Source organism: Nonomuraea basaltis, assembly GCF_005893125.1.
Classification (GTDB): Bacteria; Actinomycetota; Actinomycetes; order Streptosporangiales; family Streptosporangiaceae; genus Nonomuraea; species Nonomuraea basaltis.
This window is the reverse complement of sequence record NZ_VCJS01000081.1, coordinates 1-51635: the sequence shown is the minus strand read 5'-3', so window position 1 is coordinate 51635 and position 51635 is coordinate 1. Positions and strand designations below refer to the sequence as shown.

40 protein-coding genes are annotated in these 51635 nt (G+C 70.5%); 13 read left to right on the top strand and 27 right to left on the bottom strand.

Translation table 11 applies throughout. The annotated features are described in order from the left end of the window. Both EJK15_RS32940 and EJK15_RS32935 read right to left on the bottom strand, forming a co-directional pair. On the bottom strand, window positions 1-1856 hold a 1856-nt coding region (locus tag EJK15_RS32940; RefSeq protein WP_138714385.1), incomplete at its 3' end, for an ATP-binding protein. Next, window positions 1853-4183, bottom strand: a complete 2331-nt coding sequence (locus EJK15_RS32935; protein WP_138714384.1) for a helix-turn-helix transcriptional regulator — start codon at window positions 4181-4183, stop codon at window positions 1853-1855. The genes EJK15_RS32935 and EJK15_RS32940, both read right to left, overlap by 4 nt. Window positions 4184-4453: 270 nt before the next feature. Here EJK15_RS32935 and EJK15_RS32930 point away from each other — a divergent pair, with 270 nt between their 5' ends. The 3 genes from EJK15_RS32930 to EJK15_RS32920 are packed head-to-tail and all read left to right on the top strand — an operon-like array spanning window position 4454 to window position 7045. Further along, window positions 4454-5236 (top strand): alpha/beta fold hydrolase, encoded by a 783-nt coding sequence (locus tag EJK15_RS32930; RefSeq protein WP_171074663.1) that lies wholly within the window; start codon window positions 4454-4456, stop codon window positions 5234-5236. Beyond that, the gene (locus EJK15_RS32925) at window positions 5229-6623 is read left to right on the top strand and encodes a hypothetical protein (protein WP_138714382.1); all 1395 of its coding nucleotides are present in this window, start codon (window positions 5229-5231) and stop codon (window positions 6621-6623) included. The genes EJK15_RS32930 and EJK15_RS32925 overlap by 8 nt, the downstream gene beginning before the upstream one ends. Next, the gene (locus EJK15_RS32920; RefSeq protein WP_138714381.1) at window positions 6620-7045 is read left to right on the top strand and encodes an archease; all 426 of its coding nucleotides are present in this window, start codon (window positions 6620-6622) and stop codon (window positions 7043-7045) included. Before EJK15_RS32925 ends, EJK15_RS32920 begins: the two co-directional genes overlap by 4 nt. Here the strand turns inward: EJK15_RS32920 and EJK15_RS32915 are convergent. The 4 genes from EJK15_RS32915 to EJK15_RS32900 form a co-directional block, all read right to left on the bottom strand. Next, window positions 7042-8466 carry an RtcB family protein gene (locus tag EJK15_RS32915; RefSeq protein WP_138714380.1) on the bottom strand — a complete coding sequence of 475 codons (1425 nt, stop codon included), beginning with the start codon at window positions 8464-8466 and terminating at the stop codon, window positions 7042-7044. The two genes, EJK15_RS32920 and EJK15_RS32915, sit on opposite strands and share 4 nt — an antisense overlap. A 22-nt stretch (window positions 8467-8488) precedes the next feature. Further along, on the bottom strand, window positions 8489-9673 hold the full coding sequence (locus tag EJK15_RS32910; RefSeq protein WP_138714379.1) for an SRPBCC family protein: 1185 nt from the start codon (window positions 9671-9673) through the stop codon (window positions 8489-8491). Window positions 9674-9766: 93 nt separating this feature from the next. Further along, window positions 9767-10435: a polysaccharide lyase family 7 protein gene (locus EJK15_RS32905; RefSeq protein WP_206061236.1), complete on the bottom strand. Its 669-nt coding sequence runs from the start codon at window positions 10433-10435 to the stop codon at window positions 9767-9769. An 81-nt stretch (window positions 10436-10516) separates the two neighbouring features. Beyond that, window positions 10517-13465 carry a discoidin domain-containing protein gene (locus EJK15_RS32900; RefSeq protein WP_206061235.1) on the bottom strand — a complete coding sequence of 983 codons (2949 nt, stop codon included), beginning with the start codon at window positions 13463-13465 and terminating at the stop codon, window positions 10517-10519. Between the two features lie 121 nt (window positions 13466-13586). On the opposite strand from EJK15_RS32900, the gene EJK15_RS32895 reads away from it, so the two are divergent. After that, on the top strand, window positions 13587-14171 hold the full coding sequence (locus EJK15_RS32895) for a hypothetical protein (protein ID WP_138714378.1): 585 nt from the start codon (window positions 13587-13589) through the stop codon (window positions 14169-14171). A gap of 5 nt (window positions 14172-14176) precedes the next feature. Beyond that, on the top strand, window positions 14177-14929 hold the full coding sequence (locus EJK15_RS32890; RefSeq protein ID WP_138714377.1) for a fibronectin type III domain-containing protein: 753 nt from the start codon (window positions 14177-14179) through the stop codon (window positions 14927-14929). 108 nt (window positions 14930-15037) lie between these two features. Here EJK15_RS32890 and EJK15_RS32885 read toward each other — a convergent pair whose 3' ends face one another. The 6 genes from EJK15_RS32885 to EJK15_RS32860 form a co-directional block, all read right to left on the bottom strand. Then, window positions 15038-15925, bottom strand: a complete 888-nt coding sequence (locus EJK15_RS32885; protein WP_138714376.1) for an aldo/keto reductase — start codon at window positions 15923-15925, stop codon at window positions 15038-15040. Continuing rightward, window positions 15922-16218: a cupin domain-containing protein gene (locus EJK15_RS32880; RefSeq protein ID WP_138714375.1), complete on the bottom strand. Its 297-nt coding sequence runs from the start codon at window positions 16216-16218 to the stop codon at window positions 15922-15924. Before EJK15_RS32880 ends, EJK15_RS32885 begins: the two co-directional genes overlap by 4 nt. Before the next feature lie 106 nt (window positions 16219-16324). Continuing rightward, entirely contained in the window at window positions 16325-17227 is a 903-nt protein-coding gene (locus EJK15_RS32875) for a carbohydrate ABC transporter permease (protein ID WP_138714374.1), read from the bottom strand. Window positions 17228-17235: 8 nt separating this feature from the next. Beyond that, window positions 17236-18153, bottom strand: coding sequence for a carbohydrate ABC transporter permease (locus EJK15_RS32870; RefSeq protein ID WP_138714373.1), 918 nt, complete (start codon window positions 18151-18153; stop codon window positions 17236-17238). Then, on the bottom strand, window positions 18150-19577 hold the full coding sequence (locus EJK15_RS32865; RefSeq protein WP_138714372.1) for an ABC transporter substrate-binding protein: 1428 nt from the start codon (window positions 19575-19577) through the stop codon (window positions 18150-18152). Before EJK15_RS32865 ends, EJK15_RS32870 begins: the two co-directional genes overlap by 4 nt. 14 nt (window positions 19578-19591) lie before the next feature. Continuing rightward, window positions 19592-20887, bottom strand: coding sequence for an alpha-L-fucosidase (locus EJK15_RS32860; RefSeq protein ID WP_138714371.1), 1296 nt, complete (start codon window positions 20885-20887; stop codon window positions 19592-19594). 179 nt (window positions 20888-21066) lie between these two features. Here EJK15_RS32860 and EJK15_RS32855 point away from each other — a divergent pair, with 179 nt between their 5' ends. From EJK15_RS32855 to EJK15_RS32845, 3 genes are read left to right on the top strand one after another with little or no spacing between them, the layout of a single operon-like run. Continuing rightward, window positions 21067-22812 (top strand): glycoside hydrolase family 97 protein, encoded by a 1746-nt coding sequence (locus tag EJK15_RS32855; RefSeq protein WP_171074661.1) that lies wholly within the window; start codon window positions 21067-21069, stop codon window positions 22810-22812. Between the two features lie 26 nt (window positions 22813-22838). Continuing rightward, complete coding sequence (locus EJK15_RS32850) at window positions 22839-24035, top strand: carbohydrate-binding protein (RefSeq protein ID WP_138714369.1); 1197 nt, start codon at window positions 22839-22841, stop codon at window positions 24033-24035. 52 nt (window positions 24036-24087) lie between these two features. Continuing rightward, on the top strand, window positions 24088-25668 hold the full coding sequence (locus tag EJK15_RS32845; RefSeq protein WP_138714368.1) for a peptidoglycan-binding protein: 1581 nt from the start codon (window positions 24088-24090) through the stop codon (window positions 25666-25668). Here EJK15_RS32845 and EJK15_RS32840 read toward each other — a convergent pair. From EJK15_RS32840 to EJK15_RS32805, 8 genes are all read right to left on the bottom strand, one after another. Further along, entirely contained in the window at window positions 25641-27413 is a 1773-nt protein-coding gene (locus tag EJK15_RS32840) for a glycoside hydrolase family 36 protein (RefSeq protein ID WP_138714367.1), read from the bottom strand. The genes EJK15_RS32845 and EJK15_RS32840 overlap by 28 nt on opposite strands. 35 nt (window positions 27414-27448) lie before the next feature. Beyond that, complete coding sequence (locus tag EJK15_RS32835; RefSeq protein ID WP_138714366.1) at window positions 27449-28642, bottom strand: ROK family transcriptional regulator; 1194 nt, start codon at window positions 28640-28642, stop codon at window positions 27449-27451. A gap of 66 nt (window positions 28643-28708) precedes the next feature. Then, entirely contained in the window at window positions 28709-30406 is a 1698-nt protein-coding gene (locus EJK15_RS32830; protein ID WP_138714365.1) for a carbohydrate-binding protein, read from the bottom strand. 4 nt (window positions 30407-30410) lie between these two features. Further along, on the bottom strand, window positions 30411-32327 hold the full coding sequence (locus tag EJK15_RS32825; RefSeq protein WP_138714364.1) for a glycoside hydrolase family 127 protein: 1917 nt from the start codon (window positions 32325-32327) through the stop codon (window positions 30411-30413). 25 nt (window positions 32328-32352) lie between these two features. Next, window positions 32353-33171: a carbohydrate ABC transporter permease gene (locus tag EJK15_RS32820; RefSeq protein ID WP_138714363.1), complete on the bottom strand. Its 819-nt coding sequence runs from the start codon at window positions 33169-33171 to the stop codon at window positions 32353-32355. 28 nt (window positions 33172-33199) lie between these two features. Then, window positions 33200-34165, bottom strand: coding sequence for a carbohydrate ABC transporter permease (locus EJK15_RS32815; protein WP_138714362.1), 966 nt, complete (start codon window positions 34163-34165; stop codon window positions 33200-33202). Window positions 34166-34197: 32 nt separating this feature from the next. After that, the gene (locus tag EJK15_RS32810) at window positions 34198-35469 is read right to left on the bottom strand and encodes a sugar ABC transporter substrate-binding protein (RefSeq protein WP_206061234.1); all 1272 of its coding nucleotides are present in this window, start codon (window positions 35467-35469) and stop codon (window positions 34198-34200) included. A 72-nt stretch (window positions 35470-35541) separates the two neighbouring features. Next, complete coding sequence (locus EJK15_RS32805) at window positions 35542-36573, bottom strand: LacI family DNA-binding transcriptional regulator (RefSeq protein ID WP_138714361.1); 1032 nt, start codon at window positions 36571-36573, stop codon at window positions 35542-35544. A 438-nt stretch (window positions 36574-37011) separates the two neighbouring features. On the opposite strand from EJK15_RS32805, the gene EJK15_RS32800 reads away from it, so the two are divergent. Beyond that, window positions 37012-40665, top strand: coding sequence for a LamG-like jellyroll fold domain-containing protein (locus tag EJK15_RS32800; RefSeq protein WP_206061233.1), 3654 nt, complete (start codon window positions 37012-37014; stop codon window positions 40663-40665). A 114-nt stretch (window positions 40666-40779) separates the two neighbouring features. Here EJK15_RS32800 and EJK15_RS32795 read toward each other — a convergent pair whose 3' ends face one another. Further along, complete coding sequence (locus EJK15_RS32795; protein ID WP_138714360.1) at window positions 40780-43050, bottom strand: ATP-binding cassette domain-containing protein; 2271 nt, start codon at window positions 43048-43050, stop codon at window positions 40780-40782. A gap of 62 nt (window positions 43051-43112) precedes the next feature. Between EJK15_RS32795 and EJK15_RS32790 the strand changes: the two genes are divergently transcribed. Further along, window positions 43113-44063 (top strand): helix-turn-helix transcriptional regulator, encoded by a 951-nt coding sequence (locus EJK15_RS32790; protein WP_138714359.1) that lies wholly within the window; start codon window positions 43113-43115, stop codon window positions 44061-44063. 88 nt (window positions 44064-44151) lie between these two features. Here EJK15_RS32790 and EJK15_RS32785 read toward each other — a convergent pair whose 3' ends face one another. The 5 genes from EJK15_RS32785 to EJK15_RS32765 all read right to left on the bottom strand — a co-directional run bounded on the left by EJK15_RS32785 (window position 44152) and on the right by EJK15_RS32765 (window position 49285). Continuing rightward, window positions 44152-45030, bottom strand: a complete 879-nt coding sequence (locus EJK15_RS32785) for a bile acid:sodium symporter family protein (RefSeq protein WP_138714358.1) — start codon at window positions 45028-45030, stop codon at window positions 44152-44154. A gap of 155 nt (window positions 45031-45185) precedes the next feature. Next, window positions 45186-45656, bottom strand: a complete 471-nt coding sequence (gene rraA, locus EJK15_RS32780; RefSeq protein ID WP_138714357.1) for a ribonuclease E activity regulator RraA — start codon at window positions 45654-45656, stop codon at window positions 45186-45188. Window positions 45657-45747: 91 nt separating this feature from the next. Then, window positions 45748-46584 (bottom strand): hypothetical protein, encoded by an 837-nt coding sequence (locus tag EJK15_RS32775; protein ID WP_138714356.1) that lies wholly within the window; start codon window positions 46582-46584, stop codon window positions 45748-45750. 76 nt (window positions 46585-46660) lie between these two features. Continuing rightward, window positions 46661-47887 (bottom strand): RNA-guided endonuclease InsQ/TnpB family protein, encoded by a 1227-nt coding sequence (locus tag EJK15_RS32770; protein WP_138714355.1) that lies wholly within the window; start codon window positions 47885-47887, stop codon window positions 46661-46663. Between the two features lie 192 nt (window positions 47888-48079). Next, window positions 48080-49285 carry an MFS transporter gene (locus tag EJK15_RS32765; RefSeq protein ID WP_138714354.1) on the bottom strand — a complete coding sequence of 402 codons (1206 nt, stop codon included), beginning with the start codon at window positions 49283-49285 and terminating at the stop codon, window positions 48080-48082. A gap of 445 nt (window positions 49286-49730) precedes the next feature. On the opposite strand from EJK15_RS32765, the gene EJK15_RS32760 reads away from it, so the two are divergent. From EJK15_RS32760 to EJK15_RS32750, 3 genes are read left to right on the top strand one after another with little or no spacing between them, the layout of a single operon-like run. Beyond that, window positions 49731-50564 (top strand): enoyl-CoA hydratase/isomerase family protein, encoded by an 834-nt coding sequence (locus EJK15_RS32760; RefSeq protein ID WP_138714353.1) that lies wholly within the window; start codon window positions 49731-49733, stop codon window positions 50562-50564. A 56-nt stretch (window positions 50565-50620) separates the two neighbouring features. After that, entirely contained in the window at window positions 50621-50977 is a 357-nt protein-coding gene (locus EJK15_RS32755; RefSeq protein WP_206061232.1) for a hypothetical protein, read from the top strand. Further along, window positions 50916-51296 (top strand): SDR family NAD(P)-dependent oxidoreductase, encoded by a 381-nt coding sequence (locus EJK15_RS32750; protein ID WP_240777370.1) that lies wholly within the window; start codon window positions 50916-50918, stop codon window positions 51294-51296. The genes EJK15_RS32755 and EJK15_RS32750 overlap by 62 nt, the downstream gene beginning before the upstream one ends. 70 nt (window positions 51297-51366) lie before the next feature. On the opposite strand, the gene EJK15_RS32745 is transcribed toward EJK15_RS32750, so the two are convergent. Then, on the bottom strand, window positions 51367-51635 hold a 269-nt coding region (locus EJK15_RS32745; RefSeq protein WP_138714352.1), incomplete at its 5' end, for a helix-turn-helix domain-containing protein.

The window sequence follows — 51635 nt, the reverse complement described above, 5'->3', positions numbered from 1 at the left end:
CCTTCGTGGTCCCCCCGCGCCCCCGCCACCCACGCCAGCACCTCCATGCACTGGGTGAGGCACCACCGGTCGTCGATTTTCCTGGTGAAATCGGCGGCCGCCGTCACCAGCGCCTCCGTGCGCGGCCAGTCGCCCATGTTCCACCGGGCGACACCGAGCGCCAGCTGCGCGTACGCGCGGGATACCACGGCGTGCTGCCGCTCGCACAGGGCCAGCACCTCCTCGGCGAACTCGGCGGCCTGGCCGGGGTTCTCGACCGAGCCGTACGTGGCGGCGAAGTAGAGGTTGAACATGACGCCGTCCAGGTCGTCCATGGCGCGGTGGAGGGCGAGGGACTCCCGCAGCAGCGCGAGACCGCGCCGGGGGTCGCCGGTGGAGAACGCGGCGACGCCCGAGGTCCGGATCGCGTACGGCAGGATGCGCTCGTACCCGGGCCGGCGGACGATGGCCTGGCACTCCTCCAGCCGCGGCAGCGCCGCCGAGACGTCTCCTTGGCGCAGGGCGAGCATGCTGTCCACCCAGAGCGCCGTCGCCCGAGCGGGGCCGGACTCCGGCACCCGTTCCAGGCCGCGTTCCAGCCAGTACCGGCCCTCGGCGAGCGAGCCGACGAGGAGCCAGAAGCACCACATCGCCGAAGCGGTGGCCAGCCCCGCGGACGCCAGCGGCGGGTCGGTCAGGCACGATTCGAGCGCGGCCCGCACGTTGGGGAGCTCGGTCCGCATGAGCCGGTACCGTTCGAGCTGGTCCGAGACCATCCGGTCGATCCGGTGCCTGTCCACCAGGTCCCGGTAGTGGCGGACGTAGCGGGGGCGCAGCAGCCGCCGGTCGGAGGGCGTCAGCTGCTCCCAGCCGTACGCGCGCAGGCACTCCAGCATGCGATACCTGACCCCGGCCTCCCCCCGCTCGCCGACCAGGATCGACTTGTCCACCAGCCCGTCCAGCAGATCGAGCACGTCGAGATCGTCGATGCCCTCACCGCAGCACACCGCCTCGGCGGTCTCGATGTCGACCCCGCCGGGGAACATGGACAGCCGCGTCCACAGCCGCCGCTCCTCCGCCGAGCACAGGCGGAAGCTCCAGTCCATGGTCGCGCGCAGCGTCCGATGGCGCGGCAGCGTGCCGGGGGTGTCTGCCGCCGGCACGTCGAACCGCTCGTCCAGCTCGCGCGCCAGGCCCTCGAGTGACGAGGCGCGCAGCCGCGCCACGGCCAGCTCGATCGCCAGCGGGATGCCCTCCAGACGCCGGGCCAGCCGCGCCACCAGCGCCATGTTGCCCGCGTTCAGCGAGAAGCCGGGCACGAGGTGCGCCGCGCGCTCCACGAACAGGCGGACGGCGTCGTGGCGGGCGATCTCCTTGAGGGGGCGGTCCGGGTCCGGCACGGACAGCGCCGGGACCGCCAGCACCTGCTCGCCGTACACACCGAGCGTGTGCCTGCTGGTCGCCAGGATCCGCAGCCGGGGCGAGGTCCGCAGCAGCCGGTCCGCGAGCCGGGCGCAGCCCTCGCGCAGGTGCTCGCAGTTGTCCAGGACCAGCAGCATCCGCCGGCCCGACAGGTAGTCCACCAGCACCTTCATGGGGTCGGGGCCCGCCTCGCGCAGCCCCAGCGCCGCGGCGACCGCCGGCACCAGCAGGTCGGCGGTCTCCAGCGTGGCCAGCTCGATGACCTCCACGCCGTCCGGGTACGCCCCCTGGAGGTTCTCCGCGACCCTGAGCGCCAGCCGGGTCTTGCCGACGCCGCCCGGGCCGGTCAAGGTGAGCAGCCGGCTGGTGGACAGCATCCTCCGGGCCATGGACAGCTCGAGTTTGCGCCCGACGAAGCTGGACTTGTCGGTCAACAGGCCGACGCTGGAGGTCATGAGGAGCTCCCGGGAGGCGATGGGGCCTGCTCGCCGACCCAGGCGGCGATCTGGGCCCGCGAATTGAACCCGAGCTTGCACAGGATGTGCTCGACGTGTGCCTCGGCGGTGCGCTGGGCGATCACCAGCGAGGCCGCGATGGCCTTGTTGCTCATGCCCTTGGAGACGAGCCGGGCGATCTCCATCTCCCTCGGGGTGAGCGGCGAGGGCTCGCGCGTCTTCCTGCCCGCCGGCGCGCTCTCGCCCATCGCGTACGCGACCGCCTCGGCGCAGTTCAGCTCGGTGCCCTTGTGGAAGGCGGCGTCGAACGCGCTGCCGCCGAGGCTTTCCCGCGCCATCGTCTCGGCGGTGTCGTGGAAGCCGGCCAGGTAGCCGAACATGGGACCGCCGAACGACTGCCAGTTCTGCTGCGAGGCCCCGAGCAGCACCGCGGCGCGCTCGGCCTGGTCGTCGGCGGCCATCCAGGCCAGCGCCTCCACACACAGCGCGATGCCCAGCCGGTCGTCGAAGGGCTGCTTGAGCCGGATGGCCTCGCGCTCCATCTCGACGCCCCGCGCCGTGTCGCCCTGCTTCCACATCTCGATCCCGAACACCCACAGCGTGTACGACCTGAACCAGTGCTCGTGGCGGGCCTCGCAGATCGCCAGGCACTCCTTGAACAGCGCGACGGCCTGGTCGGAGCGGCCGAGCAGGGTGTGCGCGGTGGCGAGGTACATCATCGAGTTCACGACGCCCATCTCGTCGCCGGCCGCGCGGTTGCCGTCGACCGCCTGGGAGAGCAGGTCCACCGCGCCGGCCGGGTCCCGCTTGATCAGCGCCGTGAGGCCGGAGACGTACGCGGCTCCCGCCAGGACCGACGCGTCGTCGAGCCCGCGGCCCAGGTCGACGCACCCGTCCAGCATCGCCTCCGCCACCTCGAAGTCGCTCTGCAGGACCGCCAGGCGGGCGTTGACGCACAGGGCCCTGGCGCGGGCGAGGGTCGGCTCCACGCCGGTGGTGAGCAGGCGGTCGAGCCAGCCGCGTCCCTCGCGCAGGGCGCCTGCCGCGATCCAGTAGAACCGCAGCGCCGTGGCGATGGCCAGGCCGGCCTCCGCCTCGCCCGGCGTCGAGAGGCAGTAGTCCAGGGCGGTGCGGAGGTTGCCGTGCTCGGCGCGCAGGCGCGTGAACCAGGTCACTTGATCGGGGCCGTACCAGCCGTGCTGGGCGCGGGTCGTGAGGTCCCGGTACCAGTCGCGATGCCGGGCCTTCAGCTCCGCCTCCTCGCCCGACTCCCGCAGCCGTTCGCGGCCGTACTGGCGGATGGTCTCCAGCAGCCGGTACCGCATCATCGACGGGTGCTCCTCGCGCGCCAGCACGGACTTCTCGACCAGGCCGTTCACCAGGTCGAAGATCTCCTCGGGGGCGATGCCGTTCCCGGAGCAGACCTGCTCGGCCGCCTCCAGGTCCAGGCCGCCTGAGAACACGGAGAGCCGGCTCCAGAGCAGCTTCTCCTGCTCGGTGCACAGGGCGTAGCTCCAGTCGATCAGCGCGCGCAGCGTCTGCTGGCGCGGCATGGCGGTACGCACACCCGACGTGAGCAGCCGGAACCGGTCGTCCAGCCGGGCGAGCAACTGCTCCACGGACAACGCCCGCAGCCGGACCGCCGCCAGCTCGATCGCCAGCGGGATGCCGTCCAGCCGCCGGCAGATCCGCGCCACGCTCTCTCGGTTGGCCTCGGTGATCTCGAAGCCCGGGAGGATGGCCTGCGCCCGCTCGGCGAACAGCCGCACCGCGTCGGAATGCCGCAGCGACTCCGCGGACGGCCGCACACCGTCCGTGTCCGGCACCGACAGCGGCGGCAGGGCCATCATCCGCTCGCCCCCGACGCCGAGCGCCTGCCGGCTGGTGGCCAGGATCCGCAGGCCGGGCGCGGAGCGGATCAGCGTGTCCGCCATGACGGCGCAGTCCTCCAGCAGGTGCTCGCAGTTGTCCAGGATCACGAGGATCTGCTTGTCCCGCAGGTGGTCGACGAGCACGTCGATCGGCGGCCGCAGGGAACGGTCGTGGATCTCCAGGGTTTCGGTCACCGTCTGGACGAGCAGCTCCGGGCTCTCCAGCGCGGCGAGCTCGACCAGCCACACGCCGTCGTGGAAGGTCCGCCGCAAATCGAAGCCGACGCGCAGGGACAGCCTCGACTTGCCGACGCCCCCCACGCCGACCAGTGTCACCAGCCTGGCCTCGGAAAGCAGCCGTTTGACCTCGGCTATCTCATGCCGCCGGCCCACGAAGGTGTTCAGCTCCGCGGGCAGGCCGCCGACGCTCGAAACGTTCGGCGCGGCCATGGTCATGATTTCTCCAACGACTCAGGCGCCCGGGTCACCATGACGCTCATGTCGAGTCACCACAAAACCAGGTTATGTCCGGTCCGTTTTGATCCTCACCATCTAGCGCCCTCGATCGCACCCATCGGACCCCGGCGGATGATGGCCGGGCAAAAACACGTGCACATCCCGGCAAAAAACACCGATCACTCCTCTGCGGAACGACACGCGCACGGCGCTTGGGTTTCGCGGCGTTCGTACGGGCACCTGTGGTTGTGCACCCATAGGAGTGAACGGATGATGAAGCGCACAGGGATTGAACGCGACGCAGAGCTCGAACGGCGGACGGTCAAGGTCGGCGACTGGTCGGTGACCGCGTGGCGGCGCCTGCCGGAGGTGGACGACGGCGCGCCGCCCGTGGTCTGCGTGCACGGCGCGGGCATCTCGAGCAGGGAGCTGCGGCCGCTGGTCGCGGCGCTGGGGGAGCACGTGCCGGCGTGGACCGTGGACCTGCCGGGATTCGGGCGGAGCACGAAACCGCCCCATCCGATGGGCTTGCCCGCGCTCGCCGACGCACTGGCCGGCTGGCTGGCGGCCGAGGAACTGCCGCCCGCCTGCCTGGCGGGCTGCTCGTTCGGCTGCCAGCTCGCCGTCGACGTGGCGGTGCGATACCCCGAACGGGTGGGGTCGCTCGTCCTGATCGGGCCGACGGTCGATCCGATGGCGAGGTCCTGGCCGCGGCTCCTCGCCGGGTGGCTGCGCAACTCCGTGCGGGAGGACCCCCGTATGGCGCCGCTCAACGTCGCCGACTACCGGGATGCGGGGCTGCGGCAGGTCCTGGCCAGTTTCCGCGCGGCGATGCGGGACCGGGTGGAGGACAAACTGCCGCACGTCAGCGTGCCGACACTGGTCGTGAGGGGAGAGTTCGACAGGATGGTCTCGCAGGAGTGGGCCGAGGAGGTCACCCGCCTGACGCCGTCGGCCAGGCTGGTCATCGTGCCGGGGATGCCGCACATGATCCCGTTCCGCGGACCGGAGGCGCTGATGCCGATCATCAGGGAGTTCGCCGCCGATGCGTAAACCGATGCACAAGTACGCCGCCTCCTTCGACTCGGCCACCGGCATGCTCCGCGCGCTCTCCCGCTACCTGCGCGGACGCGACGTCCCCATGCTCGGGCAGCTGCCCGGCGCCGTCGAGCCGCTCGTGTCCGGAGCCCTGGGGGCGGCGAACCGGCTGCCCCGCGGCCTGGCCGAGCGGGCGTACGCGATGGCCGGGTGGACCGAGGCGAGCGCGCCCGCGAAGCTGGCCGAGCTGCGCTCCGACCCGCTCGCGGAGTGGATCGTCGGCCACTACCCCCGTCGCCGCTACCCGGTGGTGTTCGCCGGCTCGGCCTCGGGGGCGCTCGTCCACCTGGCCGCGGCCCTCGGCGCGCCGTGGCTGCCGCAGACCCTCCTCCTCCCGGTACGCCAGCGCGGCGGCCACCCCGACGCGCCCCGTGACAGCCTGCGCCTCGTCCGCCCGGCCGGCGAGGCCATGCTCGCCGCCAACCCCGACTTGGTCCTGCACCACATGCACGACGCGAACCAGGACCGCCTGATGATCGGGGGAATGTCCTACTTCCGGATCAAGTGGCGGCGTCTGCCGCGCGCCTACCGGGACTTCCTCCAGGACTGCCTGGCGCCCGGCGGCACGCTCGTCATCTCCGACTGCGGCCTGCGCTGGCCCACGACCCGCATCGGCGAGCGGTACGTCTTCCAGCACGGCGCGCTCGGGGGCCTCACCCCCGGGGAATACCGCACGGGAACCCCCGAGATCGCCCGCTACCTGGCCCGCCACGGCTCTCCGTACCGCCACTGGGACGCCCCCGAGCCGGACGGCGACGGCCCGGAGGCGGAATGGGGGTTCGAGCCGGAGCTGCTGGACGACCTGCGGGAGGCCGCCCCCCGGACGGCCCAGCTCAGCTTCGCCGACCCGGAGGCCCTCAGCCCGGCGGTCGCCGACCTCTACCGCTCCTGGTACGACAAGCGCGGCCTCCCCGGAGACCGGCTGCTGGCCGAATCGTTCGTGCTGCTGGAGCCGTGGTGGACGCTGCGCACGGGGTCGGTGCCGTTCTGGATGGTGTTCAACGGTGAGCGCTCGCGCCAGGCGCTGCTGTCCTACCTCGACCGGTCGGAGCCGTTCGACGAGATCCGCCTGACGCTCTTCTCGCACGGCGTGGAGTCGCCGGGGATCGCCCCGATCGACGCGTGGCGGGAGGCGCTGGGCAGGGCGGGGAAGATCGGGGTCTTCGCCGGGGTCGACCCGCGCGCGTTCCCCCGGGACTTCGCCGTCTTCGCCCGCACGCACCGGGACCTGACGCGGATGCGGACCACGTACCCGATGCCCCTGGCCATGCCCCTGCCCGAGACGGAGGACGCGCTGGTGGCGCGCGAGGACGTGACCTGGACAGTGGAGGGAACGGTATGAGCAGAGGCCATCGGGCGGTGCCGCACACCGCCGACATCGCAGTGGAGGCGTGGGCGGACAGCCGGGAGGGCTGCCTGGCCGAGGCGGTGCGAGGCCTGGTGGAGAGCTTCGCCGACATCGGGCGGGCGCGGCCGGACGACAGCGTGACGTTCGTGGTGACCGAGGAGAGCGACGAAGAGGTGCTCGCCGCGGTGCTGCAGGAGGTGATCTACCAGATCGAGGTGTCCGGCCGGCTGGCCGTGGACGTGTCGACCGACGAGCCGACCGAATTCCCGGTGGAGCGGGTGGAGGTGCGCCTGGCCACCGTCCCGGTGGAGACGGTCGAGCAGATCGGCGCGATGCCCAAGGCGGTGGCCCAGCACAACCTGCGGTTCGGCCGGGCGGGCGGGGTGTGGTGGGCGCACGTCGTGGTGGACGTCTAGCCTTTCACCACGCCCACGGGCGCGAGCTTGGCCACCTTGCGGGCCAGGCCCGCCAGCACGCAGGCCTCGACCACCGCGTCCAGATCCTTGTACGCCTCGGGCGTCTCCTCGGCCAGGCCGCGGGCGGAAGCGCCGCGCACGGCGATCCCCGCGTGCGCCAGCTCCGCCCGCAACTCGGCGGCCTTGGTGGTCTTGAGCGCCTGGTGGCGGCTCAACCGGCGACCGGCCCCATGGCAGGCCGAGGCGAAGGCGGGAGCGTCCGGCACGCCGGCCAGCACATACGAGCCCACCCCCATCGACCCGGGCACCAGCACCGGCTGCCCCAGCGGGCGCAGGTCGGGCGGCAGATCCTCGTGGCCCGGCGGCAGCGCCAGGGTCGCGCCCTTGCGGTGCACGCACAGGCGGCGGGCCCGGCCGCCCACCTGATGGGTTTCCAGCTTGGCGAGGTTGTGCGACACGTCGTACAGCAGGCTCAGCTCGCCGTGGCCGATGGCGCGGTCGAAGGCGCGGCGGGCGGCCTGGCCGAGCAGCTGCCGGTTGGCGCGGCCGTAGTTGGCGGCGGCGGCCATCGCCGCCAGGTACGCCCGGCCCTCGGGAGAGGTGACCGGCGCGCAGGCCAGCTGCTTGTCCGGCACGCTGATGCCGTACCTGGTCATCGCCGCCTGCATGGTCCGCACGGCGTCGGTGCAGATCTGGTGACCCAGCCCGCGCGACCCGGTGTGGATCATCACGCACACGCGCCCCGGCCACAGACCGTACGCCTGCGCGATCGCCTCGTCGTAGATCTCGGCGACCGCCTCGACCTCCAGGAAGTGGTTGCCCGAGCCGAGGCTGCCGACCTGCCGCGCACCGCGCTCGCGCGCCCGGGCGCCGATCGCGGCCGGGTCGGCGTCGGCGACGGCGCCGCGGTCCTCGCAACGGTCCAGGTCGCCGGGCTCGCCGTGACCCTGCTCGACGGCGTACCGGGCGCCGCCCGCCAGGATCCCCTCGAGCTCGTCCCGGTTGCGCAGCGTCCACACCGCCCCCTTGCTCATGCCGCGCGGGATCGCCGCGTCCAGGGCGTCCATCAGCGGGCTCAGGCGCGGCCGGAGCCGGTCGACGTGCAGGTCGGCGAGGAGCAGCCGGACGCCGCAGGAGATGTCGAACCCGACGCCGCCGGGCGAGACCACGCCGCCGTCGTCGACGTCGGTCGCCGCGACCCCGCCGATCGGGAACCCGTACCCCCAGTGCATGTCGGGCATCGCGTAGGCGGCCTCGACGATGCCGGGCAGCGTGGCCACCGCCGCCACCTGACCGAGCGCCTGATCCTCCGACAGGTCCGGCAGCAGGTCCCGGGTGGCGAACACCACGCCGGGCACGCGCATCGCGCCCTCCGGCTCGATCCGCCACCGGTACGGCTCCTCCTCGACCAAGTGGACCATCGGGGCCACCTCGCCCTTCCGCTCACGCGCCTCGCACGCCGACCCGCTGCATCTCCACGTACGACTTCAGCCGCATCAGGTCCTCCCGCAGCCGGTGCGCCGGGTCCGCGCCGAGCAGCCGGGCCACGGCGTGGCCGGCCGCGCCCGCCACCGGGTTGTAGGTGAGGTGCACCTGGACCCGGGTCCTGCCGTCGGCCTGCTCCGCCAGGCGCAGCGCGCCGGTGTGGGCGATGAGCTCGCCCTCGGCGGACTTCCACGCGATCTCCTGGGCCTCCTCGCGCCTGGTCTCGGTGGCGTCGAACCGGATCGCCGTCCCGGCCGGCCCGCTGATCACCCAGTGGGACGTCCGGCCGTCGGCGGAGCGGCGCACCTCCCGCACGTCCGGCATGAACCGGGGGAAGATCGAATAGTCGCTCACCAGCGCCCAGACGTCCGAGGCGGGCGCGTCGATCGAGACGGCGTCGGTGATGTCGACCGCGCGCCGGCCGGCGTTGACCCCGGTCAGGCGGCGCATCGGGAGATTCGTCGCCACCCGGGCGGCCAGCACCGCACCCGCGCCGCGCAGCGCCCACGCCAACGGCCGGGGCAGCCCGCGCGACAGCGCCCACATGCCGGCGGCGGCCGTGCCGGCCAGGAACCTGGCGGTCGGCGACCACTGCTGCTGCAGCAGCTCGGGCACCGGCTCGCGGCGCCGGCTCACGCCCTGCAACCGAAACGTCTCCGCGGCGTCGCGGTGGGCGGCCCAGTTCGCCTCGACCCGTTTGACGCCGGGGACGCGCCGGACCGCCCGCTGGGCCCGCTCGTTCTCGTCGGCCAGCACGTCGCCGGACAGCGTCACGACGCGGTCCTGGACGTGGACCTCCACCGCGTGCGGGCGGCTGACGTGGCGGCCCAGCTCCGCCCGTACGCGCTCGTACAGCACCCGGTCGTCGACCCACCGGCCGGCCACGCGGTACCTCATGGCCGCGGCCGAGCCCCGGCTCCGGTTGGTCATGTCCCGGCTCAGCACGCCCAGGCCGTCGCGCAGCTCGTGCGTCGCGTGCGCGGCCTTGTCCCGGCCCCGGGCCCGGCGGGCCCGCCCTCGCACCGGATCGAACAGGTACGCGACCGCGGCCCCGGCGCAGAAGCCCAGCCCGGCCGCGACGACGCTCCTCGGCGGGAACGGCCGCGGCTCCTCAGTGGTCCTGGCAAAAGTCCTCGCGCGCATGGCGATACCCCCTCGTGCTCACCCCTCGAGCAGAGCGGCTACCCGGCAGCCCTGCCCCCTAACGGTGAGCACCGCCCCGGACCCGGCGGGAGCCTATCTGACCCAGTAGCGGAGGTCGCGGAACCGGGCCTCGGCCCGGCTGGCGCCGTGGTGGTAGACGCCGTTCTTGAAGTGGCGCGTGGCGGGGCCGCGGTCGGCGACCGTCAGCACGTGGCGGTCGTCGACGTACACGTCGATCTTGCCGGATCCGGCGTCGTGCGCGACCTTGAGGTTCCACCACGTGTTGTACGCGCCGGTCTTGAGTACCGTGCCGGTGTAGTGCCTGATCGTGCCGCCGTTCTGGTTGTAGGCGTTGACCATGAAGTCGGTCGCCGGCGTGCCGGACGGGCGCCTGATCCGGAGGATCTGCATGATCGTGGCGCCGTCGGTGCCCGACGGGACGTAGACGTCGGCGTCCCACATGTGCCGGCCGGAGCTGTACTCCTGCTGCCAGCGCATCTCGGTGCGGGGATCGGTCGCCGAGCCCTCCGACATGGGCTCGTCGGTGGAGTAGACCCACAGGCGGTGCGTGCCCGTCGCCGGGTCGTGGGAGTAGCGCTGGCTCAGGGACAGGTTCCAGGGCTTCTGGAGGGAGTAGGTGAAGCTCGCCTGCCGCCAGCCGTCGGTCGGATCGGCTGCGCTCGCCCGGGCGGCGGGCGCGGCGGATGCGAACGTGGCCAGCACGACGGCCAGCGTCGTCACGGTGGTGCGCCGACTCGGCATGGGATCACTCCTCGGGTCCGGCTGGAAGGGGAACGTGGTCCTGGCGTTTCCTGTGGTCCATGTGAACGGGCCGGCCCCGGATCAGCCCAGCGAGAGCCGGTCCAGGTCGGGTGCGGCGGCCGCGTCGTTGTGGATCTTGATGGTGTTGGCCCCGGCCCGCAGCGTGACGGGAACGGACGTGGTGTACGGCGTGTTGTTGCCCACGCCGCTCACCTTCACCTCGACCGGTGTACCGCCGTTGACGGTGACGGAGTAGGAGCGCTCACCGTTGACGGTGAAGTCGATGAACAGCGTGTACTCGCGCGCCTCGGCCACCGTGACGTCCTCGAACAGCACGTACGCGTCCGGGCCGCCGCCGAGGTTGCGTACCTTCTGCCCGCCGGAGCAGGGCGAGCAGTTCGTGATGCCGGCGTTGCCGAGCTGGTTGCGCGAGTCCTCGGCCTCGCGGACGAACACCCGGTCGGCCGGGCGGGGCCGGATCCGCAGCTGCCTCGTGACCGTGTTCGGCCGGCCGAGCACCTGGAACGACGCCGTGATCGGGATGTCGACCGGCGTCACGTCCTGGCCGGGCGGCGAGGTCAGGGTCCACGTGCCGGCCAGCGTGTGCCCGAGCCGCATCGTGGTCGCCGTCGCGGCGGCGCCGTCGATCGACCAGCCCGCGGGCACGGCCGGGACGAGCGTGACGCGGTCGAGCGCGTCGTCGGCGTCGAGGCGCAGCTTCGCCGACACCTTCATCGACTGCTGCCCGGGGCCTGCCCACTGCAGGCCGGAGGGGTCGACCGTCATGGTGGTCTTGGGCACGTACGACGCGGGCGGCATCGGCGCGACCGCGATCCGGTCGACGCCGGGCCCCTTGGCGGCCATGCTGAACAGCGTGATCGTGTTGGCCCCCGCGCGCAGCGAGACGGGCAGCGAGGTGGAGGCGGGCACGCCCGCGTTGTCCCCCGGAACCTGGACCTCGACCGGAGTGGCGCCGTTCACGCCCACCGAGAGGGAGGTCGCCGCGGCGGCGGTGTGGTCGAGCTGCAGCCGGTACTCGCCCGCCGCGGCCACCGTGGCCTCGCGATAGGTGACCGCGTTGCGCGGGCCGCCGCCCAGCCCGCCGGCCTTCGCCGCGCCGGAACACGCCGGGCACGGCTCGACGCGGGCCGTGCCGGACCGGTGCTGCGCCTCGGCCTCCAGCGGCACGGGAACGGCGAGCGACTGCGGGTAGCCGTGCGCGACCCGGATCTCGTCGATCTGGAGCTGCCGGTGGAAGCGCGGCGCCTGCGGGCCGGCCCAGGTGTCCAGCACCTCCAGCTTGACGTACCGGGTGTGCTGCTCGCCGAGGTCGATGAACTGCGCGCCGCGGGCGCTGCGCAGCGCGCCGGCGCGCACGGGCTCGCCCCACCGCTTCCCGTCGTCGCTCACGTAGACCCGGTAGTCCTTGATCCGCGCGGAGTCCTCGGGGCGGCCGAACGTCTCCCGCGCGTACGTCGGCGACCATTCGCGCTGGCTGACCGCCAGGTAGGAGGCCTTCCTGGCCCGGCCGAGGTCCAGCGTCACCGACACGGGGAGCCGGGCGTCGCTGTCCCAGTACGTCTCGTGGCTGCCGTCCACCAGGGCGCTCGCGGGGTGGTCCGCGCGCGAGGAGGACGCGGTGGCCCTGAGGGCCGGCTGGTCGTAGAAGTGCTGCTGCCCGGCCGTCTCCACCTTGAACACGGTGTCGTACGGGTCCCATCGGGTGACGCCGAGGATCGTCAGGTGGCCGCCGGACTGGCTGAAGCGCAGCCGCTCGCCGGTGCGCAGGTCGCTCACCCGGGTCACCCGGTAGCCGTTGTCGCGCAGCCGCACCAGGTCGGTGCTGGGCCTGGTCACCACATGCACGTACTGGACCTTCGCGCCGCCGCGCCCGACGGTGACGACGCCGTGGGCGCCGTCGTTCCAGAAGCCGGGCTGCATGCCGCCGTACATGTAGCCGCCGCCCTCGGTGCCGCCCAGCGACTCCTTGATCGGCGGGACCCAGGTGGACATGAAGTCGTTGAACGCCTCCTGCTGGGGCGGGAAGCGGCCGTTCACCATCGGGGTCTCGGCCATCAGCGACTTCATCGACGAGCCGGCGTTGGTGATGTAGCGGCCGGTGCTGAGCCGGAAGTCGACCGGGTGGCTGCCGCCGTCGTACCACCAGTCGCCGGTGGTGGGCAGCTTGTAGTCGGCCTCCACCAGGCGCGGCATCGGGGTCCACGCCGCCTGCGGGTAGTCGTACGGCGGGGTCATGCCGGTCTTCTGCTCGTTGCTGACCGTGTCCATGATCGGGGTGTCCTCGTTGTTGTTGCTCAGCAACCAGGACGGACGCCGCTCCCGGATCTGCTCGTAGAGCCGGTTCTGCTCCCAGTACTCGTTGTCGTTGTCGATCCAGAACCCGGCCAGATCCGAATATTTCTCCATGACTTCGAAGAACAGGTCATAGCTGTACATGCCAAACCCGGCGCGCGTCGTCAGGTCGACCTGCCGGCCCTTGTACGCGGAGTACGCGGCCGAGTCGAGTGTCTCGACGCCCTGCTCGTTGTGCCATTGGGGGTCGTCGGTCATGTAGAGGATGACCCGGACGTCCTTCGCCTTCCCGGCGTTCACCAGCTCGCCGAGGAAGTCCCGGCGCGTGGCGCAGCTCCCGGGGATCTCGGACGGCCATGGGCGCGCGTAGCCCAGCCTGCTGTGGAAGGTGGCCAGCACGATGTACGAGGCGCCCAGCTTGCGGGCCTCGTCGACCCAGTAGTCCGGGGTCCAGCCGCCCTCCGTGACGTCACGCTCCCAGGCCGCGCAGTCCAGGTGCCGCGGCGCGGTGAACATGCCCCAGTGCAGGAACAGGCCCGCCGTGGAGTCGCGTAACCACCGCTGCCGCGGATGCTCGACCTCGGCGCGGGCGGCGGGGGCGGTGAGCAGGCCGGCGATCACCGCGAGGACGAGGGCGGCGCAGGCGGTGCGGGCTCGAAGTCTCATGGGATCGCTTTCCTCGGCGGGGGTGGCCAGCAGGACGACTTCCTCAGACATCCGATGAATACAGCAGGTGAGCGGTGTCGTCAAGAGGATGGTTCACTGGCTCTCTTGACGCATGGTGAAGAGAAGTGGTCCTATGAATTCCAATAGGAAAGTTTCCTAATCTGGAGGACGGATGCGACTACTCCTCGCGGGCACGTCGGCGGTCCTGCTGCTCTTACCTGCTCTGCCCGCCTCAGCCGACCCCGTCGAGTCCGGCCCGTGGACGTCGTACTCGCCGACGTTCACCGTGCAGGAACGCGGCTGCGGCGACGTCAGCGACCTGACCTTCAGGCTGAGCTGCTCCACGAGCAGCGGCGACCAGCGGGCCGAGCGGCGCTACGCCACCTACTCCAGCGGCACCCGTCAGTTCGAGGGCCACTTCAGGATCACCAGCCTGGAGGGCAGCCGCATCAGCCTGAAGCAGACGTTCAAGACGACCGGCCCGTTCTTCATGCTCGCCGTCGAGCGCGGCGGCCGGCTGTACGCCGTGCACGGCGGCACCACGATCGCCACCGGCGCGACGGTCGGCACCACGGTCCGCGTCAACACCGTCCACGTGGTCGGCAGCACCCATCGCACCTACATCAACGGGTCGCTGAAGCACACGGTGGACAGCGAGAGCGGCAGCTTCTACGACAAGTTCGGCGCCTACCGGACCAACAGCGGCCAGGGTCCCGCCACGGTCCAGTGGAGCGGCATCCAGTTCTGGCGGAAGTAGGGGTGATGCGGGCTCTGGCGGCGGTCCTCCCGCTCCTGCTGCTGATCGCGGCCTGCTCGGCTCCGCAGCGGCAGGCGGCGGGGCCGCAGGAGCAGGCTGCGGCATCCCCGCAGGGGCGGGTCTCGGCCCCCGGGGAGCAGGCGGCGATTCGGCTGTCGGCCGAGCTCGTGTCGCCGGACGACATCGCGCTGCGCTGGGACGGCCGGGACCCGGACGCCGCCGGGCGCGTCCTCGAGTTCGCCACCGAGCCCGGCGGCCCGTACACGATCCTGGCCTTCCTGCCTCCCGAGCAGGCCACCTTCACCCATCCCGACCTCATCCCGCACACGACGTTCCACTACCGCCTGCGGCCCTACTACGGACGGCCGTCCGCGCCGGTCGAGGTGAGGCTGGGCGGCGGGCCGCACCAGGAGCCGGAGCCCGGCTGGTCGCAGCCACGCACGATCGCCGGCGGGCCGCGGGGCACGCTGCCCACCGGGAGCGGGCAGGCCGCCCCGGCCGGCCTCAAGGCGACCGTCACGCAGGCCGACGGCGTCGCCTTCACCTGGACCGACCGCTCCGGCGACGAGGACGGCTTCCTCCTGGAGAACCGGCCGGCGGGCCGGGCCGGCTTCCGGGTGGTGGCCGCCCTCGATCCCGACGTCAACGCCTTCGGCCTGGTCACGCTGCCCGAGGAGAGACGGGCGGCGTACCGGGTGCGGGCGTTCCGCTACGGGCCGCCGTCGAACGTCGTCCACCGGACGACCGGCGGCGAGTGAGGCGCTAATCATCCTACCTTTCCACGTGACGCGAACGCCTGGACGCATAGTGCCGGGGGAGTCGCTGTCGGCCAATGATCGGATGTCCGAAAGAGCTAAACGGCCCCTTCACGTGACGAGTGCGTCCCAGAAGGCGCTGGTGGTGGGGTGGTGCAGGGCCCGCAGGTCGGCGTTGACATGAGCGGGGTCATGGGCGCCGACGAGGACGGTGCTCACCGCAGGATGCCGCAGGGGGAACTGCAGGGCCGCGGCCGGCAGGGGTACTCCGTGGCGGGCGCACGTGGCGGCGAGGGCGTGGACCTCGGCGGGAGCGTCCCGGGGCGGACGGTCGGCGGCCAGCAGGCCGCGGTGCAGCAGGCTGGCCGCGATGACCGGGATGCCGCGGTCCACGCAGAGCGGGAGCAGCTCGTCGAAGGCCGTGCGGCGGAGGAGCGTGACCTGGTTGGCGGCCAGCAGCAGGTCCAGGTCGGTGTGCTTGACGAAGTCCACCAGCATGCGCGACTGGTTCATGCCCACGCCGATGGCGCGCACGACGCCCTGGGCCCGCAGGTCCGCCAGCGCCGGGTAGGCCTCGTCGAGGGCCTGCGGCCAGTGGCGGTCGGGGTCGTGGATGAGGAGGATGTCCACGTGGTCGAGGCCCAGCCGGTCCAGGGACTCCGAGACGCTGCGCAGCACCCCGTCGCGGCTGAAGTCCCACTCGATGTGGTGGTCGCCGGGCACGGCGAAGCCGCCGGAGTCGCCGGGGCCGGGGCGCACCAGGCGGCCGACCTTGGTGGACAGGACGAACTCCGCCCGGGGATGTTCGCGCAGCGCGCGGCCCATCCGCCGCTCCGACAGGCCGAGGCCGTAGAAGGGGGCGGTGTCGAAGTAGCGGATGCCGGACTCCCACGCCTTGTCCATCACCGCCTGGGCCTGGGCGTCGGAGACGGGGTGGAGGTAGTTGCCGAGCGGGCCCCCGCCCAGGCCCACGAGGGGGAGCGGGACGGGAGACGTCATGCGGGCACCAGGTGCAGCCAGGTGGTGACCACCTCGGAGACAGCCTCCAGGTGATGGTCCTCGCCGGCCTCCACGATGAGCACGTCACCTCCGGTGAACTCCGAAATTTCGCCGTTGATATGTACGTGCCCGGTGCCGGAAAGGATGAGGAAGATCTCCGGATCCGGGTGCGTATGACGGCCCTTGGCGTGGCTCATCTCGCCGGGCACGAGCGTCGATACCCCGCCCGACTCCACCCGGAAGCCGGGCAGCGACACCCCGGCTCCCATGTCCGCCAGCGTGCTCCTACGCATGGACACCCGCCTTCTTGGCGGCCGCTTCGCCGGAGGCGACGTCGAGGCGGTCGACGGCGGCCACGGTGGATTCCGGCTCGTGTTTGTCCTTTACGTGGTCCAAGGGTTACCTTCCTGCGATTCCGGTGAGCGTGACGCCCCGGATGAACGTCTTTTGAGCCAGGAAGAACACGACAAGGATGGGGACCATCGACATGAGCGCGACGGCCATCATCTGGTTGTACTGGGTGACGTAGACGCCGTTGAACATGCCCAGCCCCTGCGCCAGGGTGATCTTCTCCATCGAGCGCAGGTAGATGGAGTTCTCCAGATACTGGTTCCAGTTGCCGACGAAGGAGAACAGGCAGATCGCCGCGATCGCGGGCTTGGCCAGCGGCAACATGACGCTCCACAGGATGCGCAGCTCCGAGGCCCCGTCGATGCGGGCCGCGTCGATGAGCTCCTGCGGGATCGTGGTGAAGAACTGCCGCAGCAGGAAGATGTAGAGCGCCACGCCGAAGAACTCCGGCACGACCAGCGGCAGATAGGTGTCCACCCACCCGAGCTTGGAGAAGATCACGAACTTGGGCACCAGCGTGATCTCCCGCGGGATCATCATGGTCGCCAGCAGTGCCGCGAACATGAACCCCGCCGCCCGCGCCCGCATCCGGGCGAAGGCGTACGCGGGCAGGACGCAGGAGATGAGGTTCCCCGCCATGGACAGCGCGGTGATCACGATGGTGTTCAGCAGGAACCTGGTGAACGGCAGCGAGCCCGTCCAGCCCTTGACGTAGTTGTCGAAGTGGAAGGAGTCGGGCAGCCACTGGGGCGGGAAGGCCAGGTTCTCGGCGTCGGACTTGAGCGAGGTGGTCAGCATCCACAGGAACGGCAGCAGGAACACCGCCGAGCTGACGGCCAGCAGGACGTAGGCGCCGCTGCGCCTGATCCGCCTGACGCGCTCGGCCTGCTCCGAGGTCAGGGGCGTGCCCGGCCTGGTACGCGCGGGCTTGGGCGCGGTCTCGACGAGCATCGTCGACCTCACTTGAACTCGTAGTGCACCCAGCGCCTGGCCAGGCTGAACTGGATCGCGGTCACGACGATGACCAGCAGGAACATGGCCCACGACAGCGTGGCCGCGTATCCCATGTCGAAGTAGACGAAGGCGTGCCGGTAGATGTAGAGCCCCAGCACCATCGTCGCGTTGCCGGGACCGCCCTCCGTCATGACCAGGATGAGCACGTAGCTCTGCAGCGCGGCGATGAATCCGGTCACCACGTTGAAGAAGATGACCGGCGACATCATCGGCACCGTCACGCTCCAGAACCTGCGCCACCACCCGGCGCCGTCGATCTCGGCCGCCTCGTAGAGCGTCTTCGGGATGCCCTGCAGCCCGGCCAGGTAGATGACGATCGTGTTGCCCGCGCCCCACACGCTCATCAGCACGAGCCCGGGGATGGCCCACTCCTGCGAGGCCAGCCAGCCGGGGCCCTCGATGCCGACCGAGGCGAGCATCTTGTTGATCAGCCCGTAGTCGGGGTGCAGGATGTTCAGCCACAGCAGCGCGGTGGCCAGGCCCGACACCACCGACGGCAGGTACATCACGGTGCGGAACAGGCCCTGGAAGCGCAGCGGCTGGTTGAGCAGCAGCGCCAGCAGGAACGTGAAGGTCACGCCGAGCGTCACCGCGCCCAGGCCGTACTGCACGGTGTTCTCGATCGACTCCCAGAACTCGGGGTCGCTGAGCATGCGCTCGTAGTTGGCCAGGCCCACCCATTGCGGCGGCTGGAGCAGGTTCCACTTCATGAAGCTGAGCACCACCGCCGCGACGATCGGCCCGGCGCTGAAGAGGATGAACCCGACCAGCCACGGCGACACGAACAGGTGGAAGCGCCGGGCCTCCCGGCGGGCCAGCGTGGTGCTCGCCCGCCGGGACCCGCCGGCGCTCACGGCGGTCATGCGATCTTGTTCTCGGCCAGGACCGGCGTCACCTTGGCGGCGATCTCCTTCAGCGCGTCGTCCACGCCGATCTTGCCGAGCTGCGCCCGCTCCCAGATCGGCAGGGCGGTGTCCACGACCTTCTTGTTGGCCGGCAGTCGCAGCACGCCGTCGTCCGAGGCGTAATCGGCCATGATCTTCTTGACCAGGTCCGCCTCCTGCGCCGGGATGCCGAGCGCCTTGGCGTTGTCCTCCCACGCGGACTGGCGGGCCGGCGCGGCGATCCGGCGGAACTTGTAGCCGGAGGCCGACAGGTACTCGTGCATGTAGATCCAGGCGGCGTCTTTGTTCTGCGACGATTCCGCCATCACCAGCGCGCTGCCGACGGCCGGGGTGGTGCGGCCCTCCGGCCCCTTGGGCACCTGCGTGGCGCCCCACTTGAACGCCTTCTGCTTGGACAGCTCCAGCATGAGCCACGCGCCGTTGACGAACAGGGCCGCGTGCCCGGACTTGAACGGATCGACCTTCTCCAGCAACTGCAACTCGGCCAGGCTCGGCGTCGCCTTGTCCTTGAGCAGCAGGTCCAGCCAGCGGGCCATGACGTCCCTGGCATTCGGCTCGGTGATCAGCACCTTGGACTCGGTCTCGTCCAGGAACCGCCCGCCGAACGGCATCAGGTACACGGAGCTCAGGTCGGGCGACGGCTTCGGCATCGGCGAGACGCCGTAGATCTTCTCCACGCCCGATCCGCTGGTCATCTTCTTGGCCGTCTCGAAGAGCTTGTCCCACGTCCAGCTCTCGTCCGGGTACTCCAGCCCGGCCTTGTCGAACAGGTCCTTGTTGTAGAACAGCAGCTTGGGCGCCATGTCGGTGGGCAGCCCGTACAGGGCGCCGTCCCGCTTGAAGTAGCCGAGCCCGGCCTGCGGGATGTCGTCCATGTCGAATTCGGGCGTCTTGGCGATGTAGTCGTCCAGCGAATGCAGGACCTTGTTGGCGATGAGGTTCTGCGTCCAGGAGTAGTGGTTGTAGAGCACGTCGGGCAGCGTGCCGCCGGCCGCCTGCGCCATGTACTTGGTGAGGAACTGGTCGAACGGCGCCGACTCGCGCTTGATCTCGATGTTCGGGTGGCGCTTCTTGAAGAAGAAGTCGAACTGCGCGTTGCGCACTTCGGTGACGGCGTCCGTGGTGAGCGCCACCGTGATCACCACCTTGGACGCCGGGTCGGGAACGTCCGTCTTCGGCCAAGTCAGCGAGTTGTTGAGCTGCTCGGCCTCCTCGAACGGCCAGGCGTCGCTGCTCGGCCGGTTCGGGTCGATGAGCTGCGCGCCCGACTTGACCGGGGCCGCGGCCTGCTTCTGCTGGCGGCTGTCGCCACAGGCGGACAGCGCGGGGACGGCCGCGGCGGCAACCGCCAGGGCCAGCATCTGCCGACGGTTCATTTCCATGGGGGGTGGGCCTTTCACAGGAAGAGCTCGATCACCGGCACCGCCACGTCGGGGCGCTGCACCGGGAGCTGCAGGGTCAGGGTGCCGGGCGGCAGCGCGCCCAGCTTGGTGTGGCCGCTGTCCACGTGCGGATCGGGGACCAGCGTGCGGATCTCCGAGGCGTCGTTGAGCAGCTGCGCGTAGCGCACCTTCCCCGCAAGCCCGGGCAGGTGCAGGTGCCGGAACGGCCAGGCGAACAGGTGCACGTAGAGCCGGTCGCCGCGCTGGGTGTAGCGGCAGTCCGGCGGCGGCACGTACGCGCTGGGCCCGGCGCCGTAGATGGCGCGGCCGTGCAGCCGCGTCCACTCCCCGATGCCGCGCAGCGTCTCCAGCGCACGGGGATCGAACGCGCCGCGCCCGTTCGGCCCGACGTTGAGCAGCAGGTTGCCATCCTTGGAGACGGTGTCCACCAGCATGCGCACGAGCAGGTCCACGGGCTTGTAGTCGAGGTTGTCGCGGTCGTAGCCCCAGCTGCCGTTGAGGGTCTGGCACGCCTCCCAGACCCGGTCCGGCGGGGCGGGCGGCTGGAACTGCTCGGGCGTGGTGAAGTCGCCGGGGATCTCCAGGCGGTCGTTGATCAGGATGTCTGGCTGCAGCCTGCGGACCAGCGCCGCCAGCTCCTCAGAGCGCCAGTCCGCCGCGCCCTTGGCTCCGGGGGTGAGCCGGCCGTTTCTGACTCTCTTGGAGTAGGAGAAGTCAAACCACATGGTGTCGATTCGGCCATAGCGGGTAAGCAGCTCTTCGACCTGGCTGTGTAAATAGGACTGGTAGATCTCGATATTTCGGTCATCGTGGGTCACACCTTCGGCGTACGCCGGGTGCAGGCCGTCGATCGGGAAGTGCGGGTGGTGCCAATCGATCAGCGAGTGGTAGAAGCCCACCCCGAGCTCGCGAGCCCGGAACGCTTCGACGATCGGGCCGACGAGGTCCTTGCCGTACGGCGTGTTCGCGACCGAGTAGTCGGTGCAGGCCGAGTCCCACAGGCAGAAGCCGTCGTGGTGCTTGGTGGTCAGTACCACGTAGCGCATCCCCGCGCCGGCCGCCGCCTCCGCCCAGGCGTCCGGGTCGAACAGGTCGGGGTCGAAGTGGTCGAAGTAGGGCTGGTACTGCTCGTCGGTGAGGCGCTCGCGCTGCTTGACCCACTCGTGGCGGGCGGCGAGCGCGTACAGGCCCCAGTGGATGAACAAGCCGAACCGTTGCTCACGGAATTCCGCCAGCCGGGCGGCAGAGGTCGGATGAGTCGGGACGTCTTGCGGGAGTCCGTGAGGCATGGCCGTACCGTAGACCTGGTAATTAACTTCGTCAAGAATTGAATTGAAACCCGTCGCAACCTAGGCTCTTGCCCACTGTGAGGAGGGTCGGACGGCTCACTTGGCCATCGCGCGCAGGCGCGGACCGGCCGGGCGTACCGCGATCGACTCCTCCTATCTCTTCACCCCCTGGAGGGCACGTGCCGAACTGGACTCTCAGTGACGAGGACCTGGAGGCGGCGATCGCCCTCTCCCCGGCGGGAGAGCTCACGCTGGAGCTGCGGCGCGCCGGGCGGGTCGTGGTGGAGCCGTCCAGGCTCGGCCTCCGTGCCGCCCACGAGGATCTGAGCGCGGGACTGGAGTTCGCCGGGATGTCGGAGCGGCGGGTCGAGGAGTCCTACCGGACGGTGACCGGGAAGCGGCGCGAGCACCGGTACGCGGCCAGGGAGTGGACGTTGTCGTTCACCAAGGGCGAGCACCGGCTCGACCTGCAGGTCCGCATCGGCGGAGGCGGCATGGCGTACCGGTACGTGGTCCCCTGGGCGGGGCCCGTCACCGTAATGGAGGAAATTTCGGAATATGTCGTGCCGCGCGGCGCCCGCGCGGTGCTGCTCCCGTACGAGAACGGGCGCTGCGACTACGAGGAGATCCACCGGCACACCACGGTCGCCGCCGCCGAGCCCATCCTGTACGGCTACCCCTCGCTCTTCCAGACCGGCGACGCCTGGATGCTGATCACCGAGTCGAACCTGGACAGCGGCTACGCCGGCTCCCGTCTGCGCTTCGACGGCCGCGCCTTCCGGCTCGACCTGCCCGACCCGTACGTGACCGCGGCCAGCCCGCTGGTCACCCCCTGGCGCACGACGATCGTCGGCGACCTGGCCGCCATCGTCGAGAGCGACCTGGTCACCAGCCTCGCGGCCCCCTCCAAGGTCGAGGACACTTCCTGGATCCGGCCGGGGGCCGCCGCCTGGTCGTGGTGGTCCGACGGGCCCTCCACCCGTGACCTGGACGCCCAGAAGCGCTGGGTCGGCTTCGCCGCCGCGCACGGCTGGCCGTACGTGCTGGCGGACGCCGGCTGGAACAAGGAGTGGATGCCCGAGCTCATCGCCTACGCCCGCGAGCGCGGCGTCGGCGTCTGGCTCTGGTCGCACTGGCAGCACGTCGACACCGAGCTGGAGCACCGCGAGAAGCTCGCGCTCTGGAAGGAATGGGGCGCGGCCGGCGTGAAGATCGACTTCACCGAGTCGGACGGCCAGGACCGGATGCGGTGGTTCGACGCCATCCTGGCCGCCACCGCCCGGCTGAAGCTCATGGTCGTCTTCCACGGCGGCACGATCCCGCGCGGCACCGAGCGCACGTGGCCGCAGTTCATGACCGCCGAGGCGGTCAAGGGCGCCGAGTGGATCAAGCCGAAGCCCGGCAAGCAGCCGCTCTACCCGGCCACCCACTACCTGTCGCTGGCCTTCACCCGCAACGTGCAGGGGCCGATGGACTTCACGCCGTGCACGTTCACCGGAGTCCGCGCCATCTCGGCCGGTTTCGAGCTCGCGCTGTCGGTGCTCTTCGAGTCCGGCATCCAGCACTTCGCCGACGCGATCGAGGCCTATGAGGCCAGGCCGGAGGCGCTGCGGCTGCTGTCGGCCGTTCCGGCCGCGTGGGACGAGACGCGGCTGCTGTCCGGCGACCCCGCCGACCACATCCTGCTGGCCAGGAGGAGCGGCGAGGAGTGGTACGTCGGCGCGGGCGTGTCCGGCGAGGCCCGCAGGCTCACCGTGCCGCTCGGCTTCCTCGACGAGGGGGAGTGGGCGGCCGAGATCTTCCGGGACGCCCCGGGCGACCGGATCCTCGCCGAGACGGTCACCGTCGCCGGCGGGGACAAGCTCGACCTCGCCGTGCCCCCCAACGGCGGGTTCACCCTCCACCTGAGAAGAGAAGTCCGATGAGCGGGAAACTTCCGGGCGGCCGCCGAATGAGCGCTCGATTCCGGCGCCTGGCGGGCATCCTGCCGGCGGTCGCGCTGATCCTCACTCTCGCCCCGCCGGCGCAGGCCGGGGCGCCGCGCTGGGAGACGCGGTGGAGCCCTAGCCCGTGGCGCGACGGCGTCAACGCCTTCGAGGCCCTGGAGGACGACCGGCGCGGCTCGCACCCCGAGGGCTCGCCGCACGTCCGCGTCGCGGGGAACGCCTGGCGGTTCGACGCCCACCTGGAGGACCGCGACGGGACCGACCGCATGCGCAACGAGGTGCGCGGCATGCGCGCCGCCGACGGCCGCCCGCTGGAGATGCGCAAGGACGAGACCTGGCGGATCACGTACCAGATGTACATTCCCGACACCCTCGACGCGACCACGAGCTTCACCCACATCTGGCAGCTGAAGACCTCCGACATCGGCACCCCGGTGGCCCAGATCTCGCTGCCGGTCGTGAACGGCGTGCCGAAGATCGCGGCCCGTTACTGGACCCTGGAGGACAACAAATCCCACGACTTCGCCACGGCCGACCTGGAGCCGATCCAGAACCGGTGGATCACCACCACCATCGAGCTCAAGTCGGCCGACGACGGCTACATGCGGTGGGTGCTGCGGGACGGGCGGCGGACGATCGCCGACGAGAAGATCGAGGGCATCGACCTGTGGTGGACGCCGGAGCAGTACAACCGGCCCAAGTGGGGCATCTACCGCAGCATCCGGAGCGCCGGGCTGCAGGAGACGTACCTGCTGGTCAAGGAGCTGAAGGCGGAGCAGCTCGGGCCGGCGACGCCGCCGGTGAAGCTGCCGCCGCCGGACCGGAGCCCGGGGACGTACGAGGCCGAGCGCGCCGGCAACGTCTGGGAGGGCGCGGCCGAGCCCGCCTACTGCGCCGCCTGCTCCGGAGGGCGGAAGGTCATCCTCATCGGCGGCAACATCTACGACTACACCGTGATCAGGGGCGTGCTGTCGGAGACGACCGGGACCAGGCAGCTGACCGTGCACGCGCTGGTCGACGGCTCTCAGGCGTTCTCGGTCAGCGTCAACGGCGGCGACGCGATCCAGGTGCCGATGACCGGGACCAAGGACACGGTGACGACCGCCACCGTGCCGGTGGACCTGGTGGCGGGGGTCAACACGATCCGCTTCTTCGGCCACACGGCCCGCGGTCCCGAACTCGACAAGATCGTCGTCAGCTAGGCGGAGATGGCCCGGCAGGCCGCGTTCAGCGGTCTGCCGAAGGGAGCGGAGTATGCACCTACATGATCTCAGCAGGCGCGCGCTGCTCGCCGCGGGCGGCGCGCTGGCGCTGACCGCGGCGGCGGGCGCGGCACCCGCGAGCGCCATCTCCGGCTGGCAGTCCCGCCTGGTGCGCTACGACCGGTGGGGACGGCTGGCCTACGAGCAGGACGCGGACGGCAACCGGATCCCCGACTTCAGCCACGCCGGCTACCGCAACGGCGAGCGGCCGATCCCGCACGTGCCGGTCGTCAAGACGATCCGCCCGGCCGAGGGCGACAACACCGCCCACATCCAGGCGGCGCTGGACGCGGTCGGGGCGCTGCCGCGTGCCCGCCGCGGCGCGGTGCTCCTGCTGCCCGGGGTGTACCCGGTGGCCGGAACGCTGTACGTGCGGGCCGGCGGCACGGTGTTACGCGGCGTGGGCGACGGGGAGGACCCGTCTGCCAACACGATCATCAAGGCCACCGGGAACAGCCCGAAGGACCGCAACGTGATCGTCGCCGGCGGCGCGGCGGGCGGTGGCTGGACGGGGGAGGAGCCGGGCACCCGTACCGAGATCACCTCCGGATTCGTGCAGGTGGGGGCGCGCGAGTTCGAGGTGGCGAACCCCGGGGCGCTGCGCCCCGGCGACAACATCGTGATCACCCATCCCTGCACCGAGGAGTGGCTCAAGGCCATCGACTACGGCGGCCACGACGTGGGGCCGCCGTGGCAGGTCGGCGAACACCCGCTCATCTACAACCGCTATGTCCGCGACGTCTCCGGGAACGTCGTGAAGATCGATGTGCCGGTCTTCAACCACCTCGACCGCACCCTGGCCACGTCCTTCCTCTACAAGTGGGACAGGGCCGGGCTGGTCACCCAGGTGGGCGTGGAGCGGCTGCGCGTGGACATCGAGTACCACGGCGATCCCGAGCAGGACGAGGACCACGCCTACAACGCGATCGTGCTGCTGCGCACCGAGGACTCGTGGGTCAGGGACTGCACGATGCTGCACTTCACCCAGGCCGGGGTGGCCACGCAGGAGACCACCCGTGCCACGGTCGAGAACTGCCGGGCCATCGACCCGGTCAGCGTCGTCACGGGCAGCAGGCGCTACAACTTCAACACCTACGTCTACTCCCAGCAGGTGCTCTTCCGCGACTGCCACGCCTACAAGGCCAGGCACGCGTTCGTCTCCAACGGCCACAGCACCGTGTCCGGCGTCGTGTTCCTGCGCGGCACCGCCGAGTACGCGCTCAACTCCAGCGAGGGGCACCGTCGCTGGTCGCAGGGCCTGCTGTTCGACGGCCACAAGGACGTGGACCCGCACTACAGCTACACGCTCGGCCTGTACAACCGGGGCCGCTACGGCACCTCGCACGGCTGGTCGGCGGCCCACTCGGTGGCCTGGAACTGCGACGTCGCCACCAGCAGCCTGATCGTCCAGAAGCCGCCGACCGCGCAGAACTACGCGATCGGCTGCCGCGGCACGGTCACCGGCGACGGGCCGTTCCAGCAGCCGGCCGGCCACATCGAGGGCGCGAACCAGCCCGGTCTCTTCCCGCCCTCGCTCTACCAGGCTCAGCTCGTGGACCGGCTGCGCCCCTGACGCTCCAGGCGCAGCAGCCCGCCCTCGGGGACGGTGACCTCCACCACCCCGGGGGCCAGGTCCACGAGCTCGTCCCCTTCGGTGCGGCCGCGGCAGTCGAGGACGGTGGCGCGGGCCGTACCGGCGGCGGTGACCTGGAGGAGCACATCGGCGGAGGCGTCGCCGTTGGCCAGCAACAGCGTGCCGGCGGCGGGCACCTCGACGGGCATCGGCGCGTACCTGGCGGTGATCACCGTGTCGCCGGAGCGCGCCGTCACCTGCGGGTAGGCCAGGTCGGGGCGGGTGGGCTCGAAGTCGCCGCGCTGCAGGACCTCCGCGTGCTCGCGGAAGAAGGACAGCCAGAAGCGCAGCGCCTCCTGCTGCGCCGGGGTCTGCGCGGTCAGGTCCACCGAGATCTGCGGGACCGCGAACAGCACGTTGATCAGCTGTGCCGCCACCCGCTGCGGGCTCTCGCCGGGGTGCCACATCAGCATGTCGGCGTGCACGGCCAGCGGCCCGGCGATGAGCCGCAGGTCCACGGTGCGCTGCCGGTTGTGCGCGGGGCTGAGCGGGCAGTCGGAGGCGCGGATCATCGTGGCGTACGGCCACAGGCCCGGGCTCACGTACGGCTGGCGGAGCTCGACCAGGCAGTCCTTCGGCAGTTGTGCCAGGAGCCGGCGCACGCCCTCGTTCACGGTGGCGCAGTCGGCCTCCGGCCCCGGCTCGGGCGGGTCCTCGGCCGCGAACTGGTCGATGAAGTCGATCTTGAGGCCGTCCATGCCCCACTCCGTGACCGCCCTGGTGAGGTGGCCGGCGAGCAGGTCGCGGACGAGGGGGTAACGCGGGTCGACGATGGCCGCGTTCATGTGCTCCTTGTAGGCCAGCGTGTACGGCCGCACGCGATCCCAGAGCGCGGTGTGCCGGCCGACGAAGGGCAGGGCGTACCAGAGCAGGTACGCGAGCCCTTCGCCGCGAACCTTCGCAACGTGTCTCGAAATATCAGGAAAAGCGGTGGTGGACGGCTCCCACTCCCCGACGTAGCCGTAGCCCCGGCTCCGGTCGTCGCTGTGCCAGCCATCGTCCACGATGATCGCCTCGCAGCCCAGCTCGGCCGCCGGGCCCGCCTGCCGCTCGACGCTCGCGGCGTCGACGTGCTGCTGCATGGCGTACCAGGTCGAGTAGGCGGGCATCCGCGCCGCCCGCGGCACATCGCGGGCCAGGCCGTGCAGTCCGCCCCACCAGTCCGCCACCTCGGCCAGCGTCTTCGCGAAGTGCCGCCGGGTGAGGTCGAGCCGCAGCAGGAGCCCGTTCTCCGGCTCGGCATCGTGCTCCACCCAGAACCCGAACTCGCCGGTCTCCTCCACCACCCCGGCGCGGATGCGTACCGGCCTGACGACCTCGCCGGCGGCGTAGGTGCACACCGCCGCGTCACCGGCGCCGACCAGGCACCCGACGGGCGCGTTCTTCTCCAGCGCCGCGGTGCGGGGACGGCGCCAGAACGGCGGGAGGCCCCGGTGCTCGCCGCCGTCGGCGGCCCAGAAGGCGGTCGCGTCCACGCACGGCACCCGCCAGCCCACCCGCACGCTCGCCGGCCGGTCGGGCGTCACCCGCAGCTCAAGGACGCCCGGGGCCGTCTCGCGGGCCGTCCAGGTCAGCTCGGCCGCGGCGGCGCAAGCGAACACGAGTCCCGCCGCCTCGAACCGCACCTCCTCCGGCCGCTCCGGCGCTCGATCGTGGGGCTGCCAGATGCCGGTGGCCGCAGTCACTAACGCTCCCTCCTCATTTGCCTCACTCCGTTCGGCTACGCTCCCGCCGCTCCTCCAGGCGACGGCACTCCCTCGCGAGTAAAGAGGGTCTGGATGGCGACCGCGGCCGCGCCGCGCGCCCACTGCTCGAAGGTCCGCGGGCGCAGGAGCAGGCGGCAGTCGGCTGCCGCGCCGAACGCCTGGCTGGCGAACGACCGGTTGATCTGTTCTTCGAACAGGTCGTAGGCGGCCAGCCCCTGCACGTCGCCGGTCACGATGATCCGCTCGGGGCCGAACAGGTTGGCCATCGCGGCCATGGCCAGGCCGATGGCGTGCCCCGCCCGGGCGAACACCTCCCGCGCCGCCGGATTCCCGGCGTGGGCGGCGTCGATGGCCGCGTCGATGGACAGCGACCCGTCACCGGTCGCCGCGCGCACCGCCGCCACGATGGGCGCGCTCCCGGCGATCGCCTCGGCGCAGCCGCGCCCGCCGCAATGGCAGGCGGGCTCCTCGCCACCGACCGGGATGTGACCGATCTCCCCGGCCACGCCGTGCGAGCCGGCCACCACCCGGTCGTTCACCACCAGCCCGCAGCCGATCCCCGCCCCCACGGTGACCAGCGCGAACGACGAAGCGCCCACCCCGTCGCCGAACCACTGCTCGGCCACGGTGAGCGACTTGACGTCGTTTTCCACCGTGACGTTCAGGCCCGTCGCCTCGGCGGCCAGCCGCGCCAGCGGCACCTGCCGCCAGCCCAGGAAAGGGGAGTAGCGCACCAGCCCGTGCACCTTGTCCACGTCGCCCGACACGGCCAGCCCCAGCCAGTGGCAGCGCTCGCGGTAGGCGGGGTCGGCGGCCAGCAGCTCGGCGACCAGCTCGGCCAGCGCCTCGACCACGCCCTCGGCCGACGTCGTCGCCAGGCGGCGGTGCGCCGACACGAGAGGCTGGGCCCGCAGGTCGGTGACGACGCCGATGAGCTCGTCATCGGTGATCTTCACGCCGGTGAAGAACTCCCGTCCGGGCCTGATCGTCAGCGGGCTGGCCGGCCGCCCCGCGCCGGGCGCGGTACGTTCGGTGGCCGCCAGCTCCTCCAGGTAACCTGCCTCGATGAACGGGCGGGCGGCCTTGGTGACGGCGGCGGACGACAGGCCGCTGCGCCTGGCGATCTCCACTCTGGTGACGGGGCCCTGGGTGAGCACCATGGTGAAGACCGTGGCCTCCGCGCGGGTGGTGGCGAGCCGAGGGTGCATGGCGACAAGGGTAGCACTAATTAACTTCGTCAAGAATTGAATACGGGAGGGCCGCCCGGACACCGCTCAGGTGAGCTGGATGTAGTCCAGTTCCGCGTAGCCGGTGCCGCCCGCGAAGTATGGCGAGCCCTTGGCCAGGCGGATCACGTTGTAGCCCGCGGTGAGCGTGACGGTCGTGCTGACCGTGGCGCCGAACTGGCCCCAGGCGGCGGTCGGCGGGTAGCTGACCGTGCTCCAGGCGCCGCCGTTGTAGGCCAGCCCCTGCGTCGCGGTGGCCCCCGTGGCGTTGGCGTAGCCGATGGTCATCGTGTACGCGCGGGCGGTGGGCACGTTGACCACGAAGTCGACGTAGCTGTCGGTACGCGGCGTCCCGGAGTTGTCGATGCGGCCCACGTAGCCGCCGCCCGACGCGCTGGAGGAGGTGAGCCGCTCGGCGCGGAACACCGAGGCGTTCTCGGCCTCGTAGCGCTGCTGGTAGGACGGGACCCCGCTGACCGGTTCGACGACGAGCTGGTAGGCACTGGTGGCGACCATGTTCGGCACCGACACGCCGAGCTGGCCACCGCTGACCGTGCGGGTGGTGGTGGAGACCGTGGCGGGCGCGGTCACGGCGGTGAACCGGCCGCTGGACGGGGTGGACAGCAGCGTGACACGGACGCTGGAGCCGAGCGCGCCGAGGCCGGTGAGGTTGACGGTGTTGGTGCCCGCCTCGTTGCCGAACACCACGTTGACGATCTTGCGGGTGCCGTCGTAGGAGGCGAAGCCGTCCAGGCCGGTCTGGGTGCTCGTCGTCGTCGCGACCATGCTGCCGGCCATGTCGCCGTACCACTTGTACAGCCACCAGGTGCCGGTGGGCTGGTTGTTGTTGACGACCAGGCCGTTCATGGTGCCGTACTCGTACCAGAAGGCCCGGTGCGCGGACTCCACGCCGGCGCGCTCCAGCTTGCTCACGTAGCCGGCGATCCGGCCGGGCACGTCCACCTCGCCGGGCGCGGCGTACTCGTTGATCGAGATGCGGCGCGGGCTGATGCCGAGCGACGCCTCCAGGTTGCGGTAGTCGGCGATGTCGCCCGCGATCCTGGTGGGGTTCTCCAGCTCGTGCCAGCAGATGATGTCGGGCAGGGTGCCGGTGTTCCTGGCGTTGGTCAGGAACGACTGCATCCAGGAGCGGTTGTAGGTGGCGGTGCTCGGGCCGACGATCGGCGTCAGCGTGTCGAGTGCGCGGACCGCGCGGAACGTGCGCACCCAGCCATCGTTGAAGCTGCCCGCGGCGGAGGTGTTCCAGGTCCAGTCGGGCTCGTTCCAGAGCTCCCAGCCGATCACGTTGGTGACCGTCGTCGCCGAGAGCCTGGCGTTCACCATGGTGTTGACCTTCGCCAGCCAGTCGTTCCAGCTCACCCACCGGTAGGGGAAGTCGGGGTAGATGTCGGGCATCCGGATGAACTGGCCCGCGCCCACCCGGGTGGCCTGCGGGGCGACCAGCAGGGCGTCGCCTCCGGGCGGCTGGCCGTTGGGCCGCTGGCCCACGCCGGGCGCGGGCTGCGTCAGCGAGTTCACCTTGATGGGTAACAGGGTGGAGTCGGCCGGCCTGCCGTTCTCGGCCAGGCCGTACAGGCCGCCGGAGGCGACGTGGGTCACCGGCCGGAACGGCTGGGCGACGTTGACGGTCAGCGTCGCGCCCGCGGCCGCCGCCGGGGGCGCGGTGGTCACCACGGCCGCGGCCGCGGTGACCAGGACTAAGGAAAGGGCTCGGAATCGGGACATGGCGTCACTCTCCTTGTGTGAGTGCGGGCAACCAGATACGCATGCTCGACGGGCCCTGCTGGGCCCACGAGTGGTAGGGCCGCAGCGGCACGTCGAACCACTCGGCGTCCGCCGCGGGAGCGGCAGGATGGGCGGGGTAGGGCCAGAGCCGGTCGGCGCGCACCGGCAGGCGGCCGCGAACCCGTGCGCCACCGGGATCCGCCTGCGGGGCGGACAGGATGTCGATCACCAGGCCGTCGAGCCCGTCAGGGTGGGGAAGGTCGTGGGACTCCACGCACAGGACCTCCGGGCCACGCTCGACCGCGACGCATCCGCGTACCGCGTCGATGCGGGGATCCGGCCACGTGAAGCGAGGCCGCGTCGGCAGCTCCACGGTGATGACGTCACCCGCTCGGAAGGCCCGCCGGATCGCGAGCAGGCCGGGCTCGGCCGGCCGCGCCTGCCCGTCCTCGGTCACCGTGGCCCCGTCCGCCCACGCGGGGACGCGCAAGGAGAGCGTCCACGGCGCGGGCGCGTCGGCCGCGATCCGGACGCGGACGGTCCCGGTCTCGGGGTAATCGGTCTCGACGTCCACGGCCACCTGCCGTCCGTCCGGCAGCTCGGCGCGGATGGCGCACGGAGCGTACTGGTGGATCTGGAGGCCGTCGCCGTCGGTGGTGGCGACGTAGCCGCCGAGGCTCGCCAGCGTCCGGGCGACGTTGGTGGGGCAGCAGGAGACTTCGAACCACGCGGCGCGGGCGCCCGCCTCGGCGCGCGGGCTCACCTCGGTCCCGTCCGCCGGCCTCCCCGGCGTCCGCTGGTGGAGGGGATTGGCGTAGAAGAACGCCCGGCCGTCGGGGCTGGGGGAGGTCGCGATGATGTTGTAGAGCGTCCGCTCGATCAGGTCCGTGTAGCGGACGTCGGCGGTGGCCAGGTAGAGGCGCCAGGAGACCATGATCGAGGCGACCCCGGCGCACGTCTCGCAGTACGCCCGGTCCGGCGGCAGCTCCCAGTCCTCGCCGAAGCCCTCGTCCTGGTGGCGCGAGCCCATGCCGCCCGTGATGTACGTCCGGCGCGCGACGGAGCGCTCCCATTGCCGCTCCACCGCGCGCAGCAGCTCGTCGTCGCCGCGTTCGACGGCCACGTCCACCGCCGCGGCGGTCAGGTAGAGCGCGCGGACGGCGTGGCCGCGCCAGACCTCGGCCTGCCGGATCGGCACGTCGTCCTGGAAGTAGGCACGGCCCAACGGGATGTCCCGGAGCGTCCCGTGCCCCCGGCGTTCGAGGAAGAGGCGCGCCTGCTCGACGTAGCGATCCTCGCCCAGGGCCCGGCCGAGCTCGGCCAGGCCGACCTCGATCTCCGGGTGCCCGCAGATCTTGGCCAGGCCGTCCGCGCCGAAGGTCCGGCACACGTGATCCGCCGCTCGCCGCGCGATCCGTACCAGGTCGTCCTCGCCGGCCATGCGCAGCCGCGCCACCGCCGCCTGCAGCAGGTGACCGGTGTTGTAGAGCTCGTGGCCCATCTCGAGGTCGCTGTAGCGCGGCGGCTGCCGGTCGTGGCCGAAGCAGGTGTTGAGGTACCCGTCCGGGTCCTGCGCCCGGGCGACACGCGCGGTGAGCCGCTTGATCGCGGACTCCGCCTCCGGGTCACCGGTCCGGCCCGTCTCCCAGGCCAGGGCCTCTAGGAGCTTGTAGACCTCCGAGTCGGAGAACGACCAGCCGGGGCGGTCGGGCGAGGTGGTCCCGTCGGCGACCCGGTCGAAGTTCGCCAGCCAGCCGAGGCGCTCCATCCACGACTCGCAGTGGGCCAGCGTCGCCGAGGCGTTCACGGCCTGGCGGCCGCCCCAGAACCCGCCGGCGATGGAGACCTGCGCGAGCCCGAGGGGCCGTACGGGACCATGGGCCGGGAGCACGGGACAGGCGTCCGGCGTGCCTTCGGTCATGTCGTGAACCTTTCGAGGAGATCGTTCAGTCCTTCACGGCGCCGGCGGTGACGCCGGCGGAGATGTAGCGTTGCGCGAGGACGAGGAGGAAGGCGGCGGGAACGGACGCGACCACCGCGGTCGCCATGATCGAGTTCCATTGCGTGGTGTTGTTGCCGATGTAGCGGAAGATGCCGAGGGTGATCGGGATCGTGTCGCTGTTGCGGTTGAGCGTCGAGGCGAAGATGAAGTCCGACCACGCCCACAGGAACGCGAAGAGCGAGACTGTGATCACCGAGTTGCGGCTCAGCGGCAGGATGATGGAGCGGAACGTGCGCCAGGTGCTCGCCCCGTCGATCTGGGCCGCCGCCATGAGCTCGCGCGGGATGCTCGCCATGAACGCCCGGAAGAGCAGCACGGCGAACGGCACGGCCAGCGTCGAGTCGGCGATGATCAGCCCTCCGACCGTGTTCAGCATCCCGAGCCTGATGTAGATCGCGTAGAAGCCCATGGCCATGACGACGGCCGGGATCATCTGCGCGACGAGCAGCAGGAAATCGATCCCGCGGGCGCCGCGCGGCCGCAGCTTCGCCAGTGAATACCCCGCGGGCAGGGCCACCACCAGCGTGAGCGCGACGGTGCCGAGGCCGATGAAGAGGCTGGTGGCGAGGGCCGGAAGCTGCTGGCCGAGCGCCGAGGCGTAGCCCTCGAACGTGGGATCCCAGGGGAACCAGTGGGGCGGATCGGCCCGCATGTCGCTCGTCTTGGTGAGCGAGACGTTGAACATCCAGTAGACCGGGAAGAGCATCAGCCCCACCAGGACGACGCCCAGCACCGTCTTCCACCACGGCCGGTGCTCGGTCATGCGGTTCCTCCTTGCGCTGCATGCTCGGTCATGCGCGTTCCTCCTTGCGCTGCAGGTGCACGTGTGCCAGCCCGGCGGCGAACGCGATGAGGATGAGCAGGTTGCCGACGGCCGCCGCGGGGGAGAAGTCGGGCTGGCCGGTGCCGAACGCCTCGCGGTACGACCAGATGGCCAGCGTCGTCGACGCGTCCGCCGGTCCTCCTCTGGTCATGATCCAGATGATGTCGACGACCTTGAGCGTGTAGATCAGGCCGAGCAGCAGCGTGATCGCCGACACCGGTCGCAGCAGGGGGAAGGTAATGCGCCAGAACCGCTGCCACCCGTTCGCCCCGTCCAGACCGGCGGCCTCGTACAGGTCGCCCGGGATGTTCTGCAGCCCGGCGTAGAGGATCACCAGGTTGAACGGGATCCCGAGCCAGATGTTGGCGACGGTGACGGACAGCAGCGAGGTGTCCGGGGACGTGAGCCAGTTGATCTGGCCCACCCCGAACGCCTGGAGGACCGAGTTGACGATGCCGTTCTCGCTGTTGAGCATCCACGACCAGGTCGAGGCGGAGACGATCAGCGGCAGCAGCCACGGCACCAGGAACATCGCGCGCAGCACCACGGAGAGGCGGAAGTTACGGTGGAAGAAGACCGCGAGCGCCAGGCCGAGCGCGTACTGGGCGGCGATGGACCCCAGGGTGAACAGGGCCGTGTTGCGCAGGGCCTGGAGGAAGGTGTCGTCGGAGAGGACGTCCAGGTAGTTCTTCAGGCCGGTGAACTCCGGGTCGCCCCGCACGAAGGCGCGCGGCGTGTAGTCGTGCACGCTGAGCTCGATGTTGCGATACAGCGGGTAGGCGTAGAAGACCAGCAGGTAGACGACCAGGGGCGCGAGAAACGCCAAGGCCGTCCACTGCGGCGAGCGGCGGCGGCGCCGGTGGCCGGGGGCGGGGTTCACCTCCGCCCCCGGTCTGCCGGCGGTCGCGATCGCATCGGTACGGGAGGATGTCATCGGTTGTAGTCCTCGTTGCCTTGCGGCACGGCTCAGTCGCCGATCGCCTGCTTGGCCTGGGCCTGTGCTTCCTTGAGCGCGTCAGCCGGGGCGGCCGTGCCGCTCAGCGCCTTCTGCACCGCGGTCCACAGGGCCTCGGAGATCTTCGGGTAGTCGGTGCCGAGGTTGTCGCTCGTGCGGCCCTTGGCCGACCGCACGGCTTCGGCCCACGGCTTCAGGCTGGGCTCCTTCGCCAGGATCTGCTGCTGTCCCTCGGCGGTGGAAGGGATGTAGTACGCGAAGGTCGTACCGGTCTCCACCAGGCCCTCTGGCGTCGTCATGCATTCGAGGATCTTCTTGGTGGCGGCGTAGCGCTGGGTGTCCTTCTGCACCGGGACGGTGATGAACTCGCCGCCCGTGGGCGTGGGCGCGGTGCCGCCGTCCTTGCCGGGGATCTGGACGATGCCGGTGGGGAAACCCGCCTTCGCGGCGCTGTTGATCTGCCAGGTGCCGTTCTCGGCGAACGCGAACTCGCCCGTCAGGAACTCCTCCCAGGTGGTGTTCTGGGAGTTGCTGATGACCGAGTTGGGGGCGGTGCCGTCCTTGACCCACGATTGCCACAGGTCGAGCGCCTCGACGGCCTGGGGCGAGTCGAGCTGGGTGAGCTGCGCGCCGGCGCCCCAGAACCACGGCAGGAACTGGAACGAGCCCTCCTCCGTGCCGATGGCCGAGAACGTGATCGGCTTCTTGCCCGCGTCCTTGACCTTCTTCAGCGCCGTGTTGAGCGAGGCCCAGTCCTTGATCGACTTCGGGTCGACGCCGGCGTCGTCGAGGATCTTCTTGTTGTAGTACAGCGCCAGGGTGTTCGCGCCGATGGGGATGCCGTAGGTCTTGCCGTCCAGCTCCCCGGCGGCGATGAGGTTCTTGTCGAATCTCGCCGGGTCGAGGCCGAACTCGTCCATCGAGGCGAGCATCCCCGCGTCCGCGAGGGTCGAGACGGCGGGGTTGTCGAGCAGGATGACGTCGGGCGCGTTGCCCTCCTGGCCCGCGAGCAGCGCCTGGTTGGTCAGCGCCGTCGTGTCGTAGGCGGTGCGCTCGATGGTGACGCCGGCCTGCTGACCGCAGGTGTTCACCCGCTTGGCCCAGGCGGAGGAGGCGTCGTGCTGCGGGTACGGGTCCCACCACGCGTAGGCGCCGCCGGCGGAGGCAGTGGCGGTGGCGCCGCTGTCGCTGACGGGGGCGGAGGCGCAGGCGGCCAGGGTGGACAGTCCGAGGACGGCGGTTCCGAAGACCGCTGCCCTGGTGGACATCGACGTGCGGTGCATTGGAGTTCCTCCAATGTTAGCGCTCACATTGGTTTGTGAGGCAGAACGGTAGTGGGGGCCGGTGCCCGCGTCTTAACGGGCGTGAGGGGGTCTGGGGGGTGCGGTGCTTTCCCGGGACACCAGCTCGGGGGAGATGAAGCGCACGACGAAGGGCTCGGCCCGGGCCGCCGCCGATTCCACGCGGCGGACGAGCTGACGTACCGCCATGCCGCCGAGGCGGTCGGGTGCGCTCTCGATGAACGAATAGGGCAGGGAGAAGGCCGCGGCGAACTCGGCGGAGTAGCGTCCGATGACCGACAGGTCCTCGGGCACCCGTAACCCACGCGCGTAGCTGACGGAGGGCAGCGCCGCGGCGGCAGCCTCGTTGTTGATCAGCAGGCCGGTCGCCGCGGGATGCGCGTCCAGCAGGGCGTTGAGCAGGCGTCCCACGGCAGGCTGCCGGGACTCGCCGTACACCGCGTGCAGGGTGACGCCGAGCTGCCGGGCGCGTTCGAGCGCGGCGTCGCGCAGGCGCCACACGTACGCGCCGCCCCGCTCCACCACGTGTTCCGGCTGCGAGATCAGGATGAGCTCGCGGTGACCGAGCCGGTGGAGGTGGTCCACCATGACCCGGCCCGCCTCCTCGAAGTCGAGGTCGAACACGTCGAGCCCCGTGCAGTCGCCCGGCAGGCCGACCAGGGCGCCCGGCTGCGGCGCCGCGCGCAGGATGGGCAGCCTCGAGTCGGCCTCCGCGATGTTCATCAGGACGACGCCGTCCACCATCCGCGAATCGGTGATCCGCCGCAGCGCCCGGGTGCCGTCCGCCTCGGTCACCAGCAGCGTGTCGTAGCCCAGGTCGCGGGCGGTGTCGGTGACGCCCAGGATGTACTGCATCATCGCGGGCGCGAACTCGTCTTCGTGGAACTGGGCGAGCAGACCGAGGACCTTGGTCTGGGAGGTGGCCAGCGCCCTGGCGCCCGCGTTCGGCGTGTAGGCGAGCGCCTCGGCCGCCGCCAGCACGCGCCGGCGGACCTCCTCCGAGATGGGCCGCTTGCCCGACAGCGCGTACGACGCCGTGCTGCGACTCACCCCGGCCTCCCGGGCCACGTCTCCGATCGTTGCCACTCTCACCTCCTGTAATCGAACCGGTTCGACAGTTACGTTGCGGACTCCCTCACATCGATGGCCGGATCGCCGGGCGAGTGACGCCGCATCCTGGGGATTCACAGGCCTGACCCACGCTGCGACTCGGCACGGTCGTGGGCGAGGTCTGCCTGTGATCACCGAAGTCAGCGAACCGGTTCAACGATGTTGCTCGACTGTTGCTCAGCGGGCGGCACAGGTCAAGGGCATAGGTTGCGGCCGATATCGAATCGTGACACGCAGGAAACGTCACGAAGCGATGCATTGACGGGCGAGGCGCGGCTACGTAACCTACGCGAAACCCTCGTTGCGTTGCGACTCGACTCCCTGAGATTTGTTAGCGCTCACATTACTGGTGAAGCGGGACCGGCACTCCCTCTTCAGGCACCCCCAGCAACATGATCATTTAGGGATGTCGTGATGACATTGACGAGCATCACCAAGGCCATGCGAGCCGGGCTCCTCCCGGCCGTCCTCACCATCGCGTTAACCACGGGCGTCCCCGCCGCCGCGGCCGCCGAGCCGCCCGCGCCCGCGCTCGCCTACGAGTTCGACGCCGACGACATCACCACCGGCTCCGTCACAGACTCCTCCGGGAACGGCCTGCACGGCACGCTGGTCAACGGCTCCACGGCGGCTCTGGTGGCCGGCGCGGACGGAGGCCAGGCGCTGAGCCTGCCCGGAGGCGCATCGACCTCCGACGGCGCCTACGTACGGCTGCCCCTGGCCGTGCTCCAGGGCAAGACCGACCTGACGGTGTCGGCCCGGGTGAAGTGGGACGGCACCACCGCCCCCTGGCAGTGGATCTACGCGCTGGGCAAGGACACCAGCCGCTACCTGTTCACCACGCCGTACAACGGCGACGGCCGCCTGCGCACGGCGGTCACCTCCTCGTCCGCGGGCGGCGAGGCCCAGGTCACGGGGTCGGCCCCGCTGCCGGCCAACGCCTGGAAGACGCTGACCGTCACCCTCGACACGGCCGCCAAGCGCGTTACCACCTATCTCGACGGCGCCGCGGTCGCCTCCGCCGCCACGAACGTGACCGCCGCGCAGCTGATCGACGCCGCCACGACGTCCGCCGGTTTCATCGGGCGCTCGTTCTACCCGGATCCGCTGTTCGACGGCGCGATCGACGACTTCCGCGTCTACGGCGCCGCGCTGACGGCCGAGCAGGTCGCCGCCCTCGTCGGCGGCCAGGTCCCCACCCCGACGGGCCTGGCCCAGGACACCTTCGCGGTGCGGACGTTCATCGGCACCGCGCCGTCCCTGCCGGCCGCGGTCCGCGCCACCTTCTCCGACGGCTACGACCGCGACCTGCCCATCACCTGGCCGCAGGCGAACCCCGAGGACTACGCCAAGGCCGGGACCTTCACCGTGAAGGGCACGGCCGGCGGCCGGCCCGTCACCGCCAACGTCACGGTGATCCGCGAGGGTCAGCTCGTCATCGACCTCGCCAAGGACACCGGCCCCTTCCACGGCGGCGCGTCCGGCACGCTTTACGGCCTGTATGGGCCCGGGGTCCCGACGAACAACCTGATCGAGGGCATGCGCCTGCGCACGGTCTCGACCAAGGCCCAGGACGGCCCGCAGCACCCGGGCGCCGACGCGCTCGAAGTGGTCAAGCCGCTCGCCGACAGCACCGGCGGCGACGTGTACATCTACATGACCGACATCCACCGCGGCTTCCCGTACCAGTGGCCGGGCAGCACGCCGCAGGAGAAGCTCGACCTGTTCAAGGAGAAGATCGCCAAGCAGGTGGACCAGGTCCTCGAGCTCCGGCAGCTTGACGAGAAATATCAGGACAACATCGTCTTCGTGCCGTTCAATGAGCCCGAGGGCAACATGTTCGGCACCGGCGAGTGGAGCTACAACCGCAAGAGCTGGCTCAACGACCCGACGGACTACTTCAAGGCGTGGGACGAGGTCTATGCGCTCATCAAGGGCAAGATGCCGCAGGCGCGGATCGCCGGCCCCAACACCAGCGTGCTGTACACCCAGGTGAAGGGCTTCCTGCAGCACGCCGTCAAGGCGGACACCGTGCCCGAGGTGATGACCTGGCACGAGCTCAGCCACCCCGAGCAGGTCCGCACCAGCGTCAAGCGCTACCGCGGATGGGAGGCCGAGGTCTTCGCCGGCACCGAGTACGCCGGGAAGAAGCTGCCGATCAACGTCAACGAGTACGCCTTCAACTACCACACCTCGGTGCCCGGGCAGATGATCCAGTGGGTGTCGGCCATCGAGGAATCGAAGGTGGACGCCGACATCGCGTACTGGAACATCGACGGCAACCTGTCCGACTCGGCCGTGCAGGCCAACCGGGGCAACGGCCAGTGGTGGCTGCTCAACGCCTACGGCGGCATGAGCGGGCACACCGTGCAGGTCACGCCGCCGTTCCCGGGGCAGAACTACACCCTGCAGGGTGTCGCGACGCTCGACACGGCCAAGAAGCAGTCCCGGGCGATCTTTGGTGGCGCGAGCAGCGCCGGGCACATCCGCTTCGAGAACGTCCCCGCCGGCGTCTTCGGCGGCACCGTCCACGCCTGGATCCGCGAGATCCCGTGGACGGGGCAGATCGGCGACTCGGCGCAGGCGGAGATCATCGCCGAGCGCGACGTCAAGGTCGAGGACGGCACCGTGGCGTTCGACTTCGGCAGCGGCGACCTGCCGCGGCTGAAGGAGTCGTCGGCGTACGAGATCGTGCTCAGCCCCGAGGGCACCGGCACCGCGACGGCGCCCGCGCCCAAGCTGTGGGAGCAGTCGTACGAGGCAGAGAACGCCAAGTACACCGGCAGCGGCTACAGCCGCAACGGCCCCGAGGGCTCCCCCTCGAACGTGTCGAAGTTCTACACCTCCGGCGGCTACAACGTCGGCGGGCTGCGTACCGGCTCCGACGGCGTGCTCGACTTCACCGTCGAGGTCCCGCAGGACGGCCGCTACGATCTCGGCGTCTTCGCCAACTCGCTCAACACCTTCGACCGGGTGCGCGAGCAGGGTCCCACCAACGTTTTCGTCCGCGTGGACGGCGGCGCCGAGCAGGAGCTGTTCCTGCCGCTCGGCTACAAGTGGGTGGTGTGGGACCACGCCGACACCACCGTGGAGCTCACGGCGGGCAAGCACGTGATCTCCCTGGCCGCGCGGAGCCTCGACGGCGCCAGGGTCACCAAGGGCGACGCGATCGTGGACCGGATCCGGCTGTCGCTGGCCAACCCGGCGGCGGCGACCTCCATCTACGAGGCCGAGCTGGCCGACCTGAGCGGGGCCGGCGCGTCGTACGACGTCAAGGGCGCCGGCATCGGCGGCTCGGGTGTCGTGGCGGCCGACCGCGGGAAGTCGGTGACCTTCTGGGTCTACGCCGCCAGGGACGCCGCGGCCACCCTCGACCTCAAGCTGCTCGGCTCCGGCCAGGCGAAGATCTCCGTCAACGGCATCGAGGTGATGGAGGACGCCCGGCGCGACGGCTCCACCAGGACGGTGTCGCTGTCCGGCGGGATCAACAAGGTCACGGTCACCGGCACGTCCGGCACGGCGCTCATCGACCGGCTGGAGGTCCGCCCGGCCGCCGACGCGCCGCAGGGCACCGCCTACGAGGCGGAGGCCGCCCGGCTCGCCGGCACGGCCAAGGCGTCGTCGCTCTCCCTGGCCAGCGGAAAGTCCGCGGTCACCGGGGTCGGCGGCACGCCGGGGAACGCCAACACGCTCACCTTCAATGTCCAGGCAGACGAAGGCGGCACGTACGCCATGCGCGTCCGCTACTCCAACCCGGAGCAGTCGCCCGCCACGCACTACAACCCGGACCCGCTCGCCAGGCACGCCGACATCTCGGTGAACGGTGCCGCCGCGCAGCGCGTCCTGTTCCCCCACACCTTCCACGAGAACAACTTCTGGGAGGTCACCGTCCCGGTGAAGCTGACGAAGGGAGAGAACACGGTGACGTTCTCCGCCGAGGAGCTGCCGAACTTCGACGGCAGGACCTACGCCTCGGAGACCTTCCCGGGAGTGCTGCTTCGCTCGCAGTACGCCCCGGTGATCGACAAGATCACGCTCGCCCCCTTCAGCGAAAGGCCCAAGGGCTGAACCACCGGTCCTCCGCCCGCGCGCCGGTAACTCCGGGACGCGGGCGGAGAGGCCTGCGAGCCGGTTCTCTCCGTCCGCTCCGGCGTGCAGAAGCCGAGCCGGACGCGGCGGCGCTCAGCTGGGGCGGCAGCTTGAAAGCGGCGCCGTTGTGCTTACCCCCGCCTGTAGGGCGTCGGCGGTGACAGTGCCGCTCATCCGGGCGACCGGCCCTTGGTAGAGGATCTGGCCGCCGTGCTTGCCGGGGCCGGGGCCGAGGTCGATGATCCAGTCTGCGTGCCGGATGACGTCGACGTTGTGCTCGATGACGACGACGGTGTGACCTTGGTCGACGAGCTGGTCGAGGATCTGGAGCAGGGTGGCGATGTCGCGCGGATGCAGACCTGTGGTGGGTTCATCGAGGACGTAGAGGGTCGGCTCCAGGGTGTCGCGCAGCTCCTTGGCGATCTTGACTCGCTGGCATTCACCACCGGACAGCGTCGTCAACGGCTGGCCGAGGCGCAGATAGCCGAGTCCGACCTGGTCGAGGTGTTGCAGCGCCTTGCGGATCGTGCGGTCGGGCATCTGCTGGATGGCGTTGGTGATCGTCAGGTCGTCGACGTCAGCGATGGACAGACCGTTGACTCGGTGGCGGAGCACGTCGCTGGTGAACCGTCGGCCCTGGCACGTCTCGCACACGGTCTCCTGGCCGTCCATGAACGCTAGGTCTGTGTAGATGACGCCCGAACCATTGCAGTCGGGGCAGGCGCCTTCGGAATTGGCACTGAAAAAGCCGGCGGGCATGCCGCTGTGCTTGGCGAACAGCTTGCGGATCGGGGTGGCGATGCCCGTGTAGGTGATGGGGGTGGAGCGACGGTTGGTGCTGACCCGCTTCTGGTCGATCACGACCGCGCCCTGCTGGGTGACCAGCTCGGTCGCGAGGCTGGACTTGCCTGACCCCGCGACGCCGGTGAGGACCGTCAGGACCTCGGTGGGGATGGTGACGGTCACGTTCTTGAGGTTGTTGCGGGTGGCGCCGGCCACCGTGATCGCACCGGTGGCTGCTCGCGGGTCAGCGGTGATCGGCGTCTGCGTGGCGAGGGCTGTGGAGGTCGCGGTGCGGGCTGTCCGGAGCTCGTCGAAGGTGCCTTGGAAGACCAGTTCTCCGCCGTCTGCGCCGGCGTCGGGTCCGATCTCGACTATTTGGTCGGCGATGGCCATGACTGCGAGGTCGTGCTCGACGACCAGGACGGTGTTGCCCTGGTCGCGGAGCTGCCGCAGCAGGGTGATCATCGACTTGATGTCGTGCGGGTGGAGGCCCACGGTGGGTTCGTCGAAGACGTAGAGCATCTCGATGAGGCTGCTGCCGAGGTGCTTGACGGTCTTGATGCGCTGCGACTCCCCGCCGGACAGGCTGGTGGTGGCGCGGCCGAGGTGGAGGTAACCAAGCCCCATCGTGACCATGGCTCCGAGCCGGTCCCTGAGGGCGGCCGCGACAGGCGCGACAGCCGGGTCGGCTACCCGCTCCACGAGGTCGGCGAGCTCGGTGATCTCCATGCGGGCCATGTCCCCGATGGTGTATCCGAGGACGGTGGCGGTGCGGCCGGCCTCATTGAGCCGGTCGCCGCGGCAGTCATGGCAGATCTCTGAGCGGGTGAACCGGGCGATCGTCTCTTGCTTGCGATCGGAGAGGTCGTCGGAGGTGTGCAGGTAGATCCGTTCGAAGCGCTCCACGATGCCTTCGTAATCCGCAGGAGGCCTGGTGCCCAGGCATGCAGCGTGCTCGCCGCCGTAGAGCAAGGCTTCGCGTTCCCCCTCGGTCCAGTCCCGGAGCGGGGTGTCCGCATCGAAGCTGCCGATGTCGGCATATCGGGAGTACCAGTAGCCGCCGTTGCCGAACCCGGGAAGCAGGATTGCCCCCTGGGCCAGCGACTTGTCCAGGTCCAGGAACCGGTCGACGGCGCTCATTACGACCTCGCCCAGCCCGGCGCAGGTGGGGCACATGCCGGCCGGGTCATTGAACGAGAAGCGGTTCGACTCGCCCACATGCGGTGAGCTGATGCGAGAGAACAGCAGCCGCAGATAGGTCCAGGTGTCGGTGATGGTGCCGACTGTGGACCGGGCGTTCCCGCCGATTCTGCGCTGGTCGATCACCACCACCGGCGACAGTCCCTTGATCTCGTCCGCCTCGGGGCGCGTCCACTTCGGCAGTCGATTACGGGCGAATGGCGGGAAGGTCTCGTTCAGTTGGTGCCCGGCCTCTGCCGCGATCGTGTCGAACACGAGCGATGACTTCCCCGACCCTGACACGCCCGCGAACACGACCAACCGGCCGCGAGGGATGTCCACGTCGACGGACTTCAGGTTGTTGGTCCGGGCACCCCGGATGCGGATCGTTCGCCTCTGCATGTCGGTGAGGCTATGAAGAGATGTGGACAGAAAGTGGCCGCGACATTGGCGAGACTGGATGCATGGCGGACGTCACCCAACGCATCCTCGCTCTGCTCGCCACTCTTCAGTCCGGACGGGCGTTCAGCGGCGACGAGCTCGCCGCACGGCTCGACGTCAGTCCCCGGACCCTGCGCCGCGACATCGATCGCCTCCGCGGCTACGGCTACCCGGTCCAGACTCAGCCCGGCCCCGGCGGCCACTACCGGCTTACCGCGGGCAACGCCCTGCCACCGCTTGTGCTCGACGACGACGAGGCGATCGCGACTCTCCTCGGGCTGGCCACCCTCGCCGCCACGGGCAGCGCCACCGAGGGCAGCGTGGACGAGGCTGCGACCCGCGCCTACGGCAAGGTCGACCAGTACCTGCCGAAACGCCTCCGGCACCGCGCCACCCAGCTCCGCGCGAGCCTGGAAACCAGCACGTCGCTCGGCCCGAGCACCAGCACCGACGACCTCTCGACCCTGGCCGACTCCATAGAGCGCCGCCTGATCGTCACCTTCGACTACAGCGGCAAGGACGGCCCATCCTCCTCCCGCCGCGTCGAACCCCACCGCCAGATCCACCACCACCAGCGGTGGTACCTCCTCGCCTGGGACACCCGCAAAGACGAGTGGCGCCTCTTCCGCATAGACCGCATCACCCGTCTCCAGACGTCGACCAGCACCTACACGCCGAGGCCGTTGCCCGCCGACACCGCCGTGGACTATCTCCGGCAAGGACTCAACAAGCACCGCAACCGCGTCGTTCTCACCGTGGAGGCGCCCCTCCTGGCAGTCGCCGACGCCCTCAAGCATCAAGAGGCCGAACTCGCGGCACTGGACGACCGCCGGACCAAGGTCGTCCTGATGGACACCTGGGAATGGCTACTCCTGAGCCTCGCCTTCCTGAACGCCGACTTCACCATCCATGAACCGTGCGACTTCCGAACTGCCTGCCGGGCCTTCGGCGCGCGCCTCCTCGATTGCGAGTGACAACCCATCTCGTGCATCTCGATGATCTGAACCGGAGAGCGGCGGACACGGGCCCCCGCCGCTGTGACCTCTCCGGCCGCCCACCCGATCAGGCGGTGGTCGCCTCGGGGGCCGGCTCCGCCGTGCGGGATTTGACCAGGAACCCGGCCGCGGCCGCGGTGAAGAACATCACGATGCCGTACGTCGCCGCGGGGATCGCCATCTGGGCGCTGTTGAGCAGCGCCGGGCTGAGCGCGACCGCGATCGCGAGGGTCGCGTTGTGGATGCCGATCTCCATGCACGAGGCGACGGCCTGGTGGCGGCCCACTCCCGCCAGGCGGGGAGCCCAGTAGCCGATGGCCAGGCTGATCACGCTGAACAGGGCCGTGATCAGGCCCACGGAGCTGATGTAGCCGCCGAGGTTGTCCAGCTCCTGCAGCAGCGCCCCGAGGATGACCAGGAGCAGGATGACCGCGGAGGCGATCTTCACGGGCGTGGTCATGCGCTCGGCGAAGCGCGGGGCGAACGCGCGTACCAGCATGCCGACCGCCACGGGGACCAGCACGATCGCGACCACCTGCAGCGTCTTGTCGAACTGCAGGCCCAGCGTGCCCGCGTTGCCGAAGTAGCCCAGCGACAGGTTGACGACCAGGGGCAGCGTGAAGACGGCCAGCACCGAGTTGATCGCGGTGAGCGTCACGTTCAGCGCGACGTCACCGCCGAACAGGTGGCTGTAGAGGTTCGCCGTGGTGCCGCCCGGCGATGCGGCCAGCAGCATCATGCCGACGGCGAGGGCGGGCGGCAGGCCGAAGGCGAGCACGAGGCCGAGGCAGACGGCGGGCAGGATGAGAATCTGGCAGGTCAGCGCCACGACGGTGGCTTTGGGGTAGGCGACCACACGGCGGAAGTCGGCGATCGTCAGGCTCAGGCCGAGCCCGAGCATGATGATCGCCAGGGCGATGGGCAGGAAGACGCTGGCAAGGGCCATGGGGGGTGGGAGTCCTCTCCGGGTCGGAAGGGCCGATGACCCTCGATCACAGGCGGGCGCGTACGGCGCCTTTCTTTGCAGACCACCACGATCTGGGATCGCCGGGCATGGCGGCGGGGACCGGCCCCGACGCCGCTGCGGCGGGGCCGGGCGGCTCAGGCGCGGGTGACGAGGATGCCGTCGTCGTCGCCGAACAACTCGGCGCCGGGGTGGAAGGTGGCGCCGCCGAAGGCGACCGGCACGTCGCGCTCGCCGGTGCCCTCCTTGCCGCTCTTGCGGGGGTTCGAGCCGAGGGCCTTGACGCCCAGGTCCAGCTCGCGTAGAGCGGCGACGTCGCGTACCGCGCCGTTGATGACCACGCCGGACCAGCCGTTGGCGGCGGCCATGCCGGCGATGAGGTCGCCCATGAGGGCGGTGTGCAGCGAGCCGCCGCCGTCCACCACCAGGACGCGCCCGTCTCCCGGCTCCGCGAGGACCGACCTGAGCAGGGCGTTGTCCTCGTGGCAGCGGACGGTCGCGATCGTGCCGGCGAAGGCGCGGCGGCCGCCGTACTGGCGTAGTTGCAGGTCGCAGGAGTCGAACTGGTCGCCGTGCTCGTCGTAGAGGTCTGCGGTGACGATGGTCATGGTGGAGCTTATCCGGGTGCCGGGGAAGGCCGCCATCGGTCACCGCCGGACACGGCCTCCGCATCGGGTGAGGGCCGGTCTTGCCCTGCGCCTACCCCCTGGTGACGGCGTCAGTCCCCGCCGCCTTCGCCAGGCGGGCGATCTGCTCGCGCATGTTCTCGTCCTCCCAGAAGCCGGTGTGGCCGCCCACCCTCGGCAGCGGCTGCCCGTACAGGAACCGGCTGGCCGGCGGGTCGGGCAGCGGCACGTCGACGCGGTCCCGCACCGGGCCCCCGATGAAGTCGGTGCGGTAGTGGAAGTTCCGCCAGCGGCAGACCTTGATGCCGGGGCCGTCCGCGAGCCGCTCGAACAGGGCGTCGTTGAAGTACGCGGGAAAGCCCCACGCGTACAGGGTGCGCAGCGGCGAGCCGAAGGTCACCAGGGTGACCCGGTCGTGGGCGGGGCGCGAGCACGGCTGGGCGAGCGCCGCGACCGCGAGGACCGAGCCCTGGCTGTGCGCGGCCACGAGCGGGACCCCGCCGTTGTCGTGCAGCCACCATAGCCGCCGCTGCAGCTCCGGCACCGCCCGCTCGGCGTAGGACGGCGGCGCGAGGGGGTGGGAGCGGCGCGGCCAGAACGTGGACACGTCCCAGAGCACGCCGATGGTCCGGCGGTGCCGCGCGTCCCGCCAGCCTCGCTGCAGCAGCACGATCAGGGCGGGCGGCAGCGCCATGGCGACGGCGGCGCAGGCGGTGGTGAGCCAGTTGGCGTTCGTGGGCGTGTCGCCGGACAGCCGGATCCGCGACTGGATCCACGCGAACAGCACGACCCCCACCACCATGAACGCGGTGAGCAACAGGTCGAGGTCGCGCGGCACCCGCGCCAGCCGCCGCGCCCTGGCCACGCGCCCCGGCCACCCCTTCACCATGCGCGCCTGCCAGTCCGGCACGTCGTCGTGGTGGACCGTGGAGACCCACCACTCCGATTGACTGCTCCCCCCGCCTGAAGGCGGGGGGATTCCTGGCTCACGCTGCCTGAGCGTCCTGCGGACGCTCAGGTCTTACGCGATCAGCACCAGCCGGGTTCAGACCAGCCCGGACCAGCATCACGCGGGCGGAGTTCTTGTCTCTCGGGGAGACGGCTCCGCACGCGGCGCAGGTGTAGGTACGTTCGGAAAGAGGTAGTGCGTGCTTGGTTCTCGCTCCGCACTGTGCGCAGTCCATGGTGGTGTGCGCGGGGTTGACGAGCCGCAGGGTGCGGCCGTGCTTGCGGGCCATGTCGACCAGGGCGCGCTTGGTCGCACCGATGGCCGCGTCGGCGGCCTTTCGCGCCATGCTGGACTTGGCCAGGAACTTCGGATGGAAGTCCTCTACCGCGACCATGTCATGGTCGCGGACGACCTTCTTGGCCCACTTGCGGCCGGTGTCCTGGCGCTGGCGGGCGATCTTCTTGTACTGCTTGGCGCGCAGCTGCTTCGCCTTGCGGTAGCTCTTCGAGCCCGGCTGTCCTTGGGCGGGTTTGCGGCGGGCCATCATCCGGTCGTAGCGGGCCAGTTTCTTCGCGGCCTGCTTGCCGTACTCGGCGTGCGGCAGGTCATGGTCGTCGCTGGTGGTGGTGGCGATCTCTTTCACGCCCCAGTCGATACCGATCGCCTGCCCGGTGGCGGGCAGCGGCTCGGCCTGGGCGGGGACGACGAACGAGCAATACCAGTGGCCGAGACTGTCCCGGAAAACGCGCACGCTGGACGGGGCAGCGGGCAGGTCGCGGGACCAGACCACGGTCAAGATGATGTTCCCGGCCAGGTGCAGGCGGTCGTCTTTGAGTCGGAAGCCGCGCCGCGTGTAGTTCAGGCTCGGGTCGGCCAAATCCCTCTTTTTGAAGCGGGGCATCCCGGCCCGCTGGCGGACGGGCAGCCGGTCCTTGATGTCCTTGAGTGCCTTCGCGCGAGACCTGGCGAAGTCACGGATGATCTGCTGCTGCGGCACCGACGCCCCCGCCGCGAGCCATGCGTGCTCGCCGCGCCAGCCGGTCAGCATCTTGTCGAGCCGGCTCGGACCGCAGGTCTGCTTGTCTTCTGGGTGGGTCTTGTTGTGCAGGTACGCGGCCTTGGATGTGGCGACGCACTGGTTCCAGATCCAGCGGCAGCGGTCCCACTCGCCCAGCAGGGCGCGGCTTGCCGTGCGCGACACGCGAAGCCGGTAGGTGTACCGGGCGTGCCCGGCATCCTGGCCCGGAATCGCTGAAGCAGTCATGATCGTGCAATCTATCGAGGAGGTACGACAATTTTGAGCGTTCGTTGTGGTCAGACGCCGGATCGCCTGGGCGGCGATTCGGCTGTCCCTGCCATGCTGCGCAGGAGTCCGATTCCTCCCCGGCCTGAAGCTGAAGGCAGTGGCTTCCTCGGAAAGATTCGGTGAAGGAGGTCCTTGGATGATCGAGGGTGTTCAGTGCGCCCGGTGGGGCGGTGGGTCGGTGGGCAGCCGGATGTGGCGGAAGATCCGCCACAGGGCGAGGTCGTAGCCGATCTTCGCGACCCCGGCGAACAGGAACGGCGCGGCCAGGCTGACCGATTGCAGCACGCCTGCCAGCGCCGGTCCCAAGGGCCTGGTGAGGTAGCGGGCGGTATTTGTGATCGCGGCGGCGGCGGTGCGTTCCTCGGGCGGGACCATCGCCATCACGTACGCCTGCCGGGCGGGCACGTCCATCGACGACAGGCAGGCACGCCCGAGCAGGAGGGCGATCGCCAGCGGGAGGGAGGGAGCAAACGGCACTGCGGCCAGCATGACGTTGGCGGGCAGGTGGGTGAAGACCATCGTGGGCAGCAGCCCGATCCGGTTGGCCACCCGCGGCGCGGCCAGCAGCGAGGCGGTCTGGAGGATCCCGGCCACGGCGAAGGTGATCCCGATCGTGTGGGTGGTGGCCCCGAAGCGGGCCGCGAGCCAGTAGCCGACATAGGCCTGGATGACGAACCCGCCGGCGAGGCTGTCGGTGGCGAACAGGCCCGCCAGGCGGGCCACCGGGCCGCGGGGGCGGGCCAGTACGCGCCATTGCGGTAGTCCGGGTGCCGGAGCCGGTGCCGGAGCTTCGACGGTGGCGGGCAGCCGGAGGGCGAGGAGCATTCCGGCGGCGGCTGTGCCGGCCAGGATGCCGCCGAGCAGTCCCCGGTCGGCAGGCAGGCTCCCCAGGAGCGCGCCGAGCGTCCCGGCGACGGCGGCGATCGCGTTGTAGAGGCCGAATCCCCGCACGATCTGCTTCTGGGGGCGGCCGGTGCCGGCCAGCATGACCTGTTCCAGCGTGGTGAACGGCCCGGACTCGATGACCTCGACCGACATCGCTCCGCTGAAGGCGGCCACGGCCAGCAGCCACCAGGGCAGGCCGGTGGCGATGACCAGGCCGCACAGGAGCATGGCGGCGTACAGGCCCGCGTAGGCCCGGCGGCGACCGAGGCGGTCGCCCCACCGAGCCAGGACCAGACTGGTGAGAAAGCTGCCGACCAGAATTGCCGCCAGCACCAGACCGACCTCGGTGGCCGACAACCCATCGCTGCCCATGAGAGCGCCGAACTGGACGGCGGCCACGCCGTACCCGAGACCGCGAAACGCCTGCGACGTCAGCAGCACGCCCACGGTGCGGTCGTGGGCAGCGCTCATGCCGGTTCGCTAGCCGACACGCTGGCCGGCGAGAGGATGTACGGGAAGGTCCATGGTCTCGATCATGTACCTTGTCGCTCATCCTTACCAGCATGTACGGGTCGACCGACAGGTACTCGTTGACGACCAGGATCTGCCCTGGGACCGGGCGCGGGGATCTCCACCTCGCGCAGCGCGAACTCGGCCGGCTGCGGATACCCGCCCCGCCGCACACCCATGAGATCACGATCAAAATTTCATTGTCGGCGACCCTTGCCCTCAGCCGACTCCCACTCCTATTGTAGTATGACCATAAGTCAATGGATGTAGATCCTTGCGATGGCAGCGACTGCCACCGATGACCCTGGCGACGGCCTCGTTTGCCAGGGATCCAGGCGGCCGACCGGCCTTCGGCTCGGCTGCACAGCCCCGCTGATTTGGTCCGGCAACCCTCAAGGAGAGCGTGATGACGCAGTCCAGCACGATCAGCTTCGAACGGCTGACTCCCAAGATCCGGAAGATCACGTTCGCGAATCCTCCCGTGAATCTGATGCTGCCGGAGACCGTCGCCAGGTTGCGCGATCTCGTCGTGGAGATGAGTGAGGACCCGGAGGTCCAGGTAGTCATTTTCACCAGCGGTACACCCGACTACTTCTTCAACCACTTCGACCTTGCCCAAGCGGGCGGTTTCGCCGCGCAGCCGGCCGCGGACTCGGTACCGGCCAACGTCGATCTCGTCCTGCGACTCACGAAGGCACCGTTCATCAGCATCGCCTCCATCCGCGGGCGGACCCGGGGCGGCGGGAACGAACTGGCCCTGGCCTGCGACCTGCGCTACGCCAGCCGCGAGCACGCGGTATTCGGCCATCCCGAGGTGGCCGGCGGCATCCTTCCCGGCGGTGGCGGCACCGAACGCCTCCCTCGGCTGATCGGGCGGGACCGCGCGCTGGAAGCCATCCTCGGCAGCGACGACTACGACGCCGATCTGGCCGAGCGCTACGGCTGGGTCACCCGCGCGATGCCCGACGCCGAACTGGACAGCTTCGTCGACGGCATGGCGGCACGCCTCGCCTCCTTCGACAAGACCGCACTGGCCGCAGCCAAAGCTCAAATCAACAGGGCGACCCTTCCACCGGACGCCGACCTGGAAGCGGCCTACGGGGAATTCCTGAGCTCGCTCACCTGGCCGGGGTTCCAGGCTCGGGTGCCCGGATTCGGCAAGATCACTGCCGAACTGGGCACCGACGAGGTGGAGCGGCACCTGGGCAGGTACCTCGGCCTCGCGAACCAACAGGCATAGTCGCTCTTCCTCGCGACGATCCAAATCCAACCTTGGCAGACGAAAGGGACGTCACCATGGCAGTCAGCCCGCAGGCTCAGCAGTTCGACCAGTTCCTGGGAAGCGTGAGCGCGAGATCATCCGAGCCGGGACTCGACCTGGCCATCGCGCGCGACATCGTGGATTCACTGCAACGTGCGTCCACCGAGCCGGAGGGCGTCACCTACGCCGAGGTGGACGCAGGCGGCGTTCCCGCCATCTGGTGCATCCCAGAGGGCGCCGACACCGACCGGGCGCTGCTGCATTTCCACTTCGGCGGCTCGATCGTGGCCTCGATGTATTCGGACCGCAAGGCAGCATCCCTTTTGTGGGATGTCGCACCGGTGCGGCGAACCATCGCGCCGTCTCACAGGAAGAACTCAAGACATATCTGACATCAAGGGCACTGCTGTGGTCACCGGAGCCTCCACTGGGCTCGGCGCCGTCTACGCGGACCGGCTCGCCCGCCGCGGCTACGACGTGCTCCTCGTCGCGCGCAACAAGGCCCGGCTCGACGCCCTCGCCGCGCAGGTGGCCGCGTCCACCGGCCGTAATGCCGAGGTCCTGCGCCGACCTTGCGGACTCCGCGCAGCTCGCGAGCGTGGAAGAGCGGCTGCGCACCGACGAGTCGATCACGCTGTTGGTCAACAACGCGGGCGGCTCGCTGTTCGGCCCGCTCACTGGCCTTCACCCAGGCGTTGCTGCAGGAGGTAGCCGAGGCGGCCGCCGGCCAGAGGCTGCCGGTGGTCACTGGTCGTGATCGCGGCGGAACCGCCCGGGACCTTCAGCGGAAGGAGCGGCGGTAGGCGCCCGGGGTGGTGCGCAGGGCGGTGTTGAAGCGGCGGCGGAGGTTGACCGCCGAAGAGAGGCCGATGCGGGTGGCGATGGTCTCGACGGGCAGGTCGGTCTCCTCCAGCAGGGCGCGGGTGGCGGCCAGGCGGCGTTCCAGCAGCCAGCGGGCGGGTGGGACGCCGAGTTGGTCGGCGAACTGGCGGGTGAGGGTGCGGGGGGAGACGCCCGAGTAGGCGGCCATGTCCTCGACGGTGATCTGGT

What these genes read in the sequence shown, in the direction of transcription:
- EJK15_RS32930 (WP_171074663.1), top strand. Translation starts at nt 4,454, where the DNA reads ATGATGAAGCGCACAGGGATTGAACGCGACGCAGAGCTCGAACGGCGG.
- EJK15_RS32850 (WP_138714369.1), top strand. Translation starts at nt 22,839, where the DNA reads ATGAGCGCTCGATTCCGGCGCCTGGCGGGCATCCTGCCGGCGGTCGCG.
- EJK15_RS32815 (WP_138714362.1), bottom strand. Translation starts at nt 34,165, where the DNA reads ATGACATCCTCCCGTACCGATGCGATCGCGACCGCCGGCAGACCGGGG.
- EJK15_RS32900 (WP_206061235.1), bottom strand. Translation starts at nt 13,465, where the DNA reads ATGTCTGAGGAAGTCGTCCTGCTGGCCACCCCCGCCGAGGAAAGCGAT.
- EJK15_RS32795 (WP_138714360.1), bottom strand. Translation starts at nt 43,050, where the DNA reads ATGCAGAGGCGAACGATCCGCATCCGGGGTGCCCGGACCAACAACCTG.
- EJK15_RS32830 (WP_138714365.1), bottom strand. Translation starts at nt 30,406, where the DNA reads ATGTCCCGATTCCGAGCCCTTTCCTTAGTCCTGGTCACCGCGGCCGCG.
- EJK15_RS32915 (WP_138714380.1), bottom strand. Translation starts at nt 8,466, where the DNA reads ATGGTCCACTTGGTCGAGGAGGAGCCGTACCGGTGGCGGATCGAGCCG.
- EJK15_RS32885 (WP_138714376.1), bottom strand. Translation starts at nt 15,925, where the DNA reads ATGACGTCTCCCGTCCCGCTCCCCCTCGTGGGCCTGGGCGGGGGCCCG.
- EJK15_RS32935 (WP_138714384.1), bottom strand. Translation starts at nt 4,183, where the DNA reads ATGACCATGGCCGCGCCGAACGTTTCGAGCGTCGGCGGCCTGCCCGCG.
- EJK15_RS32755 (WP_206061232.1), top strand. Translation starts at nt 50,621, where the DNA reads ATGGCAGTCAGCCCGCAGGCTCAGCAGTTCGACCAGTTCCTGGGAAGC.
- EJK15_RS32905 (WP_206061236.1), bottom strand. Translation starts at nt 10,435, where the DNA reads ATGCCGAGTCGGCGCACCACCGTGACGACGCTGGCCGTCGTGCTGGCC.
- EJK15_RS32765 (WP_138714354.1), bottom strand. Translation starts at nt 49,285, where the DNA reads ATGAGCGCTGCCCACGACCGCACCGTGGGCGTGCTGCTGACGTCGCAG.
- EJK15_RS32925 (WP_138714382.1), top strand. Translation starts at nt 5,229, where the DNA reads ATGCGTAAACCGATGCACAAGTACGCCGCCTCCTTCGACTCGGCCACC.
- EJK15_RS32875 (WP_138714374.1), bottom strand. Translation starts at nt 17,227, where the DNA reads ATGCTCGTCGAGACCGCGCCCAAGCCCGCGCGTACCAGGCCGGGCACG.
- EJK15_RS32825 (WP_138714364.1), bottom strand. Translation starts at nt 32,327, where the DNA reads ATGACCGAAGGCACGCCGGACGCCTGTCCCGTGCTCCCGGCCCATGGT.
- EJK15_RS32920 (WP_138714381.1), top strand. Translation starts at nt 6,620, where the DNA reads ATGAGCAGAGGCCATCGGGCGGTGCCGCACACCGCCGACATCGCAGTG.
- EJK15_RS32770 (WP_138714355.1), bottom strand. Translation starts at nt 47,887, where the DNA reads ATGACTGCTTCAGCGATTCCGGGCCAGGATGCCGGGCACGCCCGGTAC.
- EJK15_RS32865 (WP_138714372.1), bottom strand. Translation starts at nt 19,577, where the DNA reads ATGGAAATGAACCGTCGGCAGATGCTGGCCCTGGCGGTTGCCGCCGCG.
- EJK15_RS32860 (WP_138714371.1), bottom strand. Translation starts at nt 20,887, where the DNA reads ATGCCTCACGGACTCCCGCAAGACGTCCCGACTCATCCGACCTCTGCC.
- EJK15_RS32790 (WP_138714359.1), top strand. Translation starts at nt 43,113, where the DNA reads ATGGCGGACGTCACCCAACGCATCCTCGCTCTGCTCGCCACTCTTCAG.
- EJK15_RS32810 (WP_206061234.1), bottom strand. Translation starts at nt 35,469, where the DNA reads ATGCACCGCACGTCGATGTCCACCAGGGCAGCGGTCTTCGGAACCGCC.
- EJK15_RS32870 (WP_138714373.1), bottom strand. Translation starts at nt 18,153, where the DNA reads ATGACCGCCGTGAGCGCCGGCGGGTCCCGGCGGGCGAGCACCACGCTG.
- EJK15_RS32880 (WP_138714375.1), bottom strand. Translation starts at nt 16,218, where the DNA reads ATGCGTAGGAGCACGCTGGCGGACATGGGAGCCGGGGTGTCGCTGCCC.
- EJK15_RS32800 (WP_206061233.1), top strand. Translation starts at nt 37,012, where the DNA reads ATGACATTGACGAGCATCACCAAGGCCATGCGAGCCGGGCTCCTCCCG.
- EJK15_RS32910 (WP_138714379.1), bottom strand. Translation starts at nt 9,673, where the DNA reads ATGCGCGCGAGGACTTTTGCCAGGACCACTGAGGAGCCGCGGCCGTTC.
- EJK15_RS32890 (WP_138714377.1), top strand. Translation starts at nt 14,177, where the DNA reads ATGCGGGCTCTGGCGGCGGTCCTCCCGCTCCTGCTGCTGATCGCGGCC.
- EJK15_RS32895 (WP_138714378.1), top strand. Translation starts at nt 13,587, where the DNA reads ATGCGACTACTCCTCGCGGGCACGTCGGCGGTCCTGCTGCTCTTACCT.
- EJK15_RS32750 (WP_240777370.1), top strand. Translation starts at nt 50,916, where the DNA reads ATGTCGCACCGGTGCGGCGAACCATCGCGCCGTCTCACAGGAAGAACT.
- EJK15_RS32785 (WP_138714358.1), bottom strand. Translation starts at nt 45,030, where the DNA reads ATGGCCCTTGCCAGCGTCTTCCTGCCCATCGCCCTGGCGATCATCATG.
- EJK15_RS32760 (WP_138714353.1), top strand. Translation starts at nt 49,731, where the DNA reads ATGACGCAGTCCAGCACGATCAGCTTCGAACGGCTGACTCCCAAGATC.
- rraA (WP_138714357.1), bottom strand. Translation starts at nt 45,656, where the DNA reads ATGACCATCGTCACCGCAGACCTCTACGACGAGCACGGCGACCAGTTC.
- EJK15_RS32820 (WP_138714363.1), bottom strand. Translation starts at nt 33,171, where the DNA reads ATGACCGAGCACCGGCCGTGGTGGAAGACGGTGCTGGGCGTCGTCCTG.
- EJK15_RS32845 (WP_138714368.1), top strand. Translation starts at nt 24,088, where the DNA reads ATGCACCTACATGATCTCAGCAGGCGCGCGCTGCTCGCCGCGGGCGGC.
- EJK15_RS32835 (WP_138714366.1), bottom strand. Translation starts at nt 28,642, where the DNA reads ATGCACCCTCGGCTCGCCACCACCCGCGCGGAGGCCACGGTCTTCACC.